48 protein-coding genes and 1 riboswitch (1 of these 49 running past the window's edge) are annotated in these 57,671 nt (G+C 60.9%); of the genes, 19 read left to right on the top strand and 29 right to left on the bottom strand.

Going from position 1 to position 57,671, the window contains the following annotated elements; translation table 11 throughout:
* A protein-coding gene (locus AB5Y86_RS07955; RefSeq protein WP_368192539.1) for a sodium:calcium antiporter crosses the window boundary here: on the bottom strand, positions 1-763 show its 5' portion. The gene continues 224 nt to the left of window position 1, outside the view; only the first 763 of its 987 coding nucleotides appear in the window; it begins with the start codon at positions 761-763; the stop codon falls past the left edge of the window.
* A gap of 88 nt (positions 764-851) precedes the next feature.
* Positions 852-958: riboswitch (yybP-ykoY riboswitch) on the bottom strand.
* A 172-nt stretch (positions 959-1,130) separates the two neighbouring features.
* Here AB5Y86_RS07955 and AB5Y86_RS07950 point away from each other — a divergent pair.
* On the top strand, positions 1,131-1,718 hold the full coding sequence (locus tag AB5Y86_RS07950; protein WP_005336432.1) for a superinfection exclusion B family protein: 588 nt from the start codon (positions 1,131-1,133) through the stop codon (positions 1,716-1,718).
* Between the two features lie 96 nt (positions 1,719-1,814).
* Here AB5Y86_RS07950 and AB5Y86_RS07945 read toward each other — a convergent pair whose 3' ends face one another.
* Together AB5Y86_RS07945 and AB5Y86_RS07940 are read right to left on the bottom strand one after the other, a co-directional pair.
* Positions 1,815-2,675, bottom strand: a complete 861-nt coding sequence (locus AB5Y86_RS07945) for an AraC family transcriptional regulator (RefSeq protein WP_335818781.1) — start codon at positions 2,673-2,675, stop codon at positions 1,815-1,817.
* Positions 2,676-2,679: 4 nt separating this feature from the next.
* Positions 2,680-3,177 carry a GNAT family N-acetyltransferase gene (locus AB5Y86_RS07940; RefSeq protein ID WP_368192538.1) on the bottom strand — a complete coding sequence of 166 codons (498 nt, stop codon included), beginning with the start codon at positions 3,175-3,177 and terminating at the stop codon, positions 2,680-2,682.
* A gap of 161 nt (positions 3,178-3,338) precedes the next feature.
* Between AB5Y86_RS07940 and AB5Y86_RS07935 the strand changes: the two genes are divergently transcribed.
* A complete protein-coding gene (locus AB5Y86_RS07935) occupies positions 3,339-4,787 on the top strand; it encodes a catalase (protein WP_005355226.1) in 1,449 nt (482 codons plus the stop codon).
* A 310-nt stretch (positions 4,788-5,097) separates the two neighbouring features.
* Here the strand turns inward: AB5Y86_RS07935 and AB5Y86_RS07930 are convergent, their stop codons facing one another.
* Complete coding sequence (locus AB5Y86_RS07930) at positions 5,098-5,415, bottom strand: DUF1496 domain-containing protein (protein ID WP_368192537.1); 318 nt, start codon at positions 5,413-5,415, stop codon at positions 5,098-5,100.
* 223 nt (positions 5,416-5,638) lie between these two features.
* Between AB5Y86_RS07930 and AB5Y86_RS07925 the strand changes: the two genes are divergently transcribed.
* Complete coding sequence (locus tag AB5Y86_RS07925; protein WP_368192536.1) at positions 5,639-6,946, top strand: hypothetical protein; 1,308 nt, start codon at positions 5,639-5,641, stop codon at positions 6,944-6,946.
* 109 nt (positions 6,947-7,055) lie between these two features.
* Complete coding sequence (locus AB5Y86_RS07920; RefSeq protein ID WP_368192535.1) at positions 7,056-7,832, top strand: substrate-binding periplasmic protein; 777 nt, start codon at positions 7,056-7,058, stop codon at positions 7,830-7,832.
* Between the two features lie 12 nt (positions 7,833-7,844).
* Here AB5Y86_RS07920 and AB5Y86_RS07915 read toward each other — a convergent pair whose 3' ends face one another.
* On the bottom strand, positions 7,845-8,693 hold the full coding sequence (locus AB5Y86_RS07915) for a LuxR C-terminal-related transcriptional regulator (protein ID WP_368192534.1): 849 nt from the start codon (positions 8,691-8,693) through the stop codon (positions 7,845-7,847).
* 145 nt (positions 8,694-8,838) lie between these two features.
* Between AB5Y86_RS07915 and tyrS the strand changes: the two genes are divergently transcribed.
* From tyrS to AB5Y86_RS07900, 3 genes are all read left to right on the top strand, one after another.
* Positions 8,839-10,104 (top strand): tyrosine--tRNA ligase, encoded by a 1,266-nt coding sequence (gene tyrS, locus AB5Y86_RS07910; protein ID WP_368192532.1) that lies wholly within the window; start codon positions 8,839-8,841, stop codon positions 10,102-10,104.
* Between the two features lie 168 nt (positions 10,105-10,272).
* Positions 10,273-11,184: a lipase family alpha/beta hydrolase gene (locus tag AB5Y86_RS07905; protein ID WP_368192544.1), complete on the top strand. Its 912-nt coding sequence runs from the start codon at positions 10,273-10,275 to the stop codon at positions 11,182-11,184.
* Positions 11,181-11,930: a lipase secretion chaperone gene (locus AB5Y86_RS07900; protein ID WP_368192531.1), complete on the top strand. Its 750-nt coding sequence runs from the start codon at positions 11,181-11,183 to the stop codon at positions 11,928-11,930. Before AB5Y86_RS07905 ends, AB5Y86_RS07900 begins: the two co-directional genes overlap by 4 nt.
* Before the next feature lie 36 nt (positions 11,931-11,966).
* Here AB5Y86_RS07900 and AB5Y86_RS07895 read toward each other — a convergent pair whose 3' ends face one another.
* The 4 genes from AB5Y86_RS07895 to sgrR all read right to left on the bottom strand — a co-directional run bounded on the left by AB5Y86_RS07895 (position 11,967) and on the right by sgrR (position 17,400).
* Positions 11,967-12,668 carry a hypothetical protein gene (locus AB5Y86_RS07895; RefSeq protein ID WP_368192543.1) on the bottom strand — a complete coding sequence of 234 codons (702 nt, stop codon included), beginning with the start codon at positions 12,666-12,668 and terminating at the stop codon, positions 11,967-11,969.
* A gap of 44 nt (positions 12,669-12,712) precedes the next feature.
* Positions 12,713-13,108, bottom strand: coding sequence for a thioesterase family protein (locus AB5Y86_RS07890; protein WP_005336457.1), 396 nt, complete (start codon positions 13,106-13,108; stop codon positions 12,713-12,715).
* A gap of 265 nt (positions 13,109-13,373) precedes the next feature.
* On the bottom strand, positions 13,374-15,551 hold the full coding sequence (gene katG, locus AB5Y86_RS07885; protein WP_368192530.1) for a catalase/peroxidase HPI: 2,178 nt from the start codon (positions 15,549-15,551) through the stop codon (positions 13,374-13,376).
* A 145-nt stretch (positions 15,552-15,696) separates the two neighbouring features.
* The gene (sgrR, locus tag AB5Y86_RS07880; protein ID WP_368192529.1) at positions 15,697-17,400 is read right to left on the bottom strand and encodes an HTH-type transcriptional regulator SgrR; all 1,704 of its coding nucleotides are present in this window, start codon (positions 17,398-17,400) and stop codon (positions 15,697-15,699) included.
* Positions 17,401-17,500: 100 nt separating this feature from the next.
* Here sgrR and AB5Y86_RS07875 point away from each other — a divergent pair, with 100 nt between their 5' ends.
* The 3 genes from AB5Y86_RS07875 (at position 17,501) to AB5Y86_RS07865 (ending at position 19,831) form a co-directional block, all read left to right on the top strand.
* On the top strand, positions 17,501-17,677 hold the full coding sequence (locus tag AB5Y86_RS07875; RefSeq protein ID WP_368192528.1) for a hypothetical protein: 177 nt from the start codon (positions 17,501-17,503) through the stop codon (positions 17,675-17,677).
* 152 nt (positions 17,678-17,829) lie between these two features.
* Complete coding sequence (locus tag AB5Y86_RS07870) at positions 17,830-19,098, top strand: O-acetylhomoserine aminocarboxypropyltransferase/cysteine synthase family protein (protein ID WP_368192527.1); 1,269 nt, start codon at positions 17,830-17,832, stop codon at positions 19,096-19,098.
* A gap of 106 nt (positions 19,099-19,204) precedes the next feature.
* Entirely contained in the window at positions 19,205-19,831 is a 627-nt protein-coding gene (locus AB5Y86_RS07865; protein ID WP_368192526.1) for a glutathione S-transferase family protein, read from the top strand.
* Positions 19,832-19,898: 67 nt separating this feature from the next.
* Here AB5Y86_RS07865 and AB5Y86_RS07860 read toward each other — a convergent pair whose 3' ends face one another.
* On the bottom strand, positions 19,899-20,798 hold the full coding sequence (locus AB5Y86_RS07860) for a DMT family transporter (protein ID WP_368192525.1): 900 nt from the start codon (positions 20,796-20,798) through the stop codon (positions 19,899-19,901).
* A gap of 137 nt (positions 20,799-20,935) precedes the next feature.
* Complete coding sequence (locus tag AB5Y86_RS07855; RefSeq protein WP_019445450.1) at positions 20,936-21,376, bottom strand: DUF2214 family protein; 441 nt, start codon at positions 21,374-21,376, stop codon at positions 20,936-20,938.
* A gap of 83 nt (positions 21,377-21,459) precedes the next feature.
* Here AB5Y86_RS07855 and AB5Y86_RS07850 point away from each other — a divergent pair, with 83 nt between their 5' ends.
* Positions 21,460-23,094 (top strand): diguanylate cyclase, encoded by a 1,635-nt coding sequence (locus AB5Y86_RS07850; RefSeq protein ID WP_368192524.1) that lies wholly within the window; start codon positions 21,460-21,462, stop codon positions 23,092-23,094.
* 115 nt (positions 23,095-23,209) lie between these two features.
* Here AB5Y86_RS07850 and AB5Y86_RS07845 read toward each other — a convergent pair whose 3' ends face one another.
* Genes AB5Y86_RS07845 through AB5Y86_RS07820 form a run of 6 tightly spaced genes read right to left on the bottom strand, consistent with a single transcriptional unit; the run spans position 23,210 to position 28,489 of the window.
* Complete coding sequence (locus AB5Y86_RS07845; protein WP_019445452.1) at positions 23,210-23,863, bottom strand: HAD family phosphatase; 654 nt, start codon at positions 23,861-23,863, stop codon at positions 23,210-23,212.
* A gap of 39 nt (positions 23,864-23,902) precedes the next feature.
* Positions 23,903-24,910, bottom strand: coding sequence for an ABC transporter ATP-binding protein (locus tag AB5Y86_RS07840; protein ID WP_368192523.1), 1,008 nt, complete (start codon positions 24,908-24,910; stop codon positions 23,903-23,905).
* A gap of 6 nt (positions 24,911-24,916) precedes the next feature.
* On the bottom strand, positions 24,917-25,693 hold the full coding sequence (locus AB5Y86_RS07835; RefSeq protein ID WP_017765538.1) for an ABC transporter permease: 777 nt from the start codon (positions 25,691-25,693) through the stop codon (positions 24,917-24,919).
* Positions 25,686-26,585, bottom strand: coding sequence for an ABC transporter permease subunit (locus AB5Y86_RS07830; protein ID WP_127006278.1), 900 nt, complete (start codon positions 26,583-26,585; stop codon positions 25,686-25,688). The genes AB5Y86_RS07835 and AB5Y86_RS07830 overlap by 8 nt, the downstream gene beginning before the upstream one ends.
* A complete protein-coding gene (locus tag AB5Y86_RS07825; RefSeq protein ID WP_149151941.1) occupies positions 26,585-27,418 on the bottom strand; it encodes an alkaline phosphatase family protein in 834 nt (277 codons plus the stop codon). The genes AB5Y86_RS07830 and AB5Y86_RS07825 overlap by 1 nt, the downstream gene beginning before the upstream one ends.
* A 9-nt stretch (positions 27,419-27,427) precedes the next feature.
* Positions 27,428-28,489: an ABC transporter substrate-binding protein gene (locus tag AB5Y86_RS07820; protein WP_005355254.1), complete on the bottom strand. Its 1,062-nt coding sequence runs from the start codon at positions 28,487-28,489 to the stop codon at positions 27,428-27,430.
* A 198-nt stretch (positions 28,490-28,687) separates the two neighbouring features.
* Between AB5Y86_RS07820 and AB5Y86_RS07815 the strand changes: the two genes are divergently transcribed.
* On the top strand, positions 28,688-29,518 hold the full coding sequence (locus AB5Y86_RS07815) for a UTRA domain-containing protein (protein ID WP_368192542.1): 831 nt from the start codon (positions 28,688-28,690) through the stop codon (positions 29,516-29,518).
* A 49-nt stretch (positions 29,519-29,567) separates the two neighbouring features.
* Here the strand turns inward: AB5Y86_RS07815 and AB5Y86_RS07810 are convergent, their stop codons facing one another.
* Positions 29,568-30,332 carry a helix-turn-helix transcriptional regulator gene (locus tag AB5Y86_RS07810; protein WP_005336490.1) on the bottom strand — a complete coding sequence of 255 codons (765 nt, stop codon included), beginning with the start codon at positions 30,330-30,332 and terminating at the stop codon, positions 29,568-29,570.
* Positions 30,333-31,608: 1,276 nt separating this feature from the next.
* On the opposite strand from AB5Y86_RS07810, the gene AB5Y86_RS07805 reads away from it, so the two are divergent.
* Positions 31,609-32,235, top strand: a complete 627-nt coding sequence (locus AB5Y86_RS07805; protein ID WP_144716061.1) for a porin family protein — start codon at positions 31,609-31,611, stop codon at positions 32,233-32,235.
* 84 nt (positions 32,236-32,319) lie between these two features.
* Here the strand turns inward: AB5Y86_RS07805 and AB5Y86_RS07800 are convergent, their stop codons facing one another.
* A complete protein-coding gene (locus tag AB5Y86_RS07800) occupies positions 32,320-33,318 on the bottom strand; it encodes a sensor domain-containing diguanylate cyclase (RefSeq protein ID WP_058057085.1) in 999 nt (332 codons plus the stop codon).
* Between the two features lie 267 nt (positions 33,319-33,585).
* The gene (locus tag AB5Y86_RS07795) at positions 33,586-34,065 is read right to left on the bottom strand and encodes an N-acetyltransferase (protein ID WP_005356822.1); all 480 of its coding nucleotides are present in this window, start codon (positions 34,063-34,065) and stop codon (positions 33,586-33,588) included.
* A 662-nt stretch (positions 34,066-34,727) separates the two neighbouring features.
* Here AB5Y86_RS07795 and drt2 point away from each other — a divergent pair.
* Positions 34,728-36,005 (top strand): antiviral reverse transcriptase Drt2, encoded by a 1,278-nt coding sequence (gene drt2 / locus AB5Y86_RS07790; RefSeq protein ID WP_368192522.1) that lies wholly within the window; start codon positions 34,728-34,730, stop codon positions 36,003-36,005.
* Between the two features lie 58 nt (positions 36,006-36,063).
* Here the strand turns inward: drt2 and recD are convergent, their stop codons facing one another.
* The 6 genes from recD to AB5Y86_RS07760 form a co-directional block, all read right to left on the bottom strand.
* Positions 36,064-38,127, bottom strand: a complete 2,064-nt coding sequence (recD, locus tag AB5Y86_RS07785) for an exodeoxyribonuclease V subunit alpha (protein ID WP_368192521.1) — start codon at positions 38,125-38,127, stop codon at positions 36,064-36,066.
* Positions 38,124-41,732 (bottom strand): exodeoxyribonuclease V subunit beta, encoded by a 3,609-nt coding sequence (gene recB / locus AB5Y86_RS07780; protein WP_368192520.1) that lies wholly within the window; start codon positions 41,730-41,732, stop codon positions 38,124-38,126. The genes recD and recB overlap by 4 nt, the downstream gene beginning before the upstream one ends.
* Entirely contained in the window at positions 41,732-45,085 is a 3,354-nt protein-coding gene (gene recC, locus AB5Y86_RS07775; protein WP_368192519.1) for an exodeoxyribonuclease V subunit gamma, read from the bottom strand. Before recC ends, recB begins: the two co-directional genes overlap by 1 nt.
* A gap of 258 nt (positions 45,086-45,343) precedes the next feature.
* Positions 45,344-45,736, bottom strand: a complete 393-nt coding sequence (locus AB5Y86_RS07770) for a DoxX family protein (protein ID WP_005342720.1) — start codon at positions 45,734-45,736, stop codon at positions 45,344-45,346.
* Positions 45,737-45,775: 39 nt separating this feature from the next.
* The gene (locus AB5Y86_RS07765; protein ID WP_368192518.1) at positions 45,776-46,462 is read right to left on the bottom strand and encodes a pirin family protein; all 687 of its coding nucleotides are present in this window, start codon (positions 46,460-46,462) and stop codon (positions 45,776-45,778) included.
* 30 nt (positions 46,463-46,492) lie between these two features.
* The gene (locus AB5Y86_RS07760; protein WP_368192517.1) at positions 46,493-46,825 is read right to left on the bottom strand and encodes a hypothetical protein; all 333 of its coding nucleotides are present in this window, start codon (positions 46,823-46,825) and stop codon (positions 46,493-46,495) included.
* Positions 46,826-47,083: 258 nt separating this feature from the next.
* Between AB5Y86_RS07760 and AB5Y86_RS07755 the strand changes: the two genes are divergently transcribed.
* A complete protein-coding gene (locus AB5Y86_RS07755; RefSeq protein ID WP_160881980.1) occupies positions 47,084-47,998 on the top strand; it encodes a LysR family transcriptional regulator in 915 nt (304 codons plus the stop codon).
* A gap of 99 nt (positions 47,999-48,097) precedes the next feature.
* Positions 48,098-48,517 carry a hypothetical protein gene (locus tag AB5Y86_RS07750; RefSeq protein ID WP_139440346.1) on the top strand — a complete coding sequence of 140 codons (420 nt, stop codon included), beginning with the start codon at positions 48,098-48,100 and terminating at the stop codon, positions 48,515-48,517.
* 93 nt (positions 48,518-48,610) lie between these two features.
* On the opposite strand, the gene AB5Y86_RS07745 is transcribed toward AB5Y86_RS07750, so the two are convergent.
* Together AB5Y86_RS07745 and AB5Y86_RS07740 are read right to left on the bottom strand one after the other, a co-directional pair.
* Positions 48,611-50,605, bottom strand: a complete 1,995-nt coding sequence (locus AB5Y86_RS07745; RefSeq protein ID WP_368192516.1) for a methyl-accepting chemotaxis protein — start codon at positions 50,603-50,605, stop codon at positions 48,611-48,613.
* 192 nt (positions 50,606-50,797) lie between these two features.
* Entirely contained in the window at positions 50,798-51,148 is a 351-nt protein-coding gene (locus tag AB5Y86_RS07740; protein WP_005355311.1) for a hypothetical protein, read from the bottom strand.
* Positions 51,149-51,347: 199 nt separating this feature from the next.
* On the opposite strand from AB5Y86_RS07740, the gene AB5Y86_RS07735 reads away from it, so the two are divergent.
* The 3 genes from AB5Y86_RS07735 (at position 51,348) to AB5Y86_RS07725 (ending at position 54,994) form a co-directional block, all read left to right on the top strand.
* Complete coding sequence (locus tag AB5Y86_RS07735) at positions 51,348-52,070, top strand: response regulator (RefSeq protein WP_005336534.1); 723 nt, start codon at positions 51,348-51,350, stop codon at positions 52,068-52,070.
* Positions 52,071-52,103: 33 nt separating this feature from the next.
* A complete protein-coding gene (locus AB5Y86_RS07730; RefSeq protein WP_267528881.1) occupies positions 52,104-53,465 on the top strand; it encodes an ATP-binding protein in 1,362 nt (453 codons plus the stop codon).
* A gap of 140 nt (positions 53,466-53,605) precedes the next feature.
* Positions 53,606-54,994 (top strand): transporter substrate-binding domain-containing protein, encoded by a 1,389-nt coding sequence (locus tag AB5Y86_RS07725; protein ID WP_368192515.1) that lies wholly within the window; start codon positions 53,606-53,608, stop codon positions 54,992-54,994.
* 67 nt (positions 54,995-55,061) lie between these two features.
* On the opposite strand, the gene AB5Y86_RS07720 is transcribed toward AB5Y86_RS07725, so the two are convergent.
* Positions 55,062-57,014 (bottom strand): ligand-gated channel protein, encoded by a 1,953-nt coding sequence (locus AB5Y86_RS07720; RefSeq protein ID WP_368192514.1) that lies wholly within the window; start codon positions 57,012-57,014, stop codon positions 55,062-55,064.
* Between the last annotated feature and the right edge of the window lie 657 nt (positions 57,015-57,671).

The following is a 57,671-nucleotide window of genomic DNA, read 5'->3' as shown; positions in this document are numbered from 1 at the left end:
TGGCCAGCGCCAGCCGGTTCTTGCCCTGTCGCACCCAGATCAGCACGTTCATCAGCTCCGGCATCTCGGTCGCCACCGGACTCAACAGCAGGGCTGCCAGCACCGGCGAGAGGCCAAACAGTTCGCCCACGCTCTCCAGCTGATGAACAAACAGCTGGGCCGCCAGCGCCACCACTACCAGCGCAGCCAGCGTCTGCAACAGCACCTTGCCAACGGGCGGGATCACCGCATCTGAGGCCAGCTTGAGGGGCTCCGGCAATTCGACTTCGTGGCTGTCACTCTGTTTCAGCTCGCGCCTTACATAGACGAGGTAGACCAGCAGGAAAAGCGGGGCCAGCCAGCTCTTGCCGGTAAAGGCGACCAGACCCAGTGCGGTCGCCACCAGAAAGATCCCGATAAACCAGAGCTGATCCCGGCCAATCTCGCGCTGCACCTCGCCATCGATGGCCCGCTCGGTACGCCCCATGCAAAGCAGCAGGGTGAGACCGACCGCTGCATAGCCGATGGTCGCCAACACCAGCGGCCCGCCGAGGGCGGCGCCAATGCCGATCTCCTGCTGGGCGGTCGTGTTGCCCATCAGCAGGGCGGTCAGGGTCACGATGCACTCGGGCAGTGCCGTGCCTAGCGCTGCCAACAGCGAGCCAGTGGCACTTTGGGAGAGTTTGAAGTGGTGGCCGGTCCACTCGATGCCATTGACGAAATATTCGCAGGCAAGGTAGATGGTGACCGCAGAGACGAGAAATAACAGCAGGGTAATCAACATAATAGATACCGCCAGGCGAGCAGAATAACCGATGGACCCGACATGGCTCGCCCGGCTGGCGTGCATATCGAGGCCAAAGGTCTTGCAGAGCGATAGTGCCTATCGCCGCCCATGCCATGGATACGAGGATCCAAGAGTGTTGACATGGGCCCGGCCCGGAATTCGGGCGGGTTGCTACTCCCCAATGACTGAGGGGACGTTTTAGCAACTCGACCGCCGCCTCACAAGGCAAATTAATGACAATTCATTCAATAAGTTGTAAGGGAATGTAACCTCGCCAGTCCCTCCTCCCCACCGCTATTGCGCTGTTGGCACACCGATTGCTGTAGGTAGTTCACTATCCACAACAGTTTGGGAAGGATGAACAATGAAACGGTGGATCCAACATTTCTATCAACTGAACCGCCTCAATTGGCTGATGGTCTGGTTGTTGCTCTGCTGCAGCATCATTCTGCTGTTTCCGGCTGGGCTGATGAAAGGGGCCGTCAGCCAGTGGGCTGCGGATCATGCGGCCTGGCTGGGGGTCGGTATGCTGATCGCCATCTCCTACTTCTGCAGTCAGGGCTTCCTGATCGCCTGGGAGTGGGCATGCGAAGAGTGGCAGGCGCGCCGTCAGCAGGATCAGCTGGCCCAGATGATCGGCTTCCTCGACTTCAACGAGAAGGCGGTGCTGCGCGAGTTCGTGCTGCAGCGTAAAAGCGTCATAAACTTGCCGATCACCGAGCCCGCCGTCAAAAACCTGATGGATGCCGGCGTCCTCACCTACGCCTACGGCAAGCCGACCCGGGAGAAGGATGACGAGAACCAGATCCGCGCCCTGATGATCGCCCTGCCCGCCCGACCACTGCTCACCTACAAGGTGCTGGGGCTGTCGCGCGGCAAGATGAGCGACGAGCAGGTGGAGCAGATCATGAACGCCCGTCCCAAGTTCGCCCAGAAGGGGTTCCAGCGCTAACCGCCGCCCAACCGCCAGATGCAAAAGAGCCGGACACTGTCCGGCTCTCTAATTTCTGCGCGACATGATGTACCGCTCAGCTTTCCCTTCTGCGCCCTACCCCTTGAGGCTGGAGCAAAAGCTGACATCGTCCTGCACCGGATCATCGCTCATGCTGTGATAAAGCTCAAAGCAGGGACCATTGCCAAACTCCAGCCCGGCAGCAACGATGTCGCCGATATGTTCCTGCCAACGCGGGCCATACTGACTGCGGTCGGTAATAAGATAACGGGACTGGGCGTAACGACCGGCGGGAATAAGCTGGATCTCGACCGCTCCCATCCCCACCGTCCCCGCAGGCACCGTCACCCCGATGTCAGTGCGACACTGGGCTGGCGGAGTCACCTCGGGGTTATCGTGATAGATGAAGATCCACTCCCCACCTTCCAGACCGCGGGCGCTGGCCCACTGATGCAGCTGGCTGCAGACGGGGTCATACCCCTCGCCATAGGGGCCGGTGACACGCATATAGGCCAGAGTGCGGGCGTCCATCTCGATGGTTTTCATGGTATTGCTCCTTGCTGATGAGTGACCCTCAGCATAAGGATTCGGCTGCACAAGTGCGTGTCCATCCTTGCTCATCAAGTGTCCATTCTTGCTCTTGTCGCGGCGAAACTCTCCCGGCGTGCAACCATAGTAACGGCGAAATACCTTGGCAAACGCCTGGGAGCTGGCGAGCCCCGCCCCCAACGCAATGGCCGTGACACTGGCATCGGAATAGCAGAGCTGCCAAGCAGCCCGCTGGATGCGCAGACGACGACACATCTCCCCGGGCGTCTCCCCCGCCACAGCCGTAAACACCCGGTGAAAATGGTAGAAAGACAAGCAGGCACTGCTCGCCAGCGTTTCGATGGAGAGATCGGGATTCTGCTCCAGCGCCCGGATCACCGGGCGCAATCTGGCCTGATAGTCGACCATGCCGTTAGCGACTGGCGCCCCCCGCGACTCTGGCCATATGGAACACATCTACATAGCGCCCCTGGCGGAAGGCATAGTCACGGGCTCGCCCCTCCTCGGTAAAACCGAACTTGCGATAGAGCGCCTGTGCGGCCTCATTGTCGGTATAGACGGTCAGCTCAATCCGGTGCAGGTTGAGCCAGTTATCGGCCAGATCCAGCGCCGCGGCCATCAGGGCGGAGCCCACCCCCTTGCCAGCCCAGTCATCCCGCACTCCCATGCCGATACCGGCCACATGCTTGCGTCTCGGATTGGGTTCAACCAGCAGCGATAGCTGGCCTACCAGCAGGCCGTCAACGTCGGCGACCAGTGCCACCACGCTGTCGCTCTCCAACCGTTTCTGCCACTGGCTAAGGGGAGGCATAGGCAAGTGCAAAGTGCCCGCCTGGGCATTAGGCATGGCGTACAGATCCCGCAAGGCGGGGGCATCAGCGGGTTCGGCATGACGGATAGTAATCTGCATATGAGGCTCCTTCTCGAAGCCACCATCATGCAATATCCGGCGCGGTTACACATCCCCCACCTGCACCCATTTGTCTTGCCTATCAAAGGGCGAGGAAAGGCCCATTGGCCGAGCACGGCGCAGATCCGTAGGCTGACCCCATATCAACAAGGAGAGAAGCCATGACTGACAAGACCCTGCACAGCGCCAACGGCGCCCCCGTCGTCGACAACAACAACAGCCTCACCGCCGGCCCGCGCGGCCCCATCCTGATGCAAGATATCTGGTTGATGGAGAAACTCGCCCACTTCGACCGCGAGCGCATTCCCGAGCGGGTGGTTCACGCTAAGGGCTCGGGCGCCTACGGCACCTTTACCGTGACCCACGACATCAGCCAGTTCAGCAAGGCCGATCTGTTCAGCGCCATCGGCAAGCAGACGCCTGTATTCCTGCGCTTCTCCACCGTGGCCGGTGAGAAAGGCGCCGCCGATGCCGAACGCGACGTGCGCGGCTTCGCTCTCAAGTTCTATACCGAGCAGGGCAACTGGGATCTGGTGGGTAACAACACCCCGGTCTTTTTCATCCGCGATCCGCTGAAATTCCCTGACTTCATCCACACCCAGAAGCGGGATCCGCGCACCAACCTGCGCAGCGCCACCGCCGCCTGGGACTTCTGGTCACGCCATCCGGAATCCCTGCATCAGGTCACCATACTGTTCAGCGATCGCGGCATCCCCAAGAGCCTGCGGGAGATGAACGGCTACGGCAGCCACACCTTCAGCTTTATCAACGATGCTAACGAGCGCTTCTGGGTCAAGTTCCACTTCAAGACCGAGCAGGGCCACAGCTTCTACACCGATGAAGAGGCCGCCACCGCCGTCGGGCAGGATCGGGAGACCAGTCAGGCGGATCTGTTCAACGCTATCGAGCGGGGCGACTTCCCGCGCTGGAAGGTCTATGTGCAGGTGATGCCGGAGGCCGAAGCCCAGACTTACAACATCCACCCGTTCGACCTCACCAAGGTGTGGCCGCATAGCGACTACCCGCTGATCCCGGTGGGCGTGCTGGAGCTCAACCAGAACCCGGACAACTACTTCGCCCATGTGGAGCAGGCCGCCTTTACCCCGGCTAACGTGGTGCCCGGGATCGGCTTCTCGCCGGATCGCATGTTGCAAGGGCGACTCTTCTCCTACGGTGACACCCAGCGCTATCGCCTTGGCGTCAACCACGGTCTGCTGCCGGTCAACGCCCCGCGCTGCCCGTTCCATCACGGTGCCCACCGCGACGGTGCCATGCGGGCAGACAGCAATGGCGGCGCCAGCCCCAACTATCAGCCGAACCGTTTCGGTACCCAGCAGCCGAGCGAACAGCACGAACCGGCGCTGAGTCTGGAAGGGGCCGCCCTGCACTACGACTTCCGTGACTACGACAGCGACTACTACAGCCAGCCGGGTAACCTGTTCCGCATCATGGACGAGGGGCAGCGTTCACGGCTCGCCGCCAACCTGGCCCGCTCCCTTATCAATGTGGAGGATGACGCCATCGTCGCGGCCCAGCTCAAACACTTCGAGCAGGCCGACCCCGAATACGCCAAGCGGGTCGAACTGGCACTGGCTGCCTTGCAGCGCTAAGCCGCAAGCAGGAAAACTCTACAAAAACAAAACGGGGGCCTGATGGCCCCCGTTGTTATTCTGCTAAGAGTAATAAACGCAAAAACGGAGCCCGAGGCTCCGTTTTTCAATGCTGTATCAATCCCGGACGGAACGCGCTTCGCGCTCTTCCCGCTCCCTTGCCAACAGGCGTTTGTACCACCAGCTACTGCGACGACGTTGTGCATTGGAAGAGCGACGAGCCATTTCTTAGGTTCCAGCCAAGAGAAGAAAGGAGCTGCATTATGCGACAGGGATCACGTCCATGTCTTTAGCTGGATCAAGAAAAGCCTCACTGACCCACGGAAATCGTCTTCTGATCTTTCGCACCACGGGTGGCAGGCGACACCACCGCAGGAGAGTGCCAGGCCAGCGGGCCATTGCTCTCGAGGTCGTTCTGCGGGCCACACTCCAGCCAGATATCACCCTGCAGAATGCGGGCCCCTTCAGAATATTTCTGATCCGCAAACCAGCAGACCCGCTCGGGCAGCGAACCCAGTGGCAGCACCAGCTCGGGACTGGCAGACTCGCCCACCACAGTGGTTTTGGATGCGGCCAGAGCGGGGGCGAGCCAGAGGTAAGCCAGCAGGCAGAGCAGTACATTTTTCATGAGGGGGATCCTGTTTCGATGGGAGGCACTCTCGAAGAGTCGACCAGCCCCGGGGTTTACTTGACTGACAATCATACTGCCTGCTGGCATTGTGGAACCAATATGGTAGCCTGCCAGCGCCTGCGGGCAGTCTCTCGCTGCCACGCGCAAACTTCCGGTGAATTTGTCACGTCCTGACAAAATATAACCTTATTTATCAAATCGTTATTTGGATATTATCCCAATGCGTATCATGCCGTTGCTTCAGGCGGCCTGCCTGAGCCTGATGTTGTCCGCCTGCGTTGCCCCATTGCTGATGATGAGCCCCACCAGTCAGCTGATGTGGGCCCTGCTCAAGCCGCTGGTCGGCTTTGACCCGAACGAGGTCAATCTGTTCGAACAACCCCTGATCAAGGACCGGATGACCGCCATCCTTGGCCCCAACTACGACAGCACCATGCAGTTGCTCAAGACTGCCGACAAGTTACAGCAGGAGGGGCCGCTTTTCTATGTGGTCTCCGAATATGCGCCCGTGCCGGATATCGCCAAGCAGGCGGGGATGGTGTGGAACTCGCAAACCAACCAGATGTCTGTATTGCTGCAAAAAGGGGATGGCACCACCCTGACCTTCGGCGAAAATCTGGCGGGCACGGCACCGACCTGGCCAACCGCCATGCAGGGCTGGCAGACCCCCACCAGCCAGCTCACCCCGGCGGCCAATGCCCTGACCGGTGCGGCAACCAGTCAGAGTGGCACCTCCCCCTTCTCCCTTGGCAGCGCGCTGGGCACAGTAACCCGCGGCGTCACCGGCTCGCTGACCAACAGCGCAAGTCAAGCCATCAGCGGCGCAGCCTCCCACGCCACCAGACAGGCCACCAGACAGGCCACCCAAGCGGTGAGCCAGAGCGCGACCGACCTGACTCGCAGTGCGACCACCGCAGTCACTGCGCCTGCCAAACAGGCAGCCAGCAGCACTGCTGCCACCGTGACGCAAGAAGCTACCAAGGCCGTTGCCGTTCCTGCCAAGCAAGCCGTCAGCAGCGCAGCTGCCACCGTGACGCAGGAAGCCACCAAGGCCGTTGCCGCTCCTGCCAAGCAAGTCGTCAGCAGCGCCGCTGCGACCGCGGCGCAAGAAGCTACCAAGGCCGTTGCTGCTCCTGCCAAGCAAACCGTCAACAGCGCCGCTGCGACCCAAGAAGCCACCAAGGCTGTTGCCTCTCCAGCCAAACAGACCGTCAGCAGTGCCGCGGCGACCGTGACACAGGAAGCCACCAAAGCCGTTGCCGCTCCTGCCAAACAGACCGTCAGCAGCGCCACAGCAACCGCGACGCAAGAAGCCACCAAAGCCGTTGTCGCTCCGGCCAAACAGGCAGTCAGCAGTGCCGCCGCTACCGTGACGCAAGAGGCAACCAAGGCTGTTGCCGAACCCGCCCGGCAGGCCGTCAGTGCCGCCTCTCATACGGCCGGAGAGAGCATTGCCGATGCCGCCAGAGCGGCGGAAGCCAAGGCTCGCGCCAAGGCAGAGGCGGAGATGGAAGCCCTGCTCAAATAAACCGACAGGCCACCGCAAGGTGGCCTGTTTTTTATCCCGCTACCGGATCATGACGTTATGGAAAAGGCCACATAGACTGTTAGGTAACTACCCGCACAAGGAGTGCATCATGCGTCGTCTGCTCCCTGCTCTCGCTTCTCTCGCCCTGTTTATCGCGCTCCCGGCTCCGGCACTTCTCTACTATTCGGAGCAGAACATGCCACTCAATGGCCAGGATAAAAATGGTCAGCCTGTGGGGTTGGCGGTCGAGTTGCTGCGCCTGATGTGGCGCGAAATGGGGGAGCCGGAGCAACCCATCCACTTTCTGCCCTGGGCCCGCGGCTGGTATCTGCTGACCCAACAGCAAGAGGCCGTGCTCTTTACCACGGCGCATACCAAGGAGCGGGATCCCCACTTCCTCTGGGTCTGCCCAATCAGCCACTCCAGGGTCGCGCTGGTCGGCCGCAAGCAGGATGCCCCCAAAGTGGCCAGCAAAGCGGATCTCGCCAAGCTGCAGATCGGCGTGATGCAGGCGGATGTCGGGGAACAGTTGCTGCTCAATCGCGGGATCAGCCCGGGCAATATGATGTCGGTGGAGCGCATGGAGCAGGTGGTGCGCCAGCTCATCATGGCACGCACCGATCTGGTGGCGGGCAACGAGGTGATGTTGCGCCATCAGGCCAAGGAGCTGGGTTTCCCCAGCGAGGATTTTGTCACCGTCGCGATTCTTGAAGAGCAGGACAACTGCTTCGCCTTCAACCTGAGGGCAGACAAACAACAGGTTGCCCGCCTGCAACAGGCGCTGGACAAGGTCAGACAGGGGGATGAATACAAGCAGCTGGTGAAGCGCTACCAGTTGCTCAGTATCCTGCCCGAAACCAATCCCCCCATCCCGCGCCTCGAGTAACCCCGGCCCGCCCTATGGTGGGCTCGTTGTATCTCCCATCGATGAAACGGGGGATGCCTCCATCGGCGCCGTAATGAGGTGGTTCAGAAAGAGATTGAACAGCTCTGCCCGCGAGCCGAGCCGCAGCTTGCCATAGAGATGCTTGCGGTGATTCTTCACCGTACCGCTGCCAATCCCGAGCTCCGCGGCAATCGCCTCCGTATCCAGCCCCTGCAGCAACAACTCCGCCACCTGCCGCTCGCGCCGGGTGAGCAGATCCCCCCCGACACTCGCCATAGCCTGCTCCACCGCACTCCGGAGGCTGGCGCAGTCTGGCAGCGCAATGCTCTGGGCCAACAGCGGCTGGCTCTGCCGCCACTGCTGACGACAGAGCGAATGCACCAGCGGGAACAGCTGCTCCAGCCTCGCCAGCTCGTCACGACTGAGGGTACTGCGCTTGTCGAGCCGCCCCAGAAACAGCATCAGCGTCAGTCCGTCCCGCACCGGCAGGATCAGCCCCACCTCCTCCTGCCAGCCGGTGGCCTGATAGAAGTGGTGGCGATATTCGGGATCGAGCCGCCCTTGGGAGACCTGCGCCAGGGTCCAGACGCCGGCAGGCAAGCCCTGTTCCAGCGCCTGCATAAAGGGATCCTGACTGAAGTGGCTGGTGAGGTAGCGATCAAACAGCAGAGCCCGCTGATGGTTGAGGTTGTCGTAGAGGTAGACGGGCCGCTGCCCCACCCCGAGCAGCAGGGCGCAATCAAACGCCACCTGCTGCTGGATCAGCCGCACCAGCGCCGCCGCAAAGGCGCTGCTGTGCAGGGCATCGACCACCTCGGTCATGCTGCGGGTCAAGGCATCTGTGGTGAATGGCTGGGTCATGTTGGCACGTTTCCGGTGACGGGGAGCGATTCTCCGCTATGGCTGAATGCTAGCACGAGAGTGGCAAAACTGTCCCTCAGGGGACATATCCGCCACCAGCCAGAACGGCGAGGATGACGGCTTTTCCCCTGTTGTTGGAGCACACATGATCAACCCCCACCTGCTCGATGAGCTGACCGAGCGCGGCCTTGTGGCCCAGAATTCCGACCCGGCGGCCCTGGCCGATCATCTTGCCACCTCGCGCACCGTCTATTGCGGGTTCGATCCCACCGCCGGCAGCCTGCATATCGGTCATCTGGTGCCGCTCTTGATGCTGCGCCGCTTCCAGCTGGCGGGCCACACCCCGGTGGCACTGGTGGGCGGGGCAACCGGCCTTATCGGCGATCCCAGCTTCAAGGCGACCGAGCGCAGCCTCAACAGTGCCGATACTGTGCAGGGTTGGGTCGCCAGCCTGTCGGCCCAAATCAGGGCGCTGCTGCCCGCCGATGATGGCCTGTCGGCCCCGCAACTGGTCAACAATGGCGACTGGATGGGGCAGATGTCCGCCCTCGATTTTCTGCGGGATATCGGCAAGCACTTCTCGGTCAACGCCATGCTGGCGCGGGAGTCGGTGCGCCAGCGACTGGCCCGCCCGGATCAGGGCATCTCGTTCACCGAGTTCTCTTACGCCCTGCTGCAATCCTACGACTTTGCGGTGCTGTACCAGCGGCTCGGTTGCACCCTGCAGATTGGCGGCAACGACCAGTGGGGCAATATCACCAGCGGCATGGATCTCACCCGCCGCCTCCATCAGGCGCAGGTACACGGCATGACCCTGCCCCTTATCACCAAGGCAGACGGCACCAAGTTCGGCAAGACCGAAGGGGGCGCGGTCTGGCTCGATCCGGCGCTCACCTCCCCTTACGCCTTCTATCAGTTCTGGCTCGGCACTGCGGATGAGGATGTCTACCGCTTCCTGCGCTACTACAGCTTTATGTCACTGAGCGAGATTAATGCACTGGAAGCGGAAGACGCGAAGCGGCAGGGGCGCAAGCAGGCCCAGCAGGTGTTGGCTAACGAGCTGACCGAGCTGGTACACGGCAAGGCGGCGCTGGCGGCAGTGCAGCGCATCAGCGAGTTGCTGTTTAGCGGCGACGTAGCTCGCCTCGGCGAGAGCGATCTGGCCCAGCTGGCGCAGGATGGCATGCCGAGCAGCACCTTCAGCGGCGAGACGGATCTGGTCAGCCTGCTGGTCAGCTGCGGTCTGGCGAACTCCAAACGCATCGCCCGCGAACTGCTGGCGGCGGGCGCCATCAGCCTCAATGGTGTGATCAAGCAGGATGAACAGCTGAGTGCCGATGATCGGCTGTTTGGCCGCTACCTGCTGCTGCGCCGGGGCAAGAAGCAGTATCACCTGGTGGAGTGGCAATAAGCCGCAGGGCGGGGAGCACAGCCTCCCCGCCCGCGCCCTGAATCCCTTTTGAATCCCGAGTTGCGATCCCCCTCACAGCCTCTCCCGTCAGCAGCCACCATACTGGCACCGGCGAACATGGAGTACGCCACACAATCTGTTCCTCACGAATCAACAAGGATGCTGATGATGAAGAGATGGCTTCTGGTGCTGCTCTGCACCCTGCCCATGCTGGCACACGCCAGCGGATACACCCAGACCCGCTACCCCATAGTGCTGGTGCACGGCCTGTTCGGCTTCGACAAGCTGCTCGGGGTCGATTACTTCTACGGCATTCCCCAGGCCCTGAGCCGGGATGGAGCCAAAGTCTACGTGGCCCAGGTGTCGGCCACCGCCAGTTCGGAACAACGGGGGGAGCAACTGCTCGCCCAGGTTGAGCTGCTGCTGGCAGCCACCGGCGCCGAGAAGGTCAACCTCATCGGCCACTCCCACGGCGGCCCCACCATCCGCTATGTCGCCTCGGTCTCCCCCGAGCTGGTCGCCTCCGCCACCAGCGTCGGCGGGGTCAACTATGGCTCCGAGATTGCCGATCTGGTGCGGGCCAATGCCGCCCCCGGCAGCGCCGCCGAGAAGCTGGCGGCCGCCGCGGCCCACGCCCTCTCCGGCATGATTTCACTGCTCTCGGGCGGGAGCCAGCTGCCGCAAGATCCGGTCGCCGCCCTCGATGCCCTCACCAGCAAGGGAGCCAGCCAGTTCAACCAGCGCTACCCGGAGGGGTTGCCCAGCCGCTATTGCGGTGAGGGGCCGATGCAGGCGACCAACGGCGTCTACTACTTCTCCTGGAGCGGGCGCGGCAACCTGACCAATCTGCTGGATCCGGTGGATCCGGCGCTGGCGCTGACCGGCGCTTTCTTCAAGGAGCCCAATGACGGACTGGTCGGGGTCTGCAGCAGCCATCTCGGCAAGGTGATCGGCACCGGCTACCGGATGAACCATCTGGACGAAGTGAACCAGTCCTTCGGTATCCACCATCTGTTCGAGACCGATCCGGTCACCCTCTATCGCCAGCATGCCAACCGTCTCAAGGAGCTGGGACTATGAAGATAGCCACCCTGCTCGTCGTGCCCTGCGCCATCACCCTGCTGCTTGGCGGGGTGTTGCTCTGGCCCACAGCACCGACGGCAGACTCATCCCCCACTCAAGCCAGCCAGCATGCACAGAGCCACCCGCACGATCCCGAGCAGGAGGCCGCCGATGCCCTGCAGGCGCGCTATCGCACCTTTGTCTCCGCCCAGAGCAGCCTGACGGTGCCCACCGAGATCTCCCTCGCCAGCTTGCAGATCCTGTTTGACGAGCGGGAGCAGCTGCGCCAGCAGAGCTTTACCCCGGCGGAGCAGGCCCAGCTGTTTGCCGAGGATCGACTGATGGAGCAGCTGACCCTGCGCCGCAGGGCGCTGGCGGAGGCAAGAGACAGCGACAAGTCGCAGCTGGCCAGCGAGCTGGATCTCTGGCTGGCGGAGCAACCGGGCTGGTTTCGCGAGGCGGAGGCCAACAGCCGTCTGCTTGAGGAGTTGCAAGAGCTGGCGCAGATGGACCCGGCCAAACGGGAGGCTCTGCTGCTGGAGACGGGGGGGCCGGAAGCGGTGGATCGGATGCGCCAGCTGGAGCAAAACCGGCAAGGGTTCGAGGAGCAGCTCAGCGGCTTTCTGGCCGAGCTCAGACAACTGCCGAACGAGGCCCGGGCCGAACAGCAGCAGGAGCTGCTGGCCCGCTGGTTCGAACCCGGACAGTGGCGCCGGGTCGAGGCGCTCACCCGGCTCAAGCTGGGGGAGCCACACACCGAATGAGAAGGGGGCCCGCGATGGGCCCCCTTGCTATTGCGCTTATTGCGGCTTGTTGGCACCCGGCAGCGGCTGCCAGGTGAGGCGGGTCACTTGGGTGCCCTGCACCTCGCACTTGAGGCTCAGCTCCTGCCACCCCTTCTCCTGACGCAGGGAGACCTCCCCCTCGATCCCCTGCTCGACAATCTTCAGCTTATCCTGCTCGAAGATCACCTTGTCGCCGTGGGCGAGATCCATCAGTTTGCCGTTGCAGAGCCAGTGAGCGAGATCCGCCCCCTTCAGCTTGACGCCCCCCTTGGCCGCCTTCTGCTCGGCCGCGCTCACCACAAACAGCTTGCTCAGCTCGGCGGCTCGCTTGGTGAGCCACTCCTGACGCTGCTGCATGCTCATCTTGCTGACGAACTCGGCGGGCTTACCCTTCTCGTCCAGCCATTGGGTCAGCTTGCCGCTGTCGTCAAAGGCAAACTGGGCGGCGGGCTCTTTGACCCCGAACAGCTTGCCGCCCTTGAAGTAGTAGCGGCTCTCCCCTTCCAGCTTGCCCAGCTCGTTCATGATGGGCACGGCGATGATGACGGGGGCGCCATCGATCCAGGCCTTGATATCGACGCCGTCATGGCTGAATTGACGGGTATCGAGGGCGCTCTCGGCCCCCTTCTCCATCAGGGTAAACTGCTCGGCGAGAGAAGCGGCCAGAGAAGGGAGGGAGCAGAATCCCAGGGTCAGCGCGATCGCTGTGTTGCGCATTGAGTTGTACATAACACTCCTGTGATGGGCCATCCGGCCCGTGGTTAACTCTCTGTCAGCCAGGCCCGCAGCCCTTCCCGGTGAGCATCGCTCAGGGGCAGGGATTGGCGGGCCCGGTAGTCAAAATGGATCAGGGTCGTTTCGGCGGTGACGGCCAGTTCGCCGCCCTGCCAGGCCTCCTGCCAGACCGTAAATGAACTGGTGCCAATGCGGCGCACGCCGGTCTTGATGGTGACCGGCTGGCCGTAGAACAGCTCCCGTTTGAACTGCACCGTATAGCCCGCGATGATCAGATGCCAGTTATGCACATCCAGATCGGGGGAGAAGATCCGGAACAGGGGATCCCGCGCCGATTCGAACCAGACCGCCGGCACCGTATTGTTGATATGGCCGAGGGCATCCGTCTCCTGAAAGCGGGGTTGGATCTGCATTTCCAGCATGGGTTGACTCCTTGTCTCTTTGTTTCTGTCCTTGTCCGTTCATGGGACATCAGTGGCCAATGGGTGGCCGCCGGGCATCACCAGCGGATCAGCATGTTACATGATACTGCTGGGCCAAGGACAGGGATGCCCACGACCCTGCACGAACGGCCAGCAGGTGTCGCAGTGCGGCGGGTTTTGGTGCTCTGCAAAAAAAGCAGGCAGTAAAAAGCCCCGCACACCTTGGGTGTGCGGGGCTGGTGCAGATAACCAAACGGCTCGGGGACTAGCCGAGCAGATCGAAGCGATCCGCATTCATCACCTTGTTCCAGGCGGTGATGAAGTCACAGACAAACTTCTCCTTGTTGTCATCCTGGGCATAGACCTCGGCATAAGCGCGCAGCACAGAGTTGGAGCCGAACACCAGATCCACCCGGGTGGCCGTCCACTTCAGCGCGCCGCTGCGGCGATCGCGGATCTCGTAGAGATTGCTCGCTTTCGGCAGCCACTGGTAGCCCATGTCGGTCAGGTTGACGAAGAAGTCGTTGCTGAGCACCCCGGCCCGGTCGGTAAAGACCCCGTGCCCGGTACCGCCATGGTTGGTGCCGAGCACCCGCATCCCGCCAACCAGCACCGTCATCTCGCAAGCGGTGAGCCCCATCAGCTGGGCACGATCCAGCAGCAACTCCTCCGCCGTCACCACATAGTCCTGCTTCAGCCAGTTGCGGAAGCCGTCGGCCAGCGGCTCCAGCACCTCGAACGAGGCCACATCGGTCTGAGCCTGAGTGGCATCCCCCCGGCCCAGCGCAAACGGCACGCTCACCGTCACTCCGGCGGCCTGGGCAGCCTGCTCGATGGCGAGGTTGCCCCCCAGCACGATGAGATCCGCAACGCTGACGCCACACTCGGCCGCCAGCTTGTCATAGACCGCCAGCACCTTTGCCAACTTCGCCGGTTCGTTGCCCGGCCAATCCTTCTGGGGCGCCAGCCGGATGCGGGCGCCGTTGGCTCCGCCCCGCTTGTCGGAGCCTCGGAAGGTTCGGGCACTATCCCAGGCGGTAGTGACCCGCTCGCTGATGGAGAGGCCACTGGCGGCAATCCTGGCCTTCACCGCCGCCACGTCATAATCGGCACGTCCGGCAGGCACCGGATCCTGCCAGATCAGATCTTCTGTCGGCACATAGGGGCCGACATAGCGGCTCTTCGGCCCCATATCCCTGTGGGTCAGCTTGAACCAGGCGCGGGCGAAGGCGTCGGAGAAGGCCGCCGGATCATCGCGGAAACGCTCGGCAATCTTGCGATACTCGGGGTCGAATTTGAGCGCCATATCGGCATCCGTCATCATGGGTTTGCAGCGGATCGACGGGTCCTCCACATCCACCGGCATATCCTCTTCGGCGATATTGATCGGTTCCCACTGATGGGCCCCCGCCGGAGATTTTTGCAACCACCAGTCGTACTTGAACAGCAGCTCGAAGTAGCCGTTGTCCCATTGGGTCGGGTGGGTGGTCCAGGCCCCTTCGATGCCGCTGGTCACAGTGTTGCGGCCGATGCCGCGGCTGTGGTGATTGATCCAGCCGAGCCCCTGCTCCTCGAGGCTGGCCCCTTCCGGCTCGGGCCCGAGCTGCTTGGCATCGCCGTTGCCGTGAGCCTTGCCGACAGTGTGGCCACCGGCGGTCAGCGCCACCGTCTCTTCATCATCCATCGCCATGCGGGCGAAGGTGACCCGCATATCCTGCGCGGTTTTCAGGGGATCGGGCTGGCCATCCACCCCTTCCGGGTTGACGTAGATAAGCCCCATCATTACCGCCGCCAGCGGGTTTTCCAGATCCCGCTCGCCGGAGTAACGACCGCCCGGCTTGCCGCTGGGCGCCAGCCATTCCTTCTCCGATCCCCAGTAGATATCCTTCTCCGGGTGCCAGATATCCTCACGGCCAAAGGCAAAGCCGAAGGTCTTGAGCCCCATGGACTCATAGGCCACGGTGCCCGCCAGAATGATCAGATCGGCCCAGCTGATCTTGTTGCCGTACTTCTTCTTGATGGGCCACAGCAGGCGACGGGCCTTGTCGAGGTTGGCGTTATCCGGCCAGGAGTTGAGGGGGGCGAAACGCTGGTTGCCACTGCCGCCACCGCCGCGACCATCGGCGATGCGGTAAGTCCCGGCCGAGTGCCAGGCCATGCGGATCATCAGGCCGCCGTAGTGGCCCCAGTCGGCGGGCCACCACTCCTGACTGTCGGTCATCAGGGCGGTCACATCCTGCTTGAGGGCCGCCATATCGAGCCCCTTCAAGGCTTCCCGATAGTTGAAACCGGCCCCCAGCGGATTGGTCTTGGTATCGTGTTGGTGAAGAATGTCGAGGTTGAGGCTCTTCGGCCACCACTCCATTCTGGACGTCTCGACGGAGGTGGTTCCCCCGTGCATGACCGGGCATTTTCCTGCGGAACTGTCTGAATTGTTGCTCATCGTTTTCCTCATTTGCTCTGCTGTCCATAACCTGAAACAGCATGGCACAGAGGCGTGACACAAACTGTGCAGCAGCGGCCGATTTACGGATCTTTCACGCAAGCGGCCGCGGAGCGCCCATCGGCCGCGACAGAAATTGGATGAACTATGGCGCCTCTGCGGGCTGATGGGGCGGCTCGGGCCGCAGCCAGGCGCTGCGAAAATCGAACCAGCCGAGCGCCGTCATCCGCACCCCGTGCACGCCGACCCGGCTCTCCAGCTCCAGCCAGTGGTGAAACAGCGGCACAAACCAGCTCTGCTGCTGCACCGTTGCCAGCAGGGCGCGGGGGCCAGGCTCCTCACCGCTGGCGCGCCACTGCATCAACCCTTGCCACAACTCATGCTGACTGCTCCACACCTTGCGCAGCAACGGGGTGCCCTGCAACCAGGCGTAGGGGGCAAAGGGGCCGGCATGTTCGAGGTTGAGGGTGCCGAGCCAGAGATCCACGTCTTCATCCTCGCCACTCACCCAGCGACCGTAATCGAGGGTGCGCACCTCCAGCCGGATCCCCTGTTCGGCCAGCAGGCTGCTCATGGCGTTGGCGCACTCGTTGAACTCCAGATGCTGGTTGAAGCAGGCAAGCACCAAGGTCGTCGGTAACTGCGCCGGTATGGGCAAGGGCGCGGGTAGCGCTTCGCGCCAGTGGGGCAGCAGGCCGAGGGCGCTGGTCCAGCCCCGTTGCAACTCGGGGGCGACCCGCCCCATCAGGGCCACCGGATTGAGCAGCTGGCCGAGCCACTGGCGCAGGGCGGGATCCTGCAAGGATCCGGAACGATCGTCCTGCAGCAGGAAGTAGCAGCCCGACTCCAGCTCCGATTCGCCGCGCATGGTGCCGAGCTCAGGGCTGTCGCGCCCAAGCTGCAGGTGGGTCTCCAGCCGCTCCGCCAGCTCCGGCAGCATCCAGATATCGATCTCGTCGAGCAGGGCCCGCAGGCCGAAGTAGTCGTCAAACGCCGCAAGGCAAAGATGCAGGGGATCGTTGGCGGCCACCCGGTAGGGGCCTGTGCCCACCGGTTGCAGGGCAAAGCCCACCTCCCCCTTGAGCTCTCGCGGCAAAATGGTCGCAACCGGTTCGGCCAGCAGGTGGGGCAGCCAGGGATCCGGGCTGTCGAGATAGAGATCCAGCGTGCGCGGCCAGGGGCTCTCCAGCCGATCCAGATGGGCGAACAGCGGGCGATCCCGCAGGGCCAGCAGACTCTCCATCACATCCTCCACCACCAGCTCGCGGCCGTGATGAAAACGCACAGCCGGACGCAGGTAGAAGCGCCAGTGGCAGGGGCCCAGACACTCCCAGTGGTGGGCGAGATCCCCTTCGATTTCCCCATTTTCCTCATTTCGCCGGGTCAGGCCGTTGAAGATCTGGCGGCTCAGGTGAATTTCGGAGCGGCGCATCGGGCCGGTGGGCAGCAACTGCGGCAGCGGCCGGTAGTAGGGCACCCGCAGGATCTGGCGCCCTTCGCGGGTGGCCTGACCGAGTTGCTCGATCAGCAGCGGGGTGAGCAGATCGAGGCGATCTTCGGCCAGCCGTACCGCCTGCGCCAGCTGGCCCTGGCTGAGCAGATCCCGCAAGCGGCGCCGGGTCAGGCTCTCCTGACTGTCGAGCAGGGTGAGCCGGGAGCGCCGCCCCCGCCCCGCTTCGGCCGACCAGCTGAGCCAGCCCTGATCCTGCATCCGCCGCAACAGCAGGCGGGCGTTGCGCGGGGTGCAGCAGAGCAGATCCGCCACCTCGGCGAGGCTAATCTCCCGCTCATCGCAGCCAAGCTGCTGGGCGAGTCGTTGAAATTGCTGGTAGAGGCGACCGGTCGGCATAAAAGAGGAAATCCTGTTGCTGTAAGTCATCAGTTTTTACTTCCGCATTTTAGCTCAATACTGCTGGCGAACGTGAGAACCACCGCAGAGGAGCACCATCATGAGCCACGCCAACCCCCTCAAACCGAACCGGATCCAGCAGGCCTTGCGCCGTTACTTCAAGCGGATCCTGCCGCGCCCACTGTCGCTCATCGAGGATCCCATGCAGCAGCTCAACCGCCTGATGCAGTGGGATATGAACCAGATCGATGACAAGGAGTATCGCCGCCGCCTCTGAGTACGGCAGGCCTGCCCGCCACTCGGGACGCGCATCCCCTGCGGGCGACATTGCTTTGCCGGATCTTGCTGTTTACATCGGCCACGGGCCTGATAGATTGGACGTCTATCCATCTATAAATGCCATAAGCAACATCCAACAAGGAGTGTGTGATGAAAGATGCGACCCTGGCCCTGCACCACGGCTTTTCCAGCGACCCCACCACCAAGGCCGTTGCCGTGCCCATCTACCAAACGGTGGCCTACGAGTTCGAGAGCGCCCAGCACGGGGCGGACCTCTTCAATCTGGCGGTGCCGGGCAACATCTACACCCGCATCATGAACCCCACCAACGATGTGCTGGAGCAGCGGATGGCCGCGCTGGAAGGGGGCATCGCCGCGCTGGTGGTCTCGGCAGGTTCCGCCGCCATCACCTACGCCATTCAGGCGCTGACCGCCGCCGGTGACAACATCGTCTCCACCCCCCAGCTCTATGGTGGCACCTACACCCTGTTCGCCCACATGCTGCCGAGTTTCGGGGTCGAGGTGCGCTTCGCCAAGGATGACAGCGCCGAGGCCATCGCCGCCCTTATCGACGACAAGACCAAGGCGGTCTACTGCGAGAGCATCGGCAACCCGGCGGGCAACATCGTCGATCTGGCCGCCCTGGCCAAGGCAGCCCACGCCCGTGGTGTGCCGCTTATCGTCGACAACACGGTCGCCACCCCGGTGCTGTGCAAGCCCATCGAACACGGTGCCGACATAGTCGTGCACAGCCTGACCAAATATGTCGGCGGCCACGGCAACTCGCTGGGTGGCGTGGTGGTGGACTCGGGCAAGTTCCCCTGGGCGGATAACGCCGAGCGCTTCCCGCAACTGACCAAACCCGAACCCTCCTACCACGGGGTGGTCTATACCGAGGCTTTTGGCCCGGCCGCCTTTATCGGGCGGGTACGCACAGTGCCGCTACGCAATACCGGCGCGGCGCTGGCGCCGATGAACGCCTTCCTGCTGCTGCAGGGGTTGGAGACCCTGAGCCTGCGCATGGAGCGCCACGTGGATAACGCCCTGCGGGTCGCCCACCACCTCAAGCATCACCCCAAGGTGGCCTGGGTCAGCTATGCCGGTCTGCCGGGTCATCCCCACTATCTGCTGGCGGAGAAGTACATGGCCGGTCGCCCCTCGGCCATCCTTTCGTTCGGTCTGAAGGATGGCTACGAGGCGGGCGTGCGCTTCTACGATGCGCTGAAGATCTTCAAGCGGCTGGTCAATATCGGTGACGCCAAGTCGCTGGCCTGCCACCCCGCTTCTACCACCCATCGCCAGTTGAGCGAGGCCGAGCAGGCCAGGGCCGGCGTGAAACCGGAGATGATCCGGCTGTCGGTGGGGATCGAGGCGATCGAGGACATTCTGGCGGATCTGGATCAGGCGCTGGAGGCATAAGTCAGTCAACGAGGGAGCGGGCATCAGCCCGCTCTTTTTTCTCTGCCGCTGAACCGCCCCCCTCGCCCGCTCGTATACCCCATCCTGCCACCGAATCGAGGTCGTTATGATAGTCCTGCACCACCTGAACAAATCCCGCTCCCAACGCATCATCTGGCTGCTCGAAGAGCTGGGCCAACCCTATGAGATCAAGGCGTATCAGCGCGATGCCACCACCTTTCTGGCGCCGCCCGAGCTCAAGGCCATCCACCCCCTCGGCAAGTCGCCGGTCATCGAGCTCAACGGCCGGGTGCTGGCCGAATCCGGCGCCATCACCGAGTACCTGATTGTCCGCCACGCCCCCGAGCGGCTGGCGCCAGCTCAGGATAGCCCCGACTACCCCGAATACCTGCAGTGGCTCCACTTTGCCGAGAGCTCCGGCATCCTGCCGCTGCTGCTCGACATGTTCGTGCGCAAGGATGGCAGCCCGATGCGCTTCCTGCCGGACTACGCCAAGGCGGAGTGTGCCAAGGTGCTGGGCTACCTCAACGATGTACTGGCAACCCGCCACTATCTGGTGGGGGATCGCCTCTCCGGCGCCGACATCATGAACTCCTTCCTGGTGGATCTGCTGGCGCAAAGCGGCCAGCTGGCCCACTTCCCGCACCTGCAAGCCTACTGGCAGCGCCTCAATACCCATCCGGCCCGCCAGAAGGCGGTAGAGCTGGAACGCGAGCTGGATCAACGCCCCTGATCCAAACCGCCACCATGCAAAACGCCCCGACAGTCGGGGCGTTTTTGTTATGCAGGCAGAGCGCGGTTTACTTGGTCAGCGGCACCTTGTCGCGGCGCGACTTCCACCACCAGCGCAGCCTGATCTGGGAGATGAGCATCCCCGCCAGCATCAGGGCGCAACCGGCAATGGCGCGCTCGTCCAGCGTCTCCCCCAGCAGCAACACGCCACCCACGGCGGCAAAGACGGTCTCCAGACTGAGGATGATGGCGGCGTGGGCCGGATGAGCGCCCCGCTGCCCCACCACCTGCAGGGTATAACCGACCCCGACCGACACCAGCCCGGCATAGAGCAGCGCCTGCCAACCGGCCACAGCGCCGCTAACAGTCGGGGTTTCGATAACAAAAGCAGTGGCGAGGCTGAGCAGGCCGCAGACCACGAACTGCACTCCGGCGAGCTTGATGGGGGCAACCCGGTTTGAGTAGTGATCCACCAGCAGCAGGTGAACGGCCCAGAAGAGGGCGCCGACCACCTGCAGCAGATCGCCAAAGCCGATGGTGAACTCGTCGGTGACGCTCAGTACATAGAGACCGGCCAGCGCAATGACGGCGCCGATCCAGGTATTGAGGCCACTCTTGTGGCGCAGCAGCAGCCCCAGTACCGGCACCAGAATGATGTAGAGCCCGGTGATGAAACCGGCCTTGGCGGCAGTGGTATAGAGCAGCCCCACCTGCTGCAGGGAGGCGGCACAGAACAGCACCAGCCCGGCCAGCACACCACCGATCAGCAGCTGGCGATGGTCGCCCGCGACGGCAACAGGTTGTCGGGATTTGAGCCACCAGAGCAGCGGCAGCAGGGAGAGGGCGCCGAGCAGAAAGCGCAGGCCATTGAAGGTATAGGGCCCCATGTGATCCATCCCGAGGCGCTGGGCGACAAAGCCCATACCCCAGATGGTGGCAGCCATCAGCAACATCAGATTGGAGCGCATGGCGATTCCTCCTTAAATCGGCGCGTGACGGGTTATCCGATCCAAGATACCCGCCTCCCTATCCTCTTGTCTCCACTCTTTGTCTTCGCTCTCGCTCTCAACGCGCTGCATCGCACTGCTTTTGAGCACCGCGAGTGTTACAGCAGCGAGGGCTTGGTGAACACGGCCAACAGGGCAATCAGTAGCAGATTGCCACGCAGGATCCACACCACCCGGAAGTGCTGCTGAATGGAGATCATCGGCGCCTTGCCCAGACGCAGGGCGCGACGCCAGCGATAGAAGAGGCGGCTGGGATAAACGAGGGAGCCGACAATCAGCAGAAACAGCCCCATCTTGAGGCCGTGGGCAGGATGGGCAAAGATCTCTGCCACCGAGCTGGCATGCTCGAGGGCCAGCAGAGACCCGGTGGCAAAGATGGAGAAGAGCGCCAGCGCCGCCACCCCATCTGCCAGCAGCAGGCGGCGCACTCGCAGCATGTTCAGGCCGCGCCGAAAGATCAGATACTCGACACAGAGGGCAAGGATCAGCACCGCTATGCTGCCATAATGAATCATTGAGAGCAGAGTGTGGTTCAGCATCGGAAACATCTCATTTTCTGCCTTTAGACGAGCCGCACAGCATCATATATGCTGGTGTCACCCGAGACGAAAAGGATCTGTTCATGTCCCCCGCCAAGCCCAAGAACACTTGGTCTTTGATCACCCGCATGCGGCTGGGCCTCCTCTTGCTCTTTATCCCTGTGTTGCTGCTCGGCAGCATCTACTACCTGCATATGGAGCGCACCCTGCGCCACGAGCAACAACAGAACCTGATTGCTCGCAACACCCAGTATTTCCATACCCTGATCGAACCCTATCTAGCGACCCTCAAACGCCAGTTTACGCTCATTTATCAGCAGGTAAATTATCAGGATTTCAGCGGCCCGGAGATCCTTAACGGCGAGCGCTACCTGCAACAGTGGCAGGCCTATCACAAGGTGATGGAGCTCGATTACGTCTACGTGGGCACCGAGCATCGCAAGATGCTGATCCACCCCTCCTGGCAGGCCGACGAGAAGTTCGATCCCAGAACCCGCCCCTGGTATCTGCTGGCATCCAGCCATCCCGGACAGATTGTCTGGACTGATTCTTATTACGACTACACCTTGGGCACCCTCACCATGGCGCTGGCCAGGGTGATTGAAGACCCTGACGGCAAGCGGGTTGGCGTACTCTCGCTGGATACCCAGCTCACCCCCCTCACCAGCTGGCTCAACAACAAGCATGATGAGACTCACCCTCTGGGGGCTGGCTATCAGATCCTGCTCAACCATGACGGACTGGTGCTGGCCCACCCGGATCGCGAACGGGTATTCAAACCCCTCGCCCACCCCGACTGGCTGGCCCGGATGCAACTGCCGCAGGGCTTTTTCCTCGATGATGCCAGCGGCCTGATGGTCTCCTACTACCGTATCCCCGAGCAGCGCTGGATCCTGCTCAGCGTCGAGCCCACCGCCAGCATGCAGCAGGTGATCGACAGCGTCTCCATCAACGTGCAGCTGATGATTGCCGTCGCCTGCATTCTCTATCTGCTGCTGGCCCTGCTCTGGTCCCGCTACTTCCGCCGGATGCTGGGGGAGATCACCCTGCTGATCCGCGCCAGCCGCTCCGGCGGTATAGCCTACAACGGCCGCCGCATGCTGGAGCTGGCCAAGGTCTATGAAGAGATGGATGCCGCCAGCCAGGACTTTGCCCAGATCCGCCTGCAAGCCCATCAGGACAAACTCACCGGGCTCTACAATCGTCGCTTCTTCGACGAGTGCCTGCAGAAGCAGCTCAACAGTGGCGCTCCCTTCGGGGTGGTGATGTTCGATCTGGATGACTTCAAACGGGTCAACGATACCCACGGCCATCAGGCGGGGGATGTGGTGCTCAAGCGGGTGAGCAAGCTGGGCATGAATCTGTTCCACGAGTGGGGCTGGTTCTGCCGCTACGGCGGCGAGGAGCTGGTGCTGATCTTCCGTTACGGCGAAGAGCAGCCAATGCTCCCCTCCCTGCTGGAAGCGTTCCGGCTCGGGGTGGAGCAGCTGGAGTGGCGCGAACCCGACCTAACCATCACCATCAGCGGCGGGGTGGCCTTCAGCCGCTCCGGACTCTCGGCCAAAGAGCTGGTGGAGCTGGCCGACAAGGGGGTCTATCAGGCCAAGCGGGAGGGGAAAAACCGTATCTGCTTCCCGCTGCGCCACCCCCCTCACCAGAGTGCCGAGGAGGACATTCCCGCCTTTGGCGAGCCCCGACAACAAACCAACGAGGGGTAGCTACAGCGGCCAGCACCAACCACAACGCCGTCAGCACAAACAAAGAGAGAGGCTACAGCCTCTCTCTTTGTTTATCGTGCTTCTTGCCGCACGTTAAGCCAGTGTGGCGCGCGACTCAGCGCTGCCACTCCCACACCGGCCAGCCCAGCTCCTCGGCTTGCTGGCGCAGCGCGGGGGCCGGATTGACCGCATGGGGATGGCTCACTGCCCGCAGCATGGGCAGATCGTTGTGGGAATCGCTGTAGCCAAAGCTCCCCTGCCAGAGGTGGTCCCTGCCGGCAAACAGCTGGTTGATGCGGGCCACCTTGCCCTCGCGAAAACTTAGAGTGCCGCGGGTCTGGCCGGTCAGCATCCCCTCCTCTTCATCAAGCAGGATGGCGACGCAGTGATCCATCCCCAACATCTTCGCCATGGGGGCCACCAGATGCTCGCCGGAGGCGGAGATGAGCACCAGATCGTCGCCCCGCTCCCGATGCCATTCGATGCGCGCCAACCCCTCGGGGTAGAGGCGCTCGCGCAGCACCTGCTCGGCAAAGCGGGTAGAGAGCGAGTCGAGCCACTGGCGCGTCTTGCCCGCCAGCGGTTGCAGGGTGAAGGCCATATACTGGTGCATGTCCATCTTGCCCTGATGGTAGAGGGACATCATGGCCTGCTCCTCCGCGATCATGCTGGCGGGGGCCAGCTCCTCGGCCACCATGTACTCCAGCCAGAGGCTGGCGGAATCCCCCGCAATCAGGGTCTCGTCCAGATCAAACAGTGCCAGTGCCATGGGCGCTCCTCGCAGTGAAAATGGAAATGAAATGCGGCCTCATGCTACCTCACAGAGTTGATCCCGGGCCACCGCCAGGGTCACGGCACTGCCGGTGGCCAGCAGATCGCCAGCCGAACGGTTGAGGCAATCCACCGTCAACAGCCCCGCCTCGCACTCCACCTGATAGCGGATCACGTTGCCGAGCAGCTGTTGCTGGCGAACGATGCCGGGCAGGCTGGGTTCGCTGCTGGTCGCCCCGGCGGGCAGCAGGGTGATGGACTCTGGCCGCAGCGCCAGCTTGCCCTGAAAACGGGGGCCGAACAGCGACTTGCCCTGCTCGGCGCCAAGCAGGTTGTAGTTGCCGATAAAGCTCGCCACAAACTCGCTGGCGGGGCGGGTATAGATCTCCTCCGGCGTGCCGCTCTGGACGATGGCTCCCTTGTTCATCAGGAAGATCCGATCCGACATGGTGAGCGCCTCCTCCTGATCGTGGGTCACGAAGATGGTGGTGAGCTCAAGGCGCTGCTGGATCTCGCGGATCTGCTGGCGCAGGCTGCGGCGGATGCGGGCATCCAGCGCCGAGAGCGGCTCGTCCAGCAGCAGGATCCGCGGCTGCACCACCAGCGCCCGGGCCAGTGCCACCCGCTGGCGCTGGCCGCCGGAGAGCTCGGCCGGATAGCGGCGCTCGAAACCGATCAGCTCCACCAGCTCAAGCGCCTCCTGCACGCTGGCGGCGAGATCCCGTCCCGGCTGGGGTTTCATCTTGAGGCCGAAGGCAACGTTGTCCCACACCGTCATGTTGGGGAACAGCGCATAGCTCTGGAACACCATGCCGATGCCCCGCTTCTGGGGTTCCTGCCAGGTGATATCTTCACCGGCCACCCGCACCTGACCGCCATCCACCGGGGTGAGCCCGGCCAGCGCCCGCAGCAGGGTGGACTTGCCACAGCCGGAGGGGCCGAGCAGGGTCACCAGCTCCCCCTTGCGAATGCCGAATTCGATCCCCTCGAACACTCTGGTGTCGCCGTAAGATTTGTGCAGTTGATTCACTTCTAGATGGAACATGTTGATTCACCGATGAAATCTGTTGGCCGCCCAGGTGAGCAGCAGGGTCAGCAGGAAGTAGCTCATCACCAGCGCACTGGTGAAGTGGCCCGAGGTTGAACGCATGTTGTAGAGGTAGACCTGCAGGGTCTCGTAACGGGTGCCCACCAGCATGTTGGCAAACACGAACTCGCCGAGCAGGAAGGAGAGCGAGAGAAACAGCGCCGCCAGCAATCCCTTGCGCAGGCAGGGGATCACCACCAGCAGAAAGGCGCGGCGACTGCTCGCCCCCAGCAGGTGGGCGGCATCCATCAAATCCCTGAGCGGTACCCCTTGCAGGCTGTTGGCCAGTGCCCGGTACATAAAGGGGAGCACCACTGTGAACCAGGTGCCGATCAGGATCCATGGCGTACCGATGATGGGCAGGACGCCGTCGGCGTAGATCTGCAGCAACCCCACCGAGGAGACCACCGGCGGCACTGCGAAGGGGAGCAGGATCAACAGGTTCATCCAGGGATCCAACTTGGGGAAGTAGTAGGCCACCACCAGCACGGTCGGTACCAGCACCAGGGTCCCCAGCAGCAGAGTGGCGAAGCAGACCAGGAGGCTTCGGCCAAACGCCGCCAGAAAGCGCGGATCGCCCCACAGCTTGAGATACCAGTCGAGGGTGAAGCCATCCGGCAGCAGGGTCGCCCCCCAGCGGGTGGAGATGGAGTAGAGAAAGGTGGCCAACAGCGGCAGCAGCAGGGTGGCAACCAGCCCACCCAGCACCCACTTGGGCCAGCGCGGCGTCAAATCATGCATGGGATTGCCCCTTGTTCACATAGCTCTTTTTCAGCAGCCACTGGTTGGCGGCCGTCACCACCCCCAGCAGCACCATCAGGATCACCGCCAGCGCCGCCGCCATATTGGGCTCGAGGAAGATATCTCCGGAGACCAGACTGGCCACCCGGATGGTCACCAGATTGAAGTTGCCGGTGGTGAGGGCGTAGGCAGAGGCATAGGCCCCCACCGCGTTGGCAAACAGGATGATCAGGGTGCCGAGCAGCGCAGGCGTCAGCACCGGCAGCGCCACGTGCCATACATACTGCCCCTTGCTCGCCCCCAGCAGCGCGGCCGCTTGCGGCCACTCATCCTGCAGCGCATCGAAGGCCGGGTAGAGCAACAGCAGGGCGAGCGGGATCTGGAAGTAGGTGTAGATGAGAATAAGGCCCGACCCCGAGTAGAGGTTGAAGCCGTCGATCAATCCCCAGGATTTCAGCAGCAGAGTCACTGCACCATTGATGCCGAGAATGATGATAAAGGCGAATGCCAGCGGCACCCCGCTGAAGTTGCCGGTCATGGTGACGAAGGCCAGCAGCAGCCGTTTGACCCGCTCACCGCTGTGACGCAGCGCCGCCGCCCCGAGGGTGCCGATGGCAAGCCCTGCCAGACTGGCGATACCGGCAATGCGCAACGAGTTGCCGAACGATTGCAGGTAGAAGGGGGAGCTCAAAATCTCCCGGTAGTAGTCGAGGCCCCAGCCATCGGGGGTCTGAAAGCTGCCCACCAGCACCCACACCATGGGGGCGAGCTGGAACAGGATCATCAAGAGGATAAACGGCAGCAATACCAGTGCGGGCAGCCAGTGGCGGCGCACCCGGAGCTTGGTGGCCACGGGTTGATCCGCGAGGATCTCGGTGGTGGCAGGCATCATCAGTGCACCTCGCGCATAAAGGCGGCCTTGAGCAGCGGTGGCGCTGCCGGCTTGTCGTGGGGAATGCCCAACAGATCGGCCATCAGGGCGCAGAGCTGGGTCTGGGCGATCGCCACTCCATCCGGCCAGCGCTCGATAAAGGCATCGCCAAACAGCCAGAGTGGCACGGTGCGCTCTTCCGGCAGGGTGCCGCCGTGGCTCAGGTCGTTGTTCATGCCGTGATCCGAGGTGATCACCACCTGATACCCCTCCGCCAGCCACTGGGGCAGCAGATCGGCCAGCAGGCTGTCCATGCGGCGCGCCTGATTGCGGTACTGGCGGGAATCGAGGCCAAACTTGTGGCCCGCATCGTCCACCCCCATCGGGTGGATCAGCAGAAAATCGGGATCGTACTGGCTGCGCAGCCACTCGCCATCCATCAGCAGATGGCTGTCGGGATAGTTGTCATCCCAGTAGAAGCAGCCGTGCTGAATGGGCAACTGCTCGTCGTGAGTAAAGCGATCGCGGGCTGCCAGCCAGGGACTGCGGTTGTAGAGTTCGCTCACCCAATGGTAGGCCGCCGCTGCGGTGCGTTTACCCGCGGCGCGGGCCAGATGGAAGATGGAGTCATGCAGACTGAGGCGACTCACCCCGTTGTGGGTGATGCCGCTCACCACCGGCGGCACGCCGGTCAGGATGCACTCGTAGAGGGGTCGGGAGAGAGACGGCAGGGCCGCATTCAGGGTCGTATGCAGGCCCCGCCCCGCCTCCACCATGCCACCGAGGTAGCCCATGGTGTGGGCTACCTCGGCTGCCAGACCATCCACAAGTACCACTATCACCTTGTGTTGCACTGGGTTCCCTTACTGCATGTTGATCATGACGGTTTCTTGCCACTGGCGCGGCAGGGCTTTGGAGCTCTGCTCCCAGGCGGCGTGATCCTGCACCGGCTTGGCATTGGCGTACTGCTCGGCGGGCAGCAGCTTGGCCTTCACGTCATCCGGCAGGGTCACATTGCTGCGGATCGGGCGAGCGTAGCCACGGGCCAGGTTGATTTGACCGGCATCGGAGAGGATGTATTCACGGGCCAGTTTGGCGGCGTTGGGGTTCTTGGCCCACTTGTTGATGATGGTGGTGTAACCGGCGATGACGGAGCCGTCGCTCGGGATCACCACATCAAACTTCTTGGGGTCGATCTGGTCGCGGTAGTTGAGGGCGTTGAAGTCCCACAGCACACCCACTTCCACCTCGCCCTTCTCGATATTGGCGATGGTGGGATCGTTCAGGGAGAGACGACCCTGCTTGGCCAGCTGACCGAACAGCTCCAGTGCAGGTTTCAGATTCTTCTCGCTGCCGCCGGTGGCATAGGCCGCCGCCAGCACGCCGTTGTTGGCCTGGGAGGCTACGCCCACATCACCCAGGGTCACCTTGTAGTCGCCACCCAGCAGGGATTGCCAGCTGGTGGGGGCGGCCTTGACCAGATCCTTGTTGATCAGGAAGGCGATGGTGCCGGTATAGGCCAGCATCCAGTGACCGTCGGCGTCCTTGGCCCAGTTGGGAATATCGGCCCAGGTGGAGGGTTTGTAGGGCTGGGTGACCCCCTGCTTGACCGCAACCGGACCGAAGGCGCCGCCCACGTCGCCGATATCGGCGGTGGCGTTGGCCTTCTCGGCGGCGAACTTGGCGATCTCCTGCGCCGAGCTCATGTCGGTATCCTGATGCTTGATGCCGTAGATGCTGCCCAGCTGCTGCCAGGTATCCTTCCAGTTGGCCCAGCTGTCGGGCATGCCGATGCTGTGGAGCTGGCCTTCACCGCGGGCGGCCTTTTCGAGATCCGCGATATTTTCGGCTGCATAGCTATTTGTGGCAAACAACGGTTGGCTGATGGCCACCATGGCCAGTGCACTTGCGATCACGCTTTTCATCATCCCATCCCTCTGGACTAGGTCAGTTAAGGTTCGAGAGGGATGCTAGAGGGGAATTGTGACGGTGGCGGGGCGCTTTAATGGCAGTTTGATGACAATCACCCTGTCATGGCGCTGTCATCCACAGCGGTTACAACTCTGAACCCGAGTGAGGCTGGACTATTCCAGTAAGGGATTGGCCAGCCACCCGCCTTCTGAATAAGCAACAGGGACAAGAGTGTGACCGAGCCGAGATTGAGCGAGCAGAGAGTGAACGAACAGAGCATGGCCGATGGCCGCTCCTCCTCCAAGTGCGAACAGATTTGCCAGACCCTGCGCCGCTATATCGGCAGCGGCCAATTGGGGGCCGGGCAGCAGCTGCCCGCCGAACGGGCCCTGAGCGAACGCTTCGCCACCACCCGCATCACCATCAAGGAGGCGCTCTCCAGCCTCGAGGCAGACGGCCTTATCTACCGGGCCGAACGGCGCGGCTGGTTCGTGGCACCGCCCCGCCTCACCTACGACCCCGCCATCCACACCCACTTTCACCAGTGGATCGGCGAGCAGCAGCGCACCGCCGAGACCCGGGTGCTGGCCCACGGCGGCGAGCTTGCCAGCAGTGAGCTCTGCCGCTGGATGGGGCTGGAACCCTTCACCCCACTTTATGAAATCCGCCGCCAGCGGCTGATCGATGGCCGCCCGGTACTGCACGTCAGCCACCACCTGCTGGCGAGCCGCTTTCCCGATATCGCCAGCGCGCCGCTGGCCAGCTCCCTCACCGAGCTCTATCAGCAGCGTTATGGCATAGGCCAGGGTGGAGCGAGTCTCGAGATCACCCCCTCGGCAGCGCGGGGCGCCATCGCCCGCGCCCTCAATCTGGCGGAGGGGAGCGCGGTGCTGCGGCTGGTGCGGGTCAATTACGACGAGCGGGGTGGTCTGGTGGATTGCGATATCGAACACTGGCGACCGGATGCCATTCGTATCTGTCTCGATACCCGGGCGCTGCAACCCATCATTGCCAAAGCGCAGCCCATGCAACTGGCAGAGTAACCACTCTCAGACTCACGAGCAGACACGGATCCCGCAGGATCCGCCGGGATCAGTTGTCGATATTGGGGATCATGTCGTCGAAGCTCTGGTAGCCGCAGTCGGCCAGTTGCAGCGACATGGTGTAGGTCTTGGCGTGCTCCTGCTGGCCGATGGCGGGGCGGTTGAGCTTGATCTCCTGATGCCAGTACTCCTTCATCCGGTCGATCAGCGCCATCGCCTCTCCCTCGTTGAGGTGCAGCTGGCAGAGCGCCATATAGTTGTTCGACTTGTGCATGTTCTCCACCAGATACTCCCCCAGCACCGACATTGCCTGCCGTGCCTGCTGACGGGCGAAGCGGCTGTGCTGCTCGAAGCTGATCCGCTCGCTGATCAGGAAGTGGTAACTGTTGTCGATACCGAGCTGCAAAATGCCGAGCTTCTCCAGCTTGCGCAGATAGAGGTAGCAGGAGGCATCGGTCAGGCCGTACTCCCGCTTGAGATCGATCAGCGTCTTGTCGCGCCAGAAGATATTGGCGAGAAAAGCGTAGAGCCCCGGCTCGTTGTGAAACGCCTCGTCCTGCTCCTGGGTAAAGACGGCGCGGCGGCTCTGGGCGTCCTGAGTGCGATCCAGCAGCTCCTCGAACGAGAGCCCCACCAGATGGCAGATCTCCAGCAGAGTATCGAACGGCAGCGAGGGCTTGTTCATCATCCGCTTCACGGTCGCGATGGAGACACCCATCGCCTCCGCCAGCGTCTGATAGCGGATCCCCTTGTCGGTCAGGGTCTTCTTCAGGGTGTCGAGAATATTGTTGGCCAGGGTCTGGCTGTAGGTCATGCCACTCTTCCTTGTTATCGCACTTTCATTGCATGGTTATGCCGAGTCAGCTTCTGACCTGTTTTTACCTTCAAGGCTCAGATATTGACACCGAAAAAACAGCCCAGAGAAAAAATCGCCTATAACGCCCATCAGGACAGACCAGTTGAACGATGAGGTCGCAAAATCTGACACCAGACAGTGCATATCTTTCAACCCGCAAACATTTTGCTAGTGCTGCATAGAACATCGCGCATAATCGAAACGTATCGAATTCAAGACCCTTCCTGGTTGAGAAATCGATTGTTTGCTTCCAAATTTTTATCTTTTAAACCGTAAGGTTTTTTCTCTTTCCTGGCATTGGGCGGCGCTGATAGCACCGCCCTTTTCTTTTCCCTGAATTCGCAGGTCAGGTCAAGGGCCCCGGCAAGGGGAAGTGTCACCGGCCACCCGCCGCCAACTGATGCACCAGCCACCACGATCTCTCTGGCAAGGTATCCTAAACGACCATCAATACCGTGTCATTGCCATTCAATATATTTAAATGGCTTGATTGGAAAGCTTCATTAAATATAAAACGAATATAATCAAGTTATTTATAATTCCAAAAACCTATCTTTTAAATGGCTTGTATATATAAGCAAATAAAATTAATCAGGCCGCACGACCCATATCTGCTTATCACACCTCACGCCCACCCCAGCGAGTGCTGCCGGGTAAAGAGAAAAGCCACCCACAAGCGCCCATTCGCGTATCTGATGGGTAGCATGGCCCACGCAAAAGCAGCCTCAAAAGACCACCAAAAGCCACAATGGGAACAATCCCAAACCTCAAAAAGAGCAAAAAACAGGCAAAAAGATAGATTTTTTTCTCGCGGTTCCACCTTGTGAATGCGTTCAAAAAATCATCGAAAAGAGCCTGACGCCTGTGAGTGACATCTGAGATGCCAATTTTTAGACAACTCATCATAGCTACGCTCGAATGAAAATTTAATGTCGATACAAATCAATCACATAGAGTCAAAACCGAACTCTCAGCCTGTCATTTTCCTCTCCAGTTAATTATTTAAACCTCAATAAAGCTAAAACTCTAATAACACCATTTATTAAACAAGATGCCCCTGCTTGCAGCCAGTCATATTTAGAAGAATGGGAAAATCACTCTCTTGTTATTCAGAAATTCGCTGACTATACTGCGCCCCCTCTGTGAAAGCAGAGCAATGACGGAAATATAAAAAGCTTCATGGATTGAGCAATATAAATCACACGCAGTTCACGCAACACAAGGTTATTTATCCATGAACAAGTTTAATAAAATTGCCGCATTCTCCCTGCTTGCTCTGGCCATGAATGGCGGCGCCCATGCTGAAGGCTGGTATGCAGGTCTGGATCTGACTACCTCCAAGATGGATCTCGATGGTGCGGCCAAAGACGCCTATGACGCCAAAGTGATCGACGACCAGCTCGACGGCGGCAGCCTGATCGTAGGTTACAGCTTCAAACCCTGGCTGGCCGTTGAAGGTGGCCTGCACGCCCAACAGATGGATCAGCTGACCTGGGTGACCTCCCCGATTGCAACCGGCTTTGCCGACACCACCATCGAAACCCGCAGCATCAGCCTGGCAGTCAAGCTGAGTCAGCCGCTGGCCTGGGGCTTCAGCGCCTATGCCAAACCGGGCATCGCCTACACCCGCACCGAAGTGGAAGTTGTCGGCAACGCCACCCTCCTCGGCTTCAGCGGTCAGGTAAACGAGAGCGCAACCAAGAGCAAGGTACACCCCAATCTGGAAGTAGGTCTGGACTACGCCTTCAACGACCACTTCTCTGCCGGTATCGGTTACGAGCGCCAGTTCGACGCCCTGAGCCTGGGTGACGAGCACTACTCTCTGGATACCTTCAAGCTGGGTCTGCGCTACCACTTCTAAGTCGCGCCGCGTCAGTAACAATGCAAAAGGGCCGCAGGTTTCAAACCTGCGGCCCTTTTTACTGCTCTTTTTCCGTACCCCGCGTTAGCAGATCTGGTCTTTACCCAGCTGCTTGGCCTGATAGAGCGCCCGATCGGCGCGCACCATCAGGCTCTCTTTCTGCTCATCCTGCTGATACTCCGCCAGCCCGAAGCTCATGGTAGCGGGCGCATGGGGACAGATGGGCTCGCTCGCCATCAATGCCTGAAACTTGCTCGCCACCACCAGCGCATCCTCGCGGCCGGTGTTGGGCAACAACACCATAAACTCGTCACCACCCCAGCGGGCCAGCAGATCGATCTCGCGGATATGACGGCGCACCAGCGCCACTATGTTGATCAGGGTCTGATCCCCGGCGTTGTGGCCATAGCTGTCGTTGATCTGCTTGAAGTTGTCCACATCCATGGCGATCACCGTAAACGGCTGATGGAAGCGGCGCGCCCGCTCGCACTCCAGCTGCAATGCCCGCTCCAACCGATAGCGGCTGGCGGCGCCAGTCAAGGCATCGGTCTCTGCCAGCAGACGGTTCTCCTCGGCTTTCTGTTGCAGCGCCTCGTTGAGCCGCACCAGCTCGGCGGTACGCTCGGCGACCTGCTGCTCCAGCGACTGATTGCGCCGCTCCAGCTGCTCCAGCAACAACTTGCTGGCGTGGATATCGCGATGGGCGCCGATCATCCGCGCCACAGACCCGTCGGGATTGCGCTCAATGATGCGGCCGCAATCCTCAATCCAGAGGTAACTGCCATCCCGGCAGCGGCAACGGTACTCGGCGCGATACTCATGGGCGCTGCCGCTCAGGCAGAGATCGAACTTCGCCATCACAGCCGCCAGATCGTCGGGGTGGATCACGTTCTCCCAGGTGAAGACGGTATTGCCGAGGGAGTGAGGCTCGTAACCCAGCATCCGGTACCAGCCCGGGTTGCGATAGACAAAACCGGTATTGGCATGCCAATCCCAGATGCCATCGCTGGTCACCTCCAGAATGCCATGCACCACGGCCTCGCTGACATCCGAGATCCTGATCGTGTCACTGTCCTGCACCATAGCAGTTATCCTTGTTCTTCCGCCCCGCGCCACCACGGGGAATCGCGCTGTTGTCGTGAGGCGCTACCTTGGCATATTGCAACAGATCTGTCAGCCAGAACCCCACCGAACCACCGCTTCCCCGGTTATCGGCCACTCACGGCGCAGGCTGAATCAGAGTGGCCATAAGTGTGGCTCAAGCGCGCCCCATTTACCGGATTTAACTCACGATTCAGTCATTTGGGTGATGGGAATAAATGAGGGGATACCCAGAGGCCCCCACAGAGGTCACTCGGCCAGAGTCAGCCGATAAAAATCCGTCTCCTGATGTTTCGGATTGGGGCGCAGAAATACCCAGCCAAAGCGCCGGTAATGATTCAAGGCCCGCACATTGGTACGGCTCACGGAGAGGATCGCCCATTTGCAGCCAGCCCCCAGCAACTGCTGGCGGATATAGGCCTGCAACACGGCAGCCAAACCGGTGCCACGATATTCGGGGAACAGATAAATCAGCTGCACATAGCCAGTCTCGGGTTCATCGGAAAAGCTGCGAAATTCCAGCTGGCCCACCAATTGTTCACCCGCCCAGACATGCAAGTAGTGCCATTGCGCTTGCCCCAGCCTTGCGCGTATCCGCTCCCGATAGCCGTCGATAAAGTCGGCAAAGCCGTCATGGGTATGAAAGCTGCAAAAATAGGCATCCCTGCGTGCCTGCACACAGAGCTCGTAATCCCGATCCAGATCGATAGTGTTAAATTCAAGTCTCAAGCAATGACATCCTGTCGTGTGTGGGTTGGATGTAGGGTGTAATAAGCGCAGCGCATTACACCTTTTGGCAGATAAATAGCAGCGGTGCAATTCACTTCGTTCTTTGCACCCTACCGGATTTCACGAAGCGGGCAAAATTGGCATTGTGCCAACCTGCGCCCCTCACCCTAGCCCTCTCCCAGAGGGAGAGGGGATAAAGCAGCATCAGAGATATGGTGTTAGCAATCACGTTATAACCACGGGGCCAAACCTCCCTTCTCCCCTTGCGGGAGAAGGGCTAGGGATGAGGGGAAGGAAAATAATATTTCATGGTAAACATTAGGCCTAGCAGGCGAAGACTCAACCAAGAAATTATTGAGTTTTTTCTCACCATAATTTATTATGTCTTCGCTTACTTATTTAGGAAGTAAGGTGTATCACAAGCTGTCAAGTAGAACGCTCACCAGTACACTGGCTAGCAGACGACTTGCATGGCCGCAGATGGCTAGTAGACTCACGTCGAACACTCCTGCGATGATGGTATCATATATCATATCTGACATTCGTGGCCGACATCATATAGATGTTGTGAATGCGTATTTAAGTACGTTTGTTAAGCCCGGATTGGGAATCGGATGGCCACAGTCCTTTACCTTTCCGGGTTTTGCAATTTAAGGCTCAATATGATGAACTCAGAAAATCAATGGTTTCGGAGTCGTGGCTACTTACATTTTGATTCTCCAGTAAAATTACGGAAAGCATGTCAAATTGTCAAATCTCCCCTTAATGTTGCCCAACATGCTTTTTTTCCTCTAATCAAGTACAATATACAAAGCCTTAAAATATCAATAGACAAAGATGGTAATGTTCAAAAGAAAATAAAAACAAGACCAATCTCATACGCATCACATATCGACTCTCACATTTACTCTTACTATGCAGGGTTACTCTCTGATTTATATGAAAAAGCTCTCTCTGAGTCGCAATTAGAAGAATCTGTACTTGCTTTCAGATCTCTTGGGAAAAGTAATATTGATTTTGCTAACATTGCCTTTGAAAAAATAAAGGCTCATGGTGATTGCACTGCAATCGCGATGGATATATCTGGTTTCTTTGATAATTTAGATCATGAAATACTCAAATCAATGTGGTGCAAATTACTCCAAGAACACTCATTACCAAATGATCATTTTAATATATACAGGTCTCTAACTAAATCATCTGTGGTCAATAGAGACCTATTGTATACAGCACTTAAAATATCGAGAAACAATCCCAAAGCTGCAGGATTAAGACTTTGCAATATAAAAACATTCAGAGAGAAAGTTCGAGGTCTTGGGTTAATAGAAACCAACTCGACTGGAAGAGGCATACCACAAGGAACATCTATAAGTGCTCTTCTGTCTAATATATACATGCTAGATTTCGACAAGAAAATAAAAGACATAGTGACATCTATTTCAGGAGAATACTATCGTTACTGTGATGATATGCTTTTTATCATCGACAGTGATAAAACCCGTGAATTAATCTCTCTGGTAACACAAAGTATCTCCGAGCTAAAAATAGAAATAAATGATAAAAAAACTGAGATTAGAACTTTCCATACATGCCGTGGGGTTCAAAAATGTGACAAGCCACTACAGTACTTAGGCTTTATTTTTGATGGTGAAAGAAAGCTACTTAGATCGGCGGCACTAGCTAGGTTTTCGGGCAGAATGAAAGCTGGGGTTAGGTTAGCTAAAAAGACGCATCAAAAATCCAACCTTATTGAAGAGAAAAATGGTGTAGCGAAAACACCACTATTTAAGAAGAAAATTTATGAGCGTTACTCGCATTTAAGCAAGCGAAATTTCATCACATATGGCCATAAAGCGGCAAATATAATGGGTTCTAATGCGATTAAAAGGCAATTAAAACCTCTTTGGGGGCGACTGCTCAAAGAGATGAATGAGCAATAATTTTCCACTCCTAAAAACATACGTTGACGGCGGCAACTCCCTTTACCGCCGCCATCAATCACTCCCCCAACCTCTCCGCCAATCCGGAATAACGTTCGGTCTTTTTCCGTACCGCTTGTGCCAACAGGGCGCGATCGCCGTAGAGATCGAGTTTCGCCTTGGCGCGGGTGATGCCGGTATAGACCAGCTCGCGGGTCAACAGCGGGCTGGGGCTGTCGGGCAGCACCAGCACGGTATGGGCAAACTCCGAGCCCTGGGATTTGTGGATGGTCATGGCGTAGACCGTCTCGTGGGGCGGCAAGCGGCTGGGCAACAGGGCACGCAGGGTGCCATCCGGCTGCTCAAACCATACCTTTAACCGGCCAGTTTCGTCGGGCAGGCAGAGCCCCATATCACCGTTGTAGAGGCCGACCCCGTGGTCGTTGCGCACCACCATTACCGGGCGACCGGCATACCAGTCGCCATCGCGGGCGATCAGGCCAGCCCGTGACAGGGCCAGTTCGAGCCGCTCGTTTAGCCCCAGCACGCCGAACGGGCCATCGCGCAGGGCGCAGAGGATCTGGAAGCTGTTGAATGCCTTGAACACGGCGGCAGGAGCTTCCCCCGCGCGGGCCGCCTTCAGATAGCTGCCGTAACCGGCTACCCCCTGAGCAATCAGGGCGTCGTAGGCCTCTCCCGCCCAGGGGTGCAGGCTGATATCGGCGAATCCTGCGCCCCAGACTGATTCCACCGCCGTGGCATCGCCGCTGTTGCAGGCGCGCGCCAGCTGACCGATGCCCGAATGCTGATCAAAGCGCCAGCTCTTGGAGAGCAAGCAGAGGCTGTCGCGCACCGGCGCCCCTGCGGGCGAGCCCTGCAAGCGGTAGCCGGTCTGGCGGGATAGCCACTCCGCCTGCGCCGGGCTGATGCCCTGTTCGATAAAGCTGCAGATATCGCCGAGCACGGCCCCCGCCTCCACCGAGGCGAGCTGATCCTTGTCGCCGAGCAGGATCAGGCGGGCGTGGCTGGGCAGCGCATCGAGCAGGCGAGCCATCATCGGCAAATCGACCATGGAGGCCTCATCCACCACCAGCAGGTCGAGGTGCAGCGGGTTGCCCGCGTGGTGGCGGAACTGGCTGCGCCCCGGAATGACCCCGAGCAGCCGGTGCAGGGTGCCCGCTGCGGTGGGGATCGCTTCCACCCATTCGGGGGGCAGATCGAGGGCCTGCAGGGCAGAGCCGATACTCTCGGTGAGGCGCGCCGCCGCCTTGCCGGTGGGGGCCACCAGCCGGATCGCCGGGGCCTTACCCGCTTGCAGGCCGGTCTCCACCAGAATGGCGAGCAGTTTGGCCACCGTGGTGGTCTTGCCGGTGCCGGGGCCGCCGGAGATCACCGCAAAGGGGCGCGCCGCCGCGGTGGCCGCCGCCAGCTTCTGGCCGTTGCAGCAGAGCGCCTCGGGCACCAGCGCATCCAGCTTGCTCAGGTCGCTCGCCGCCTGGGCGCTGGCCAGCAGCCCTTCGATAGCGGGCCAATCCACCTCGTTCGGGAACACCAGATCCAGATACTTCTCGATAAAGTGGCGGGCCGAGAAGTCGGGGGCGAGGCGGGCCTTGAGCAGCGCCGCGAACACCAACCCATAGTCGCGGGCAAACAGCCGCGACAGGGCCGGGGCAATCTCCGGCCATTCGGCTCGCTCGCTCAGGGCGCGCAGATGGCGGGCCACCCCCTGCTCGTGATCGTGGTAGCGGGTGAGGTAGAGCCGCCCGTGCCACAGCCGCAGCGGCCAGCGCGGGGCAGGCCCCTCATCCTGTTCGGTACCAACCAGGGGGGTGGCCGCAAACAGGGCGGGCCAGCGGGCAGGATCCGCCAGATCCCCCAGCAGATCCCGGCTCTGTTGGGGATCCAGCCCGAACGGCCGCAGTGATCCGGTAGCGAGCATCTCCAGCGGCAGACAGACATGGCCGCGCCCCAGCTCGAAGCAAGTGAGCGCCGCCCCCAGCACCAGCTCGGGGCTGCCGCCAAGGTCGGCCACCAGCCTGGCAAATTGCAGATCCAGCTGGCGGATGCGGCCAGCCAGCGCCAGTGTTTTGAGCCGTTCAACCATCATTGCGCTGGTCGCGGTGCTGATCATGGTGCCGCTCATGCCTCTACCTCGTTAAATGCTTGGGATCCCGCTGCTGGCAGCTCACTGCCTTCGCTAAACAACTTATCCAGCCCCAGCACCAGCTCACGGCTCGGGCGGGTATGGAAAATGCCCCCCTGCGGCATGCCGCGCAGGAACAGATAGAAAACGCCACCAAAGTGCTGCTCGAAGTCGTAACCCGGCAGGCGCAGGGTGAGCAGCCGGTGCAGCGCCAGCGAGTAGAGCTGGTATTGCAGGTCGTAGCGATGCTCCGCCATCGCCCGCTCCAGCGCCGGACGGCTGTAATCGGCAGGGCTCATGCCGAGGTGGTTCGATTTGTAGTCGAGCAGATACCAGCGCCCCTGCCACTCGAACACCAGGTCGATAAAGCCCTTGAGCATCCCCTGCACGGTGGCAAAGCTGAGCGGCTTGTTGCCCCGCGACAGCGGATCGTGCTGCTGGCAGAGGGCGGTCAGCGCCGGTGCCGTCACCCGCCCCATGGGCAGGAAGAACTCCAGCTCCACCTGTTTGCGCTCGGGGGCCAGATCCCGCAGCCGCACCGGATCACCAAAGCCGGTATCGAGCGGAGTATCGAGCACCGCTTCGACCTGCTGTTGCAGCACAGGGGCCCAGCTCTCGTCGAAGCCGTCTTGCAGCAACAGACTGGCGATATGCTCTGCCAGCGGCTCGCCCTCGGCGCTCTGAAAGTCGATGGTCTCGAACAGGCTGTGCAGCAAGGTGCCGGGGCGCGCCCCTTTCGGGAAGGTGAAGATGGAGGGCTGGGGTGCCTCGTCCGGTTGCTCGGAAACCAGCGCAGCCGCCTCGGTCACCACCTCGTCATCGAAGCCGGGATTGGCCAAGACCCCCTTGCTGTGGCCGTGCCCCTGCGCCGCCAGCCCGGAGTAGGAGCTGATCCACCAGTCCCGCTCAAGAGAGCCGCCAAAGTGGCGCACCTGCGGCTCGCCCAACTGCTCCTCCTCTGGCGGCAGCGGGGCCGGACGGGTGAGCGAGGGCTCACCGACGGCCACCCCGGGCAGCGCCTGAGACAGCTCGGTGAGGGCGGTCGCCAGGGTTTCGGCGTCCCCCTCTTCCCCCTTTTGCAGCAGGTAGCCGATGGCGGTGTGGTGCAGGTCGGTCTTCTCCGACTTGCCCGCCCCCGCCCGCACCGGCGCCAACCCCAGCCAGGTGGCGTAGACGCCCCGGGTCAGGGCCACATAGAGCAGCCGCAAATCTTCGGCAAGGCGCTCCCTGTCCGCTTCGGCGAGCGACGAGTCGGCGCCGGTCAGATCGAGAATGGTGCGATTGCCCGCCTCGTCCGCCTCGTGATAGAGCGGGGTCTCGGCGGTTCTGTGGCTGCAGATAAAGGGCAGGAACACCAGCGGGTACTCCAGCCCCTTGGATTTGTGGATGGTGACGATCTGCACCAATTTCCGCTCGGATTCGAGGCGCAGTACCTGCTCCGCATCCTGCCCGTTGGGGCGGCTCACCGCCTCCCCAAGCCAGCGCAGCAGGGCATACTCCCCATCCAGCTCGCTGCTCACCTGTTGCAGCAGCTCGCCAAGATGGAGGAAGTTGGTCAGCCGCCGCTCGCCATAGGGGCTCGCCAAAAGCGAAGAGGCGAGATTGCGCCGGTGCAGCAGGGCCCGCAGCATCGCCAGCACGCCGCGGCGGTGCCAGATCTTGCGGTACTCCATAAACTCCTGCACCGCGCTCTCCCACGCCCGCTCGTCGCTGGCCAGCCCATCGAGCGCCTTGGCGTCGAGATCAAACAGCCCGGTCGCCAGCGCCGCCCGCAGGCTGCGCTCTTCGCTCGGGTTCTGGCAGGCGTGCAAAATCAGCAAAATCTCCCGCGCCTCCACCTGCTCCAGCACGCTCTCGCGGTTCGACAGATAAACGGAGGCGATGGCGAGGCGCGCCAGCTCCTGCTGCACCAGTTTGCCCTCGGCGCCGGTACGCACCAGCACGGCGATATCCCCGGCCTTCAGCGCTTTGTCACCGATCAGCGCCTTGCCCTCGCGGGCCAGGGTCAGCAGGCGGTGGATCTCGGCGGCGGTGGCGCGGGCCATCTTGCTCTGGTAATCCCCCCGATTGAAGGTGGGCTGGCCGGTCAGCTGCCAGCAATGGAGCACAGGGGCGGTAACGCCATCGAGCTGCAGCGCCTTGCTCTTGCCCTGCGCCTCCACCGGCAGGAAGGGGATATCCGCCTCGTAGATAAAGGGATCCTTGGCCCGCTCGAACAGGCCGTTGACCGCCCCCACCAGAGCACTGCTGGAGCGCCAGTTGCGCCCGAGGGTGTAGTGGGCGCTCACATTTCGCCGCGCCTGAATGTAGGTAAAGATGTCGGCGCCGCGAAAGCCGTAGATGGCCTGCTTGGGGTCACCGATCATCAACAGCGCCGTGTCTGTGTGGCCGCCGTAAAGCCGATGGAAGATGCGGTACTGCTGGGGGTCGGTATCCTGAAATTCATCGATCATCGCCACCCGGTAGGTGGCGCGAATCCGCTCGCAGAGCCGCTCGCCAAGGCTGGAGCCGAGCGCCCCGTCGAGATCTTTGAGCAGGTCATCGAACGAGAGCTGATGGGCTTGGCGCTTGCTCGCCTGCATCCGGCTGCGCACTACTTTGGCCGCCCGTTGCAGGATCAGATCCCGAATACCGGGGCGACTCGCCAGCAGTTCATCGATTTGGCTGAACAGCGGCAGGGTCGGCACAGCGCCCCCCTTCTTGAGGTTCTCCTCCAGCACTGTCTGGCCGAAGCGCTCCAGCTCCTTGGGGATGGCGTAGCCACTGCTTTCGTCCTGTGCCCAGTCGCTTATCTTGGCAAGCCACCCTTCGTAGTTCTTGCCGGTGTAGCGGCTTACTTGCCCGTCGGTCTGGCGGCGGATCTCGTCCATCTGCGCCAGCCATTCACTCTTCACCGCCGCGATGCGGCTCATGGCGGCCTGATGGCGGGCGGCGAGGGTCTCGTCCCCCAGTGCGGGGTGGATCTCCAGCTCGCTGTTGTCGAGCCAGCTGCCCATCTCCCGCAGCAGGGCGGCGGGGCTCGGCCAGAGCGCGCGCACCGCGCTGGCGAGGGCTTTATCCACCGGATAGAACTCGGATCGCCAGTAGTCGCTCACCGCCTGCAGCCTGAGCTGGCTGTCGTCGGTGAGAAATTCGGTTTCAAAGAGGGCGCCGGATTCGAAGGCGTTCTGCTTGAGCATCCGCTGGCAGAAACCGTGGATGGTAAAGACCGCCGCCTCGTCCATCTGGCGCTCGGCGGCCAGCAGGCGACGGGCCGCCAATTCGTGATCGTCCACCTCGTCCAGCAGTTGGGCCAGCAAATCATCCTTGCTCTCACCGCGCATAAAGGCGAGGCGCGCCTCGTGAATGCGACCGCGGATCCGCCCGCGCAGCTCGGCGGTGGCGGCTTCGGTAAAGGTCACCACCAGAATTTCGGTCACCGAGAGCGGCCGCTCGTGGGCGCTCGGCTGACCAGAATCGGCCCCCTCCTCAATGAGCGGGCCGTGGCCCAGCAGCAGGCGCAGGTAGAGACCGGCGATGGTGTAGGTCTTGCCGGTACCGGCGGAGGCTTCGATCAGTCGTTCACCATGGAGGGGAAAACGCAGGGTATTGAGCGGGTTAGCCATTATTTCAGCTCCTCCAGGATCTTGAGCAGCGGGGTCAGGTGTTCGCGGGCCAGCGCCTGCAACTGACCAAGCACCTCGTCATCGAGTTCGGGGAAGCAGCGGGCGACGTAAGGATCTTGCCCCTCCCCATTGATCATCCAGCCGCCGTTGAAACGGGTGAGTGCCGCCTTGTCGGCCGCCTCCGGCTTGTCGGGATCCTTCTCGATCGCCTTGAGCCAATCCCAGGCGGTGTTGGGGAAGAAGGGCAGCGGTCGCTTCATCCCCTGCGCCCAACAGGCCACCAGCGCCGCCAGCTTGGGGCGCGCCTCGTCGGCAGCGAGAACAGGCAGGCGCAGACTCTGTTTGGCATCGAACAACAGGGTGTCGCCGGGGGCGCCGCTCAATGAGAGGCAGAGATGCTGGATCCAGCCCAGCAGCAGATCCTTGCCGTTGAAGCTGCCGGGTTTGACCACCAGCAAGCGCCCCTTCTGGGTGTCGATCCACCCTTGCAGCTGGCCCTGAGTGAGGGAGATATCGATCTCCACCGCCTGCTTTTCTGCCTCATTGGCTGCCACCCAGGGCCGCAGCCGATCCGCCAGCTTGCCCATCTGCTCGTCCAGATCCTCCAGCAGCAGGCTGCCGAACCACCCTTGCGGCAGCAGGCCGGTAAGCTGCAGCCGCTCGCGACGCACGGCACTGTCCCCCTGTGCTAGGTGAGCATCGAGCAGCAGGTCTTTCAGCTGATAATGTTGCAGGCCGTCCAGCTCGAACGGTTCGCTCTCCTCGATGTTGGCCTCGTTCAGCTCAAACCACACCTTGAGACGGCGGTTGAGGAAATATTTGGTGGGCTGGCGATAGAAGCGCAGCAGCTCCGCCAGCTCCAGCCCCTGCTCCTTGCCCCATTCGGGAGGTAAAGGCAGCTCGCCGCTCTGGAAGTTGGCCGCGCCGCGCACCGGATTGAGGGCAGGCAACCAGTCGGCAGCATAGGTAAAGAGGCGCGAACCCGGCTCCGGATAGAAGTAGTTGCGGCTGTAGGGGGTGAGCGGATGCGCCACCATCAGATGGTTGAGCAGCCGCTTGCCGGAGGTTTCGTCGTCCAGATCCTCATCCCCCGCCAGCACAAAGCCCTGCCGCACATAGTCGATCAGCTCCGCCAGCAGCACCGAGGGCACCTTGTCGCTGTTGTCCTGCGCGCTGAAACCCTGATAACTGATATAGAGCCCCTGCTGGGCACTGAGCAGCGCCTCGAGGAAGAGGTAGCGGTCGTCATCGCGGCGGGAGCGATCCCCGCGCCGCGACGCCACCGCCATCAGATCGAACCCCATGGGGGCCAGGGTGCGCGGGTAGACGCCGTCGTTCATGCCGAGCAGGCAGACCTGCTTGAAGGGGATGGAGCGCATCGGCATCAGGGTGCAGAAGTTGACCTGACCGGCGAGGAAGCGCTGGCTGGAGCGGGACTCCCCCAGCACGCTACCGAGGTAATCCTGCAACAGGTCGGCGGTAATGGGCTGCTCGAAACGGGCCTCGCCAAGCCGGGTCTGCCACTCAGCCAGCTGGCTGCGAATGAGCTGGAGCTGACGCTCTTCATCCTCGTCGGCCAGATAGAAGCGCTCCAGCAGTGCCAGCAGGCAAGCGTTCCACTCCGCCAGCGGCTGGGCCTGTTGCAGGCGGGGCAGGAATTCGGCCAGCGAATCGACAAACCAGGCGAGCTTGCCGAGCGCCAGCCCCTGCTGACCCTCGATGTCGGCGTAGGGCAGGATGCCCGCCACCGGCTCGCCATCCCCCATGGCAAAGCCGAGCAGCATGCGGCGCAGGCCGAACAGCCAGCTGTTGCCGGACATGGGCGGCAGATCGAAACGGACTGGGTAACCGTCATCCAACCCCCAGCGGATGCCGGTCTCCTGCACCCAGACCCGCAGCTGGTTGAACTCGTCGTCATCCAGCTCGAAACGGCGCAGCGCGGCGGGCACCTCGAGAATGGCGAGCAGCTCCCCTGCCCCGAAGCGGGCGTTGGGCAGCTTGAGCAGGGCGAGGAAGCTTTGCAGCAGCGGACTCTCCTGACTCGCCGCCCGATCCGAGACCGCAAACGGGATCTGGCCGCGCGCGCCAAACACCGCCTGAATATAGGGGCCGTAGCTGTTCACATCCGGCATCATCACCACCACATCTTTCGGGGTGAGGGACGGGTCCTGCTCGAACAGCGCCAGCAGCCGGTCGTGCAGCACCTCGAGTTCGCGCATCGGGCCGTGGCAGGCGTGGATCTGCAGGGATCCATCCGCCGGATCGATGGGGCTCTTGTGATGGCTGCTGTCGAGATCGAACTGACCGGCGCCTCGCTCGGCCAGCTCCAGCACATCCTTCTGGATGGCGCGCAGCAGGCTGACATTGCCCTTGCCATCCACTTCGTCGATATCGACGAACGCCTCGATTTGCGGCACCTCCAGCTCCATCAGCTGATGCAGATAGTCGCGCCCCAGCTTGCCCATGGAGGCGAGCAGCGGGTTGGCGGGGCCTTGCAATGTCTCGATATCGGTGCCGGGTTTGAGCTTGTTTTCGAGGCGTGCCAGCGTCTTGCGATCCAGCAGATCCCCCCAGTAGTAGCGACAGGGGTTGGTGACAAACAGGTGCACCTCCACCTCCGGCCGGCTGCCGAGGGCCAGCAGCGCCTCCACATAGCGCGGCGGCAGCGCCGAGATGCCGAACACAAAGACCCGCTGTGGCAGCTTGCCCGGCAGATCGGCGGTACGCGCCAGCTCGTGGATAAACTCCTCGTAGAGGTTGGCGCGGTGGTAACCGCTCGGAGAGAGCGCCAGGGTGCGAGCCACCAGCTCGCGCCACAGTTCGGGCTGCCAGTCCTGACCGCTCACCCCGGCCAGCTCCTGACTCAATCCTTCCCCCTCTTCCCAACGGGCGATCCAGTCCGGCCGGTAGACCAGATACTGGTCAAAGAGATCCGCTACCTTCTGGCAGAGCTGCCACAACCGCACCTGCTCGGGCTCCTGGGCAGGATCCTCCTCATCTCCCCCGCCCAGATAGGCGGCGAGCGGGGCAAAGGCGGGGCGCTCCAGCAAGGCAGGCAGAATGGTCATCAGCTGCCAGCTCATGGATCCCTTGTTGTAGGGACTCTGGCGCGGTACATCCGCCAGCACCCGGGTGAACATCTCCCAGATAAAACTGGCGGGCAGCGGAAAGTCGATATTGGCGGCGATGCCGAAGGCCTTGGCCAGCTCCAGCTTGAGCCACTGGGCCATGCCCGGACTCTGCACCAGGATCTGCTCCCGATCGAAGGGGTGAGAGAGGGGGACCTGCCGGATGCGGCTCACCAGCAGCTCTTTGAGCAGATCCAGCTGATTGGAGTGGTAGAGGGTAAACATGAGCAATTCCCGCCTGTGGATGAGAGGGGGCGAGGGAAAAGGCGAGCCATTTCCGTCACTTTACAAGAGAGGGAATTGTCGGGGATCGGGGGGGAAGATGCAAAAGGCTCTTGTGGCCAGCAGGCGGGTAAACCGCTGAACCATGAGGGGCGCCGCAGATTTGGCGCGCCGCCTCACCTATCCGGAAAACGCAGACAGAAAAAAGCCGGTGCAGTTGCACCGGCCAAAAGGCATTGGAAAACTTGACTCTTCAAGGCATTACCAGTTTTTGCCGAGACGGGCATCCAGACTGAAAGCCCCTGCTCCGGCCGCCGCCAGCGCCAGGAAACCACCGGCAACGGAGACGTTCTTCATAAACATCAGCATCTGCATCTGTTCGGCAGGCTGATAGTGGAAAATAAAGGCAGCCATCAGGGTGAAACCGGCCAGCAGCACGGAGAGGCTGCGGGTAAAGAGACCCAGCACGACGGCAAGGCCACCGCCCAGCTCAAGCAGGATCACCAACGGCAACATAAAGCCGGGTACACCCATCGCTTCCATATAGCCCTGAGTACCGGCATAGCCGCCGATCTTGCTCCAGCCCGCCATTACGAACATCAGCGCCAGCAGTACACGACCCGCCAGCAGCGCTACATCTTTCATCTTATCCATTTCATATTCCTCGTTTGTGTCACATCACCGCTGACTGCTTCAGGGTAGGTCAAATAACAGAGCTTGGCTGGCACTGGTCGCAAACAGCTCCCACCGGTATTCATCACGACTGAGTACCCCGTCGCCGGGTCGGGCAGCCAGACCGTTGGCGGCAAGCTCCCCTGAAATCATCTGCAGGTAACCGTGTCGGCCAGCCAGTGCCCATTCGAGCGTCTCGCCCGGGGCCAGTTCCAGCCGCCATACGCGGGCCTGTTGGCGGATCCGCAGCGATCCCGCCTCGCCATCCGGTGACGCCACCAGCGTCATGCCCGGTCTGGACTCGATCTTCTTCTGCTGATATCCGGGTGGCGTGCCGAACTCGTTCGGCTCGATCCAGATCTGCAACAGGGAGAGAGGATCCGTCTGCGAGGGGTTGTACTCGCTGTGGCGGATCCCGCTGCCTGCGCTCATCAGCTGGAAATCCCCTGCCGGGATCTGCTCGGCATGGCCGAGGCTGTCCTTGTGCTCTATGGTGCCTTGCAGCACGCAGGTGAGGATCTCCATATTGGCGTGAGGGTGGGTGGCGAATCCGCCACCCGGCGCAACCAGATCCTGATTGATCACCCGCAGTACCGAGTGCCCCATCCACTCCGGGTCATAGTAGTGACCGAAGGAGAAACTGTGGCGCGCGTCCAGCCAGCCAAAGTTGGCCTTGCCCCGCGCTTCTGCGGCTCTCAATTGCATCATGGTCTGCTCCTCACCTACCGGGACGGTTGATTAACGCTGTTTGCCGCTACCGATGCCGAACGGAATACGGTATTCGCTGCTCTGGTCAGCCAGGCTGACAGTCAGGTTGCCCTGGGTACGGCTCGGGATCCGCACCTGCTGGGTGCCTGTCAGGTTGGCGTGGACTGATGCCAGCAGATCGCCAGACTCGTCACGCACTTCCAGCATCGGATTGGCTTTGCCATCCATTGCGGCAGTGGCGTTCCAGTTCACAAACAGCACACCGGGCATGGAATTGAAGTCAGCCGGTACGGAAGCCTGGGCGAAACCTGTGGTCATCAGGCCTGCAACGGCCAGCATCTTGATTACGTTTTTCATGTTCATTCACTCTCTTGTTTTATATGTCATTGCCAAGGCCTTTTCGGCCAGAATCAATGCATCCATGCAAGAGGTTATTCAAATAGTGTGTTGTTCTTTCACCGACATCAGACAGACCGATTTGGTGTGTCACAGTGCGGAACTACCCGCATATTTGGCCGCTCGACGTTCCTGCCTAAGCGTTGATTGAATATTAAAGTGACATGACCTAACTTGTTAGCGAGATAAACTGGCAAACATATTCAAAAAAATTGAAGGTGAGGAATGGCCAAGGAATCGAACAAGGAGCGGGCGCTGACCCTGGAGGCAATCCGGGTGCTGGACGCCATCGACCGCCGCGGCAGCTTTGCGGCGGCGGCCGACGAGCTGGGCAAGGTGCCCTCGGCATTGAGCTATACGGTGCAGAAGCTGGAAGACGAACTGGATGCCATGCTGTTTGACCGCAGCGGCCACCGCACCAAGTTCACCCCGGCCGGACGCATGCTGCTGGAGCGCGGCCGGGTGCTGCTGGAGGCAGCCGAGCATCTGGTAGGCGAGACCCGGGCGCTGGCCCGTGGCTGGGAGACCGACATCACAGTCGCCGTCGATGCGCTGGTCCCGGTGCAGGCCCTCTACCCCTTGGTGGAGAAGCTGGCCGAGCAGACCGATACCCGACTGCGGCTGCGGGCCGAGGTGCTGGCGGGTAGCTGGGAGTGTCTGGAAGATGGTCGCGCCGACCTGCTGATCTCCTCCATCAACCCGGACATCATGATGACCGGCATCAAGCATCAGGTGCTGAAAGAGGAGGTGATGCTCTATGTCGCCCATCCCGATCATCCGCTGCATCAGGAGCCCGAACCCTTGGCCGACGAAACCCTGCGCCGCTACCGCGCCATCGCCGTCGCCGATACCGCGCTGCGCAAACCGGTGCTCACCTACCGCCTGCTGGACAAGCAGCCGCGCCTCACCGTCAGCACCATGACGGAGAAACGGGATGCCCTGCTGGCAGGGATCGGCGTCGGCACCATGCCACAGAGCTGGATTGAGGAGGACATCCGGGCCGGACGACTCAAGGTGATCAGCCCCGAATATCGCCATCAGCTGCAGGTCGTGCTGGCCTGGCGGCGAGACACCATGGGCAAGGCCAAAAGCTGGCTGGTGCGGGAGATACCAAAACTGTTTGCGGCTGGTGAAAAATGAGACACAGTTAACAGACAGCTCAATAGCTGCCTCACTTGACACCCAGCTCTTTTATTGGTTCCATAGCCGCCTCATTTGAACCAATGGAATCTGTAAAAAATGAAAAAGAGTTTGCTGGTAGCCCTCACCACCCTGCCCCTATTTGCCAATGCTGGCCTGATGGACTCGCTGACCGACAGCGTCACCAGCAGCGTCAAGGATGCAGCCAATACCGCAGTATCCAGTGCAGTGGACAGCGCATCCAACGAAGCCATCAAGAAGGCACTGGATATCAAGGAAGGCGGCTCCAACAAGCAGGCTATTAAAGAGAAGCTGGGCGCTCCTGCCACCACCAAGACCGAATCCGGTCTGGAAGTGTGGACCTATGATCTGGATGCCCTGAAAAAGGCCTCTCCGCTGCTGGCAGAAACCACCAAAACCCTGCTGAAAGATACCGACGCAGCCAAGAAGAACGTCGTTATCAAGTTCGAAGGTGATACCGTCAAGAAAGTAGACCTGACCGACAAGGCTCAGGGCTAAGTTCGCTCGGCCGGTGGAGTGGGCTGAACACCCGTATCGGCGCAGATAGCAAGAGGGAGAGCACCGGGCTCCCCCTCTTTCATTATCGGTTTGTTACACCTTGAAGCGATGCACCAACGCCACCAGCTGGCGATTGGACTCCAGCAGGGTGGCCGAACTCTGTTCGGTATTCTGACCGTTATCCACCAGCAGATTGACCATGTCGCGGATCGTGACCATGTTGCGGTTAATCTCTTCGGTCACCCGGCTCTGCTCCTCTGCCGCAGTCGCAATCTGGGTACCCAGATCGTTTATTTGCACCACGGCATCCGCCATCTTGTCGAGCCCGCCTGTCACCTGCTCGGTATTCTCGGTCGCCACCTGACAGCTCTGCTTGGTGTGCTCCATGGCCACCACGGCTTCGGCCACCCCCTGCGTCAACCGGGAGAGCATGCTCCCCACCTCGGCAGTGCTATTCTGGGTTCTCGCCGCCAGTGCGCGCACCTCATCAGCAACCACGGCAAAACCGCGCCCCTGCTCACCGGCCCGCGCCGCCTCGATGGCCGCGTTGAGTGCCAACAGGTTGGTCTGGGCAGCAATATCGCCGATCACGCTGAGTACACTGCTGATCTGGCGAGCATCTTCCTGCATCCCCAATACCTTGGTCGCAGCAAGATCCACTTCATCGATCAGCGCCGCCACACTGGCAGAGGCCTGACCCACTACCTGACGGGACTGAATCGCCTGACCATTGGCAGACTCGGTAAAGCTGGCGGAATCGCTCGCGTGGTGCGCCACACTGTCGGCAGTGGAGCTGAGCTCGGTCAGGGCTGTCACTATCTGATCGGTCTCGGCGGCATGCTCACCGAGAATGCGTCTGGCCTGCCCCGTCTGCTGATCCAGCTGGGCCAATTCACGGGTAATCAGCTCTGTGGTCTCGGTCACCTGCAACATCATCTGCTGCAGATAGGCGATAAAGCGGTTCACCGATTGAGCGATATGGTCCAGCTCATCGTGCCCCTTGACCCGGATCCGGGCAGTCAGATCAGCATCTCCGGCCGAGAGCGCATCGATGTTCTGCTTGAGGGTGTCGAGTCGACTGCCCAGCTGCTTGATGGCCATCAACATCAGCGCAAACAGCAGCACCACTAGCGGTAGCTGGATCGCTGCCAGCGTCTTGAGCACCTCCTGACTGTCGTGGGTAAGGGTGCTGGTTGGCAGCGCCGCCGCCAACAGCCAGGGGGTTCCTTCGATGGGTTGCATCAGCAATGTCTGCTCTTCACCCAAATCCTGAAAGGTAGTGCGCTGCAACGCGGCGCCATTACCTTGCCCCAGCAGGCTGGCGATGGCGCTGGCAAAGGGATAGTCCCCGTGAGATGAGAGGTTGCCCAGCACCACATCCCCAGTCAAACGACCATTCTTGCTGAGGATCTTGCCATCGGCCTCGACGATCATCACCTGACCACCGATCTCCTGCTCTTTTTTGGCGACCAGATCATTGAAGAAACCCAGCGTCACATCGATGGTGGACACCCCGTAAAGGGAACCGTCACGATAGATCCCCATGGCACAGTTGGTGCGCGGCTGTTGGCTGGCACCATCCTTGTAAGCCGCCGCCCAGACACACATGCCTTTCGCCGCCTGCTGCCCGGCTCTGTGCCAGGGCTGCTCGAAATAGTTGGGCGCCTCGGCCGAGTTCCAGTAGGTGTTGGGGATCAGCTTGTTGGCACCATCCCGATGAAAGAAGGTACTGAACTTGATGTGACCGGCTTCCCGCTGATCCGGCATCGGCCAGATGCCGCCACCAAACACCATGGCATTGCCATATTGATCGATCAGAGCAGGGAGAACAGCATCGATTTGCTCACTCGGCAGTTGGGCAACCAGCTGAGTGATACTGCGTGACTGGCTCTGCACCCCGTTGAGCTGATCGCGAATGTCGGTCGCAATCTCGCTGACCCGCAGCACCAGATTCTGCTCACCCGCCCGTTGCAGCTCGGGTTTGACCCATAACTGGATGCCGATTACGGTCAGCACACAGACCGCCACCATGAATCCCAGAAAAACGGCGGTATATCGCCCCTTGATTGTCCCCAGATCCCAACCCATACCCTCTCCTGTTTTCGGCCACTGCTAACTGCAGCTTGTTATATGAGCGGGCATTATCTTGCAATTCGCTCACGGCGCGTTTGCCATCGCTCACATAAGCGACAGTAAGATAAGGATTCGAGCGAAAATGGATCGATACGATCACAAAAAGGGTGGCCTCGGCCACCCTTGGGTTGATAACAGCTGGTGCTGTTACTGGTTCGCTTCGGCGAACTGCTTCATCGCTTCGGCGTGCTTGGTCATGCCGGCGGCACGCTCGTTGAGCTTCTTGATGAACTCCGCCTTCTTGGCAGGATCTTCAATGCGGTCATAACGTTGCTGCAGGTTGGCCTGGATCTGCTCCGGGGTCATGTTCTGCATGCGGGCCATCTTGTCGTGGCGACCACCGTGGTGTTTGCCACCCATCATGCCGCCGCCGTCCATCGGGCAATCCACCATGGCACCGGGCTGTCCGGTGGGGGCTGCTTCACTGGCTGCATAGGCACCCAGCGGCAGGCCAAGGATCAGGGTGGCGGTCAGCAGGGTTTTGGTCAGCTTTTTCATGGTCTATCTCCTGTAGGGATGATTCGGGTTCGGCTCTCTCGCCTTGCCCTCAAGTAAACACCCGACCGGTGTCTGAACTTTGCCAGCATCGCCCTTTTTTGTAGCAGAGTGTGGCATCGTGCGGATCTGGCACACTTTGACACAAACCGTGCAGCGTATTTTCGTATACTCGTGCCAACGCCAAGCAGGGGAGGTATTCATGAACCAGGGCAACACCCACATTCTGGTGGTCGACGATCACAGCGAGATCCGCGATCTCTTGAAACGCTTTCTGGAACAGCACGGCCTGCGGGTCAGTTGCGCCCGGGATGGCAAGGAGATGAAGCGACTACTGGAGGAGCGGGAGTTCGACCTGCTGGTGCTGGACCTGATGATGCCGGGTGAAGATGGTCTGACCCTCTGCCGCGAGCTGCGGGTCAAATCGAACCTGCCCATCATCATGCTGACTGCCATGGGGGAAGAGACCGACCGCATCATAGGGCTGGAGATGGGGGCCGACGACTATCTGGCCAAGCCCTTCAACCCGCGCGAGCTGCTGGCGCGCATCAAGGCGGTGATGCGCCGCACCCAGGCAGAGACCCAACCCGCCGCCGAAACCCTGACCCGGGATCTGCGCTTCGATCGCTGGCTGCTCGACGTCAATCGCCGGGAGCTGGTCGATGAGGATGGGGTGGGCCTGAGCCTCTCCACCGCCGAATTCGATCTGCTCAAGGTGTTTCTCGAACGCCCGCAACGGGTGCTGAGCCGGGATCAACTGCTGGATCTGGCCCGTGGCCGCGAGGCGGTGGCCTTCGATCGCGCCATCGATACCCTGGTGAGCCGCCTGCGCCGCAAGCTGGAGCGGGATCCCAAGAACCCGGAGCTGATCAAGACCATCTGGGGTGGCGGCTATATGTTCTCCGCCGACGTGACGCAGGTTTAAGCAGTGGGCACCTTGCGACGACTGTGGGCACGGATGTGGCCCAAGGGGCTGACCGGCCAGATCATTCTGGTGGCGCTGGCGGGGCTGATCCTGATCCAGCTGCTCAGCATCCAGATCTACCGCACGGATCGGGAGGAGGCGCTCGGCTTCGTCAACAGCCGCAACGCCATGCAGCGGATCATCTCTGTGGTCAGGCTGCTCTCCCTCTCCCCCCCGTCCCTCTATGACGAGATCCTCAAGGCGAGCCGCAGCGAGACCCTGCTGCTTCGCCTCTCCGACGAACCGCTGCAACCGGATAACCGCAGCCCCCGCTTCGAGCAGCTGGTGCGCTCGCGCCTCAACTACCCCCCCGGCCTCACCGTCGAGATCAGCGCCGAGCTGAAAGAGGATAACCAGCGCAGCAAGGCGTGGGAACATCACGCCCGCATGATGCGGGATCGCAAGGGGCCGCCCCCACCACGGGATATGCGGCTCTATGGCTCCATCGAACTGCCGCAGGGGGGCTGGCTGCAGTTCAGCTCGCTGGTCGACAAGGAGGCGGGCAGCTGGTCGTGGCAGACCACCCTCAACCTGATGCTGGTCGCCAGTCTGGTGATCGGACTGATGGTGCTGCTGTTTCGCCGTGCCACCCGCCCACTCAAGCAGCTGGCAGGCAATGCGGAGCGGCTCGGACGGGGAGAGGATATCGAGCCCTTGAAAGAGGAGGGGCCGACCGAGATCCGCGAATCGATTCAGGCCTTCAACCGGATGCACACCCGGCTAGACCGCTTCGTGCAGGACAGAACCCGGATGCTGGCGGCCATCTCCCACGATCTGCGAACCCCCATCACCAGCCTGCGGCTGCGCACCGAGTTTCTGGCCGATGGCGAGGACAAGGATCGGATCCAGCAGACCCTGCAACAGATGGAACAGATGCTGGCGGCAACCCTCAGCTTTGCTCGCGAGGAGGGGCAGCAGGAGGCCACCCGCGAGCTGGATCTGGTCAGCCTGCTGGTCAGCCTGTGCGATGACTATGCCGATACCGGCCAGCCGGTCACCTGTCTGGCGGAGGGCAAAGAGGTCTACGCCTGCCGGGCCAACACCCTGCGCCGGGTGCTGCAGAACCTGATCGGCAACGCCATCAAATATGCCGGCAGCGCCGAAGTGTCGCTGGAGCGGCGCAAGGAGGAGCTGTTGATCCGGGTCTGCGATAACGGGCCGGGGATCGATCCGGCGCGGCTCGAGGATGTGTTCAAGCCATTCGTGCGGCTCGATGAAGCGCGCAACACCGAGTCCGGCAGTGTCGGGTTGGGGCTCTCCATCGCCCGCACCCTGGTCCATCAGCACGGCGGCGAGCTGACCCTGCTCAATCGGCCACAGGGGGGACTGGAGGCGCGGATCAGCCTGCCGCTGTAAGTAATTACTCTATCCGCCAGCCTTGTCATGGCGCCATTTGCATCATGCAAACTTCATCATTTGAGCGCTTGTTCTTCGATCAGAAAGACGGTGATAATCGGTGACCACGGGACGGTATACGGCAACGGATTGGAGCAAGGATGGCCTTTTCCAGGACAGGAGTCATAGTCAGTATCGGATGGGGGCTCCTGCTACTCGCCCTTGCCCTGCCTGCCTGGGCCAAAGCCCCGGAAGAGCCGATCATCATTACCAACTCCAAAGCCTGGCAGCCCTTCTCCTATATCAATGAGTCGGGCCAGCCGGATGGCCTGCTGATCGATTTGTGGCGTGAATATGCCAGGGTCACCGGCCAGAAGATCGAGTTCAGGCTGGTCGACTGGCAAGGCTCCCTCGACCTGCTCCATGAGGGGAAAGCGGACGTTCACGCCGGACTGCTCTGGTCACCGGAGCGGGACAAACTGTTCGACTATGGCCGGCCTCTCGCCCAGCTCGACTCCCAACTCTTCTTCTCGAGCGAACTGCGCGGCACAGATGTACATTACTACCTGCTCCATGAAACGGTCGGTGTGGTAGCCGGTGGCTACGAGGAATATTACGCCAGACGCTACTTCCCCGGCACCAGACTGCAGACCTTCAATGACAATGACACCCTGCTGGCGGCGGCCTTTCGGGGCGACATAAAAGCCTTTATCGCCGATCTGCAGGTCGCCAACTTCTACATCTATACCTCGGACGATCCCACCCGCTTTATTCCGGTTCGCCACCTCTATACCGACCAGATCCGCTTTGCGGTGAAAAAGGGCGACTTTGCCCTGTTAAACCGGCTGGAAGAGGGGTTCGCCAAGCTCAAAGAGAGCGATCGAGAGCGGATCATCCGCAAGTGGATGCATGTCGAAACCGTCTACCCCATCCATCTCGGTCCCTGGCTACTTCTGGCCGGTGCATTGATCATGGTGGCCTACATAGTGCAATTGCGCCGCGCCGTTGCCAGCCGTACCACCGAGTTGAGCCGCGCCAACGCCAGACTGGAGAAACAAGCCAGTACCGACCCCCTGACCGGCCTGCTCAACCGACGGGCATTCATGCCCGCCATGGAGCAGCGGCTGGCAAGCGGGGAGCCCTGTGCCCTGTTGCTGTTCGATGTGGATCACTTCAAGGAGACCAATGACCGCTTTGGTCATGGCATCGGGGATCTGTTGCTGGAAAAGCTGGCCACGACTGTGACCAACCTGTTGCCCGAAGAGGCTCTACTGGCCCGCATCGGCGGCGAGGAGTTTTGCCTGTTGCTGCCGCTGGCCACATTGGCCGAGACAGAGCAATGGGCCGAGCGTATTTGCCTGGAGAGCAACCGGCAAACCCTGCACACCAGCAGCGGCGAGGTGACCCTCTCCATCAGCACCGGGGCAGTCTGGGTCGCCGCAGAGAGAGAGGCTGATGCCGACCAGCTACTGCGGCAGGCTGACGCCCTCATGTATCAGGCCAAGGGACTGGGACGCAATACCTGGCGAGCCGCCCCCTATCAGGCATAGTCCCCTGACGGACACGCAATAAAAACGGCCGCCATCGGAAGATGGCGGCCGCATGACAGGTTCCCTATCAGAAGTTGTAAGTCACGCCCAGGTTGTAGCGGCGACCATCCAGCACAGTGCCATAGCTGCTGTAATCTACCGTCTTGTCGAACAGGTTGTAGACCCCGGCGGTCAGATCCAGATGCTTGTTGGCCTTGTAGACCAGGCCCATGTCAAAGAAGGTGTAGGAAGGAGTCCCCTCCGCCATCTTGACCCGGCTCAGGTATTCGGAGGTCTCGCCACGGAAGTTGACCCGTGACCAGAGGCTGAGATCCTCGGTGGTTTGCCAGTCAACACTGCCGTTGAACATGTGACGGGGCATCTGGTTGAGGGCATGACCCGCCAGTGGACCACTCTTCTGCTCGGACTGGGTAAAGGTGTAGCTGGAGCTGACCGACCAATCCTCATTGATGGCCCAATCCATCATCCCCTCGACACCGCGCATGTTCGCCTTGTCGACGTTGACCCGATCACTGATGAAGTCATAACTGTGACCATTAAGGGTACAGGCGGGATCACTCTTGCTGGTGCAGCGACGCACTTCGGAGATCTTGTTCTTGAAGTCGGTGTTGAACAGGGTAACCCCGGCGTTGAAGCCCTGATGACCGTTCCACAGCAGGCCGATCTCTTCACTCACGCTGGTCTCGGGTTTGAGATCAGGATTACCGACCAGCATACCATCCAGGCTGCCACCACCGGTGACCTGACCCCAGTTGGCCGCCGACATTCGCAAGTCAGGAGAGCGGTAACCGGTCGATACGCCTCCTTTCAGGGTCCAGCTATCATCCAGATGCCAAACGCCGTAGAGGCGCGGGCTCCAGTGAGAGCCGTAATTTTGATCCCGATCCATGCGGGCGCCACCGGTAAGGGCAAAGCTATCAGTGAGTGACCACTCATCCTCGACAAACATCGCCCAGCTCCAGCGAGTCAGCTGCTCGGCAGGGTTGGCCACTTTCAGGGTATTGCCCTGATCGTGCAGATCCTCATAGCGATACTGACCACCGACACTCAGGTAGTGATCACCCAGAATAAACTGGGTATGGGTATCGGCGATGGTGTTGGTAAGTTCCATCTGGCGGCCGGGGTTGGTGTTGGTTTCCTGCTGCAGATAGCTGCTAGAAGAGCCGAAATCATACTGGCCATCATGGGTGAGCGCATAGTTGGTGCGCTCGTATCGGTTAAGGCTATCTTTCGCCTTGGCAGCCAGCGAATTGCCGGCCGTGCGATCCCGATCCTGCAGACTACGACTGGCTTCCAGATCGAAGCGGTTATGATCATCAGGCTTGAAGCTGAGCACGGCCGTGCCACTGCGAGTCTCCTGCTCGGCAAAACCCTGGATAAATTTGTCTTCACCACGATGGGCAAGCTGACCATTGAAACGCAGCCCCAACACGCCATCGATCAGTGAACCTGCGGTATAGGCATCGGTCTGGAAGCTGTTGCCGGCATCCTTGTTCTCCTGGAAGGTAGAATCAGCATGAACCGAGCCCTGCCAGGCCAGACCGGTGGTCTTGCGGGTAATCACGTTAATCACGCCCCCCATGGCATCGGAACCATAACGGGATGACATAGGGCCACGGACGACCTCAATGCGCTCAATCGCCTGCAGTGGCGGCAGCCAGCCCTGCTCGATACCCGGACCATCGCTGTTCGGGCGAGTACCACGGCTATCCACCTTCTTGCCATCAACCAGCATCAGGGTGTATTTCGACCCCATACCGCGAATGCTGATATCACTGCTACTGCCACCGCCGGTCACCACAACACCGGGAACATCCTTCAGGGCATCGGTCACATCGCGATAGGCCCGTTTCTCCAGCTGCTCACGGGTAATCACGGAGATGGAGGCGGCAGAGTCTTCAATCTTCTGCTGGAAGCCGGAAGCGGTGACGACCATCACCTCTTGTTTGGCAGCATAGGCCTGGGTCGCAAGAAGGGAGCAGATCAGCAAGGCAAGCTTGTTCGGTTTCACTGTTGTCATGTTTTAGCCTGAACATTTTTAGTAGGAAGGTGACGTATTCCCTTACTTCACTCATTACAACGCCCTGGCATCCGGCCAGGCGCAGTATTAGAAAAGGCTCATTTGAAAAGCACTTTATTAATCAGCCCGCATTGTAACGACCCCGCTCCGATCATTCAAACAATAATCATTATCATTTATCTCGAGCGGCATTCCTGCTGCAAAACAGCCCATTCTTGATAAGAGACTGTTTTAATGGAATAAATCCATAAGCAAAAAAGGGATTACACAAACAAGTGGAAGCGATGACGTACCGTTGCAAGATGGCCTGATCTAATCCTCAAGCTCTATCAGCTCGCAGCGGAACAATATGGCCAAGATGGGATGTCCTGCGATACAGAGGTGGAAATAGTAGTAAGAACGCCAATAGGGGAAGGTATTGCCATCGTGGCGGGATATCGGCAGCTCACCAGCAGGCTAAAAAAACATCAAAGCCAAGTCGTAAGACCGGTCATGAAGCCGAGCTTTGGTATTTGTTCTGGTATGCAAACCTGTGGGTCTTATGGACAGAACCGCCCATAGCAAAAAGGCCTTCCCATCAGGGAAGGCCTTCAAATTAGTGGCGGAGCGGACGGGACTCGAACCCGCGACCCCCGGCGTGACAGGCCGGTATTCTAA

This window comes from Aeromonas sp. s8, from assembly GCF_040907785.1.
GTDB lineage: Bacteria > Pseudomonadota > Gammaproteobacteria > Enterobacterales > Aeromonadaceae > Aeromonas > Aeromonas veronii.
The sequence above is the reverse complement of the archived record's forward strand: the minus strand, read 5'-3'. Positions and strand labels throughout refer to the sequence as shown.

Bases quoted from the DNA above. Each gene is read 5' to 3' on its own strand.
- AB5Y86_RS07950 (WP_005336432.1), top strand. From the start codon at position 1,131: ATGAAACGGTGGATCCAACATTTCTATCAACTGAACCGCCTCAATTGG.
- AB5Y86_RS07945 (WP_335818781.1), bottom strand. From the start codon at position 2,675: ATGGTCGACTATCAGGCCAGATTGCGCCCGGTGATCCGGGCGCTGGAG.
- AB5Y86_RS07940 (WP_368192538.1), bottom strand. From the start codon at position 3,177: ATGCAGATTACTATCCGTCATGCCGAACCCGCTGATGCCCCCGCCTTG.
- AB5Y86_RS07935 (WP_005355226.1), top strand. From the start codon at position 3,339: ATGACTGACAAGACCCTGCACAGCGCCAACGGCGCCCCCGTCGTCGAC.
- AB5Y86_RS07930 (WP_368192537.1), bottom strand. From the start codon at position 5,415: ATGAAAAATGTACTGCTCTGCCTGCTGGCTTACCTCTGGCTCGCCCCC.
- AB5Y86_RS07925 (WP_368192536.1), top strand. From the start codon at position 5,639: ATGCGTATCATGCCGTTGCTTCAGGCGGCCTGCCTGAGCCTGATGTTG.
- AB5Y86_RS07920 (WP_368192535.1), top strand. From the start codon at position 7,056: ATGCGTCGTCTGCTCCCTGCTCTCGCTTCTCTCGCCCTGTTTATCGCG.
- AB5Y86_RS07915 (WP_368192534.1), bottom strand. From the start codon at position 8,693: ATGACCCAGCCATTCACCACAGATGCCTTGACCCGCAGCATGACCGAG.
- tyrS (WP_368192532.1), top strand. From the start codon at position 8,839: ATGATCAACCCCCACCTGCTCGATGAGCTGACCGAGCGCGGCCTTGTG.
- AB5Y86_RS07905 (WP_368192544.1), top strand. From the start codon at position 10,273: ATGAAGAGATGGCTTCTGGTGCTGCTCTGCACCCTGCCCATGCTGGCA.
- AB5Y86_RS07900 (WP_368192531.1), top strand. From the start codon at position 11,181: ATGAAGATAGCCACCCTGCTCGTCGTGCCCTGCGCCATCACCCTGCTG.
- AB5Y86_RS07895 (WP_368192543.1), bottom strand. From the start codon at position 12,668: ATGCGCAACACAGCGATCGCGCTGACCCTGGGATTCTGCTCCCTCCCT.
- AB5Y86_RS07890 (WP_005336457.1), bottom strand. From the start codon at position 13,108: ATGCTGGAAATGCAGATCCAACCCCGCTTTCAGGAGACGGATGCCCTC.
- katG (WP_368192530.1), bottom strand. From the start codon at position 15,551: ATGAGCAACAATTCAGACAGTTCCGCAGGAAAATGCCCGGTCATGCAC.
- sgrR (WP_368192529.1), bottom strand. From the start codon at position 17,400: ATGCCGACCGGTCGCCTCTACCAGCAATTTCAACGACTCGCCCAGCAG.
- AB5Y86_RS07875 (WP_368192528.1), top strand. From the start codon at position 17,501: ATGAGCCACGCCAACCCCCTCAAACCGAACCGGATCCAGCAGGCCTTG.
- AB5Y86_RS07870 (WP_368192527.1), top strand. From the start codon at position 17,830: ATGAAAGATGCGACCCTGGCCCTGCACCACGGCTTTTCCAGCGACCCC.
- AB5Y86_RS07865 (WP_368192526.1), top strand. From the start codon at position 19,205: ATGATAGTCCTGCACCACCTGAACAAATCCCGCTCCCAACGCATCATC.
- AB5Y86_RS07860 (WP_368192525.1), bottom strand. From the start codon at position 20,798: ATGCGCTCCAATCTGATGTTGCTGATGGCTGCCACCATCTGGGGTATG.
- AB5Y86_RS07855 (WP_019445450.1), bottom strand. From the start codon at position 21,376: ATGCTGAACCACACTCTGCTCTCAATGATTCATTATGGCAGCATAGCG.
- AB5Y86_RS07850 (WP_368192524.1), top strand. From the start codon at position 21,460: ATGTCCCCCGCCAAGCCCAAGAACACTTGGTCTTTGATCACCCGCATG.
- AB5Y86_RS07845 (WP_019445452.1), bottom strand. From the start codon at position 23,863: ATGGCACTGGCACTGTTTGATCTGGACGAGACCCTGATTGCGGGGGAT.
- AB5Y86_RS07840 (WP_368192523.1), bottom strand. From the start codon at position 24,910: ATGTTCCATCTAGAAGTGAATCAACTGCACAAATCTTACGGCGACACC.
- AB5Y86_RS07835 (WP_017765538.1), bottom strand. From the start codon at position 25,693: ATGCATGATTTGACGCCGCGCTGGCCCAAGTGGGTGCTGGGTGGGCTG.
- AB5Y86_RS07830 (WP_127006278.1), bottom strand. From the start codon at position 26,585: ATGATGCCTGCCACCACCGAGATCCTCGCGGATCAACCCGTGGCCACC.
- AB5Y86_RS07820 (WP_005355254.1), bottom strand. From the start codon at position 28,489: ATGAAAAGCGTGATCGCAAGTGCACTGGCCATGGTGGCCATCAGCCAA.
- AB5Y86_RS07810 (WP_005336490.1), bottom strand. From the start codon at position 30,332: ATGACCTACAGCCAGACCCTGGCCAACAATATTCTCGACACCCTGAAG.
- AB5Y86_RS07805 (WP_144716061.1), top strand. From the start codon at position 31,609: ATGAACAAGTTTAATAAAATTGCCGCATTCTCCCTGCTTGCTCTGGCC.
- AB5Y86_RS07800 (WP_058057085.1), bottom strand. From the start codon at position 33,318: ATGGTGCAGGACAGTGACACGATCAGGATCTCGGATGTCAGCGAGGCC.
- drt2 (WP_368192522.1), top strand. From the start codon at position 34,728: ATGATGAACTCAGAAAATCAATGGTTTCGGAGTCGTGGCTACTTACAT.
- recD (WP_368192521.1), bottom strand. From the start codon at position 38,127: ATGAGCGGCACCATGATCAGCACCGCGACCAGCGCAATGATGGTTGAA.
- recB (WP_368192520.1), bottom strand. From the start codon at position 41,732: ATGGCTAACCCGCTCAATACCCTGCGTTTTCCCCTCCATGGTGAACGA.
- recC (WP_368192519.1), bottom strand. From the start codon at position 45,085: ATGTTTACCCTCTACCACTCCAATCAGCTGGATCTGCTCAAAGAGCTG.
- AB5Y86_RS07770 (WP_005342720.1), bottom strand. From the start codon at position 45,736: ATGGATAAGATGAAAGATGTAGCGCTGCTGGCGGGTCGTGTACTGCTG.
- AB5Y86_RS07765 (WP_368192518.1), bottom strand. From the start codon at position 46,462: ATGATGCAATTGAGAGCCGCAGAAGCGCGGGGCAAGGCCAACTTTGGC.
- AB5Y86_RS07760 (WP_368192517.1), bottom strand. From the start codon at position 46,825: ATGAACATGAAAAACGTAATCAAGATGCTGGCCGTTGCAGGCCTGATG.
- AB5Y86_RS07755 (WP_160881980.1), top strand. From the start codon at position 47,084: ATGGCCAAGGAATCGAACAAGGAGCGGGCGCTGACCCTGGAGGCAATC.
- AB5Y86_RS07750 (WP_139440346.1), top strand. From the start codon at position 48,098: ATGAAAAAGAGTTTGCTGGTAGCCCTCACCACCCTGCCCCTATTTGCC.
- AB5Y86_RS07745 (WP_368192516.1), bottom strand. From the start codon at position 50,605: ATGGGTTGGGATCTGGGGACAATCAAGGGGCGATATACCGCCGTTTTT.
- AB5Y86_RS07740 (WP_005355311.1), bottom strand. From the start codon at position 51,148: ATGAAAAAGCTGACCAAAACCCTGCTGACCGCCACCCTGATCCTTGGC.
- AB5Y86_RS07735 (WP_005336534.1), top strand. From the start codon at position 51,348: ATGAACCAGGGCAACACCCACATTCTGGTGGTCGACGATCACAGCGAG.
- AB5Y86_RS07730 (WP_267528881.1), top strand. From the start codon at position 52,104: ATGTGGCCCAAGGGGCTGACCGGCCAGATCATTCTGGTGGCGCTGGCG.
- AB5Y86_RS07725 (WP_368192515.1), top strand. From the start codon at position 53,606: ATGGCCTTTTCCAGGACAGGAGTCATAGTCAGTATCGGATGGGGGCTC.
- AB5Y86_RS07720 (WP_368192514.1), bottom strand. From the start codon at position 57,014: ATGACAACAGTGAAACCGAACAAGCTTGCCTTGCTGATCTGCTCCCTT.